This window comes from Candidatus Vicinibacter proximus (assembly GCA_016713905.1).
GTDB lineage: Bacteria > Bacteroidota > Bacteroidia > Chitinophagales > Saprospiraceae > Vicinibacter > Vicinibacter proximus.
In genome coordinates, this window is sequence record JADJOE010000003.1 from 980,414 (window position 1) to 1,038,084 (window position 57,671).

Genomic DNA, 57,671 nt, shown 5'->3' on the forward strand with positions numbered 1-57,671 from the left:
GCAGTTGGATCAAAACATTCATTAAGAACTTAAATGATTTTGAATCAAGAATTACAGAAAAATATGAAGTTCATAAACTCGGCTTTGGACTAAACGCTCAGGCATTCAAAGGATTCCAATTTAATAGCTTAGGTACCGACCTGGGGTCTTCCTTGGATTATATTTCAGATCAGGCAGATCCGGCATACTTAAAAGGAATAGTATTATTTTCAGATGGGATTTACAACAGTGGAAAAAATCCTTTATATCATCCCATGACAGATTTAGTCCCGGTGTATGGAATTATCCATGGGGATTCTACTCAAGAAAAAGATCTAAGCATTCAAAGGGTATACCATAATGACATAATCTATTCCGGAGATAAATTTTCTATTCAGGTTGATATTCTTGCCTGGCAATGCGATCCTTCAAAATACAATTTTAAACTCAGTAGATTTGAAAACAATAATTGGGTAAGTCTAATTGAGGAGGAGGAAAAAATTGAGAAAACAAACTACTTTATAACAAAAAATCTGGTGAGCTACACAGATAAGCCAGGTATCTATAAGTATAAAGTACAATGTAGTGCGATCAAAGGTGAAAATAATCAGTTCAATAACAGCAAAGAATTCTTTGTTGAAGTCCTGGATGCCAGAAAAAAAGTATTGATTTTAGCACATTCTCCTCACCCTGATATTTCCGCAATAAAAGAATCGTTAGAATCCAATAAAAATTATGAAGTAAAAATTAAATACCCAAAAGATCCTCTAGACAAACTCGAAGAGCTGAGTTTGGTAATATTTCATCAATTGCCCAATACCTCGACGGATTTAAGCGGTATTTTGTCGAGGTTGGATGCCATGAAAATTTCAAGAATTTTCATAATTGGTCAACAAACCGAAATTTCCATTTTTAACCAAAAGCAGAATCTGGTTAAAATTACCGGCAACAATAGGAACAGTAACGAATCTCAAGCTATTTACTCAGATTTATTTAATTCTTTTACACTTTTACCTAGCACCCTTATAAACCTGAGTCGGTATCCTCCTTTAACTGCGCCTTTTGGCAACTATCAACTTGAATCCAATGCAAATGTTTTACTGTATCAGCGTATAGGTAAAGTGGACACTAAATTCCCACTTTGGGTATTTGGCGAAAATGGTGGAATCAAAACTTCAGTTATTTGTGGAGAGGGAATATGGAAATGGAAGTTGAATGATTATGTTCAAAGTAATAATTTTAATTCCTTTTACGAAATTCTTTCTAAATCATTACAATACACCTCAACTAAAGAAGACCGGAGAAAATTCAGAATTAGCATAGGTAAAAAAGTATTTAGTGAATCTGAGCAAATTTCATTTAATGCAGAGCTATACAATGACAATTATGAAAGAATCAATAAGCCTGATGTTTCATTAAAATTAATTTCTTCCGATAATAAAGTTTATGATTTTACTTTTGGCAAAAAAGAAAATTTCTATGAATTGAATGCGGGATCTTTACCCGAAGGAGAATACCGGTATGTAGGAAGCTGCGATTGGAACAACCAGAAGTTAAATTCGGAAGGTCGATTTCAAGTGCAATCTAATCCACTTGAATTTACAAACCTTGTTGCCCGACCTGATTTATTACGAGGCATGGCTGAGAAATCTGGCGGTAAAACATATCAAAAGGATCAAATGCCTGAACTTGCTGAGCTTTTAATGCAAGATGAAAAGAGTAAACCTATAATTTTCCAAACCTTAGACACCAAACCACTAATTGACAGGAAGTGGATATTTTTTCTGATTTTTTTAATGTTGGGAGTAGAATGGTTTTTTCGACGATATTGGGGAAGTTATTAATTATTGTTTAGATTTTTTTAGAGGTCGCAAGATTTTGTACCCAAAAATCTTCAAATTTTACAATTGCAGTTTCGTCATAATTACCCATCATATTTTTACAATGTGGAGGGCTGTTTTTCCAGGCTAAAAATATGTCTAGAGGTGTATCGTATCCTCCACCGACATTTTCAGCAAATGCTTTCCAATTATACCCTGCCTTTTTTAATCGCACATCTGCTCTTTGCCCTTTACCATCAGTGTGTGTCAACAATCCGCTACGGTGCATGTACTTTGCATGCTCTATTGCGGCTTTGGCAATTCGATTATTCCACTGTAGGGGCGGGCGGGGTGGAATCGAATCTTGTCCACAGCGACATCCTTTAGATCTCTGGTCATTAACTAATTCAAGAATTTCATTTTGGTAAGGAAGTAATAAGTCTAAATTTGGATTTACCATTTCTAACCATATCAAAATTGCTAGACCTAAAAAAAACATCAAAAAAATTTAATTGAAGAACGTATCAGAATAAAAATAATTTGATTTAGGTAAATGATGTTTTTAAAAATTAATCTATTTAACATTATTTTAAACCCATCCAGATTTTAACCATTTAATTTTAAAAAAAAATCAGCCATTTGTGACTGATAGTCTTCTGCTGCGGTGAGCACATCTCTCATTGTGGGATTCATTGATTTAGGATAGAGTATTTTTCTACCTACATTGATCAGCAATCCCTCGGTAAAATTTCTACCATCCAAAATGACTTGCTTTAAATCCCCTCCTTGCTCCCCCACCCCAGGAATGAGCAGAAAAGAACTGGGACAATGCTGTCGCACCTTGCGTAAATATTCAGCCTTTGTAGCACCAACGACATACATTATATTGTCTTTGTAAATTGACGCTTCGAAAGTTTTTAAAACCTCTTCAAAAAAATAATCTCCTTTATTTGTATGTTTTAATTCAAAATCGGCAGCTCCTGGATTGGATGTTAAAGCCAGAACGATAGACCATTTGTCTTTATATTGAAAGAATGGCTCCAATGAATCCATACCCATATAAGGATTTAAAGTAACTGCATCCGCCCCTAGACGATTAAAAAAATACTCCGCATATTTTTTGGAAGTATTGCCAATGTCGGAACGTTTTGCGTCTGCAATTAGGAGGCATTCATCCGGAATAACTTTGACCAGTTTTTCAAGTTGGATCCATCCATCAGGACCCAAAGCTTCAAAAAATGCAATATTAATTTTGTAAGCAACCGTCAAATGTGAAGTAATCTTTACTACTTCATGACAAAATTCAAAAAATGGTTGGTCAAAATCGTGAAAATTAGCTGGTATTTTCTCCAAATCCGGATCCAGTCCAATACAAAGGAATGATTTCTTTGCGCGTATTTGCGAGGCAAGAAAAGTTGTATCTTTTAGCATAATTCGATCTTCAGCTATTTATCCATTTTGTTCGACACGCAAAGTCGGAGACAAAACAAGGTTCCTCAATTGGACTTTCTTATCCAGTTGAGAAGCTATATCCAGGTAAATATTCATATAATCATCTTCTTGATTTGCATCAAATACATTGCCTGAATCTGAACGTTCTCTTAATGTCTCCACAATTGGAATTTGTCCTAATAAGACGGAATGAGTAAAATTGGCCAATCTTGTGCCGCCATGCTTGCCAAAAATAAAATACTTTTTACTTTGATCATCTTCAGGTACAAACCACGACATATTTTCTATCACCCCTAAAATGGGCACTTTGATTTGATCCATAGTAAACATGTTGGCCGCCTTAATGGCATCAATTACTGCAACTTCCTGGGGTGTCGTTACCATGACCACTCCTGTAAGCGGAATGGTTTGAACAAGTGTTAATTGAACATCCCCTGTGCCTGGGGGCAAATCAATTATCAAATAATCCAGGTCAGGCCAATACGTCTCCTGAAAAAATTGCTTAATAATGGCAGCTAGTCTGGGGCCCCTCAAAACCACAGCTTGTTCAGGCTCAATGATATTACCTAAAGAAATAACAGGAATTCCATTGACTAAAATTGGCACAAGTAGTTTTTTACCATTTTCATCCCTAACCTGGGGCCGTTGATTTTTAATTCCCATCATAGTAGGTAAAGATGGGCCATACAAATCAGCATCCAATAGTCCGGTCTTAAATCCTAACCGGTGTAAAGCCAGGGCAAGATTTACAGAAACTGTTGACTTGCCGACTCCTCCTTTCCCAGAACAAACCGCAACAAAATTACTGATTTGTGGAAGCAATGAATTTGGCGTGTCGCTAAAAGGAGTTTGGGTTACAAAATGAGCATGTATCTGATAATCACTGAATTTATCACTTAAATCCTTATAAATATTTTGATATAGTTCATCTTTACCTGAATAATTATTACCTGGCAATACAATATTAAAATATATATTTTGCCCTTCCACCCTCAGCTCCCTTATCATTTTCAAGGTAATGATGTCCTTTCCTGAGACCGGCTCTGCAATTGTTTTCAATGCCTCAATTAGGCTTTCAATTAATGAATTCATAATTTGTTAAATAATTCACAAAAGTACATTGATGGTTGTGAAATCCATTGTAGCAGGCAATTTTTATTAATTTTGTGGCTGAGCCATGAAAGTCATTTATCTTCAAAGAGACCCTCTACCTAAATTTACAAATGCCGTTGTTACGATTGGCGCCTTTGACGGTTTTCATGATGGCCATAGGGATATTGTCGATCAGGTTTGTGCGCAGGCAAAAATAGTGGGAGGAGAATCCGTTTTGATTACTTTTGACCCCCATCCCAGGCAAATTCTTGATCAAGATCCTTCAAACATTTATTTGTTAAACAGTTTAGAAGAGAAGATCTATCTGCTTAGTGAAACGAATTTGGACTATTTGGTGATCGTGCCATTTACTTTTGGCTTTTCACAAATGGTAGCTGAAGAATATATTGAAGATTTTCTCATCAAACAATTTTCACCCCATACTTTGATCATTGGATTCGATCATAGATTTGGAATGAATAGTCTAGGTGACATACAACTCATGCATGCCTATGCTGAAAATCATTCATTTAGATTGATTGAAATTGCCAAAAAGGAAGATGAAAAAATAAAGATCAGCTCAACACAAATCCGCGAGGCTATTCACCTAAATGATTTTGGAAAAGCTACCCGACTTTTAGGTCGTCCATATTTGTTGATGGGAAAAGTTGTGAAGGGACAACACCTGGGCACTCAAATTGGCTATCCTACGGCTAATCTTGAACTTCCTGAAAAAGTAAAACTTATTCCGAATCCGGGGATTTATGCTGCCATTGCTCAAATCAATGATGTAACCTATGATGCTTTACTCTACATAGGGACAAGGCCTACCATAGGAGAACACCTTCAGCAAACCATTGAGATACATCTTAAAAAATTTCATGGAGACCTTTATGGCCAACAAATTCTAATAGAAATAATCGAATTCATCAGACCAGATAGAAAGTTTGAAAATTTAGAACAACTAACTGATCAAATAAAGAATGATGACCGTAAAATTACGGATATTCTATTTCGATATCATTTGACAGAAGCAGGACAAAAGAGGAGTCCTAAAATTGCAGTTGTGGTTTTGAATTATAATGGAGAAAAATATCTCAGGGAATATCTTCCTGATCTATTTAAATTCCTTCCCAATTATGCTAAATTATATGTAATTGATAATGCCTCTTCAGACGACAGCGTACTTTTCTTACAACACAATTACCCTGAAGTCAAAAGAATTATACTGAAGAAGAATTATGGATATGCCGAAGGCTACAACAAAGGATTGGCACAAATAGAATCTGATTATTTTATACTTGTAAATTCTGATGTAAAAGTTACAGAAGAGTGGATCAGCCCTCTGTTATTAAGGATGAAGGCTGACCCAAATAATATGGCTTGTCAACCAAAAATTCTTTCTATATCAGATCCTGAAAGTTTTGAATATGCCGGAGCCGCAGGAGGGTTGATGGATTTAATGGGTTATACATTCTCTCAAGGGAGAATGTTAAATGAAGTTGAAAAGGATACGCAGCAATACGAATCTGCAAAAAAAATATTCTGGTCCAGTGGTGCAGCAATGATGGTCAATGCAAATATGTTTAAGGCATTGGGTGGATTTGATGGTGATTATTTTGCGCACCAGGAGGAAATAGATTTATGCTGGCGAATTCAGCGAGCCGGAGGCCATATTTGGTACGAACCCAAATCCAGGATTTATCATCTCGGAGGTGGTACACTTGAATACACAAACCCGAGGAAAATATTTTTGAATTTTAGAAATAATCTTTCTACGCTTTTCAAAAATGTGCCTTATGTCTATCTGATTGCACTTCTACCCCTTAGGCTAATTGTAGATTTTTTAATCAGCATCAAATATTTGCTCTCCGGAAAGTTCATTTTGTTTTTTAAGGTAATTGAAGCTTATGTTACTTCCATTTTGTCGACTTTATACCTTATGCACAAAAAAGACAACTACAACTCATTGGTGGAAAAAGCTAAAATCGGTCCTACTCAAATTTCAGGAATACTTCGCGGTTCTCTTTTTCTACATTATTACCTTTTTGGTAACAAGAAAACTTCTGATATAGGTTCTCAATATCTGGATTAATTTGAAAAACGCATTTGAAATTATTTATCAGGACGACCAGATATTGATCGTTAACAAACCCTCCGGACTTTTGAGTATTCCTGACCGATTTGATCTTTCCAAAGAAAATCTGTTTAATTTGCTAAAGCAGCAGTTTGAGCCTTTATATGTTGTTAATCGACTAGATCGTGAGACAAGCGGACTCATCTGTTTCTGTCGAACTGCGGAATCCCATCGGGAATTAAGCATAAGTTTCGAAAGCAGGGAGGTGGTTAAAACTTACCTGGCAATTGTAGAATCTACCCCTCCAGAAAATGAAGGCTTAATTAATGCCCCTATTGCCCACTCTTCAAGTGGAGACGGAAGAATGGTAATTCACCCCAAAGGCAAACCATCCATTACCAAATACCGGGTAATGAAGGCCTGGAATCAATTTTGTTTGATTGAGTTAAAACCGGAAACAGGGAGAACTCATCAGATCAGAATACATTTGGCTTATATGGGCTGTCCAATTGTTGCCGACAAATTATATGGTAAAAGAGACCAGTTAACCATTAAAGATATAAAAGTAAAAAGCAAATTGTCTAAAGAGGATGAAGAATTTAGACCACTCATTAATCGAACTGCATTACATGCTTACTCATTGAGCTTTAATCTATATCAGAAGAATTTAAGTTTTCAGGCAGAGCCTCCAAAAGATTTCAGGGCGGTTATGCATCAATTAGATAAATGGAGAAGTTTAAAATAATCTTACCTAATTTCGTATATAAATTACTATAATTTGTGTATTCTTGCATCCTTATTCCGGTTCTTATCCATTCTCTACACTCCCATTTTAAAGAGACCTAATCATGATAAGAGTTGCAATTGCTGATGATCACGCCATGTTTGTGGATGGAATTGAGTCCATACTCCAAAGCGAAACAAACATCCAGTTAGTTGATAAATGTTTTGACGGAAATGCCGTCTTTCAAATGCTCACCGGTGACAGGATTGATGTATTGTTGCTGGATATTAACTTACCGGTAATGAGTGGGATTGAAGTTACTTCTAAAATTCAGAAAGAATTTCCAAAAGTTAAAGTCCTGGCTTTGTCTATGTATAATGAAAAGAGTTTTGTGACTGAAATCCTTAAAAACGGAGCACTTGGATATATTCTTAAAAATACCGGAAGAGCTGAGTTACTGAAGGCTATAGAAACTGTTGCGTTGGGAGAAACATATTTCAGTTCCGAAGTAACAGAAACTATAATGTCCGGGTTATTAAAAAACAATCCGATTAAAAAATCCAGCAGGCTACTCATTCCTAAAATTTCAAGAAGAGAAAAGGAAGTTTTGGCACTCATAGTGAAAGAATACACTACACAAGATATAGCAAATTCGCTTTTCATCAGCCTTAAGACGGTGGAATCACACAGAAGCAACCTGATTTCAAAATTGAATGTCAAGAATACCGCCGGCCTGGTACGTGCAGCTTATGAATTAAAACTCATTTAACACCAAAAAATCAAGGAAAACCCTGATTTTATTTATTAAACAACCAGTTAACTTTGCGGTTACCCGTGAAAAAGTATCTGTTCATATGGTTATTTCTGTGCCGTCTTTCAAACCTGACCGCACAAGACCTGGATTTTTTATTCAGCAACTCAGAGGCAAATCAACAATCCAGTCCTTATCTAGATAGCCTTTCTTCCAAAGTTGATTCATTAATCAAAGAGCATAAATTTGATGAGATCATTATCCCTACGATCCGCCTTATTGAAAAATACCTGGATTTAAATGATCTGAATAAAGTCCACCAGTATCGGTTTTTACTTTCAAAGGTTTATTATATTCTTGGGTGGTATCCCAAATCCATAGTTAATCTGGAGTATTGTCATGTTTTTTTTCGTCAGAACAACAGAATTCTAGACCTGGTAAGAACTTACAATTTCATGACACTTGTCTATTATAAAATGGGCAATATTGAAATGGCCGGATATTTTTTGGGGCAGGCAGAAGCAGAAAAACCATCAAAAAACAATCCACTGTGTTACAATGAAATTATGCTTCTGGATGCATTGGTAAGAATTGGACTCAACAATCCATTGGCAAAATCAAAATTATTTGAAGTACTAAAATTTGCAAAGACGAATGGAATGAATGAAATGCTCTCCTATTGTTATTCATTCCTGGGTGATTTCTATACACTAGGTGGAAATCCTGTACAAGGCTGCATAGCTTACCAGAAGGCTGCTGAAATAGCTGAAGCCATAGGTTTTCTTGCCGATCATAAAGCATTAAGCAGTAAGATCTTTGATTGTTTACGTAATCAGGATAAGCATCAGGAGGCCAACCTTGCTTTGTTAAAATATATTGAGACCAATGACAGTCTCCACCACATTGAGCGGAATGAAATTCTAAACAGATCCATTGATCGTTATGAACAAAAAGAAATAAGGGAAGATAGAATTGACCTGGCGCAAAATCAACGTCTATTCGAACTCAAAAACAGAAGGTCAAATTTTACCTTATACGGTTTGTTATTCAGCATTGCTTCGATACTTTTAGCAGGATTCATTATCATTTTGTTTTATCAGCAAAAGTTATCCGCAAATGAAATAATTCATAGTCAGAATGAGCAAATCAACCAACAAAAGATCACCGAACTTGAAAACAACCTAACCCTGCAAACAATGAAATCTATGATTGCAGGGCAAGAAGAAGAAAGGGAAAGGATAGCTAAAGACTTGCACGACAGTTTGGGTGGTCTTTTATCTACAATCAAATTGAGGTTCGATAAATTGCAAACTGATAACAGAGTAGCATTAAGTAATACTGACTTTATTAAAGTGCATGACTTGATTGATGTTGCGTGTGTTGAAGTGAGAAACATCTCACATGATTTGAAACCTGGCGCATTGGAAGATCTTGGACTTATTGAGGCCATAAAAGATATGCTTAATCGATACAATCGTGAAAAAGGACCTGAAATAATATTTCAGGACTATGGATTTGATGGAAAGGAAAAAATTATGGAATCCTCTAGGGCTTTGCAAGTATATAGGATAGTCCAAGAACTGCTGAACAATTCCATCAAACATTCAAAAGGAAATGAAATTCTTGTACAATTGAGTCTTAAAGAGCCGGATCTGGAAATTATAGTAGAAGATGATGGCATCGGATATCAAACTGATCATGTCAACAAGGGTATGGGCTTAGAAAATATAAAATCCAGGATAAAATACCTAAAGGGAGAAATATCAATTAAATCTAGGCCCAACGAAGGGACTTCCACACTTATTCAGGTCCCGGTGAAAGGCTAAAAACTCAGGGTTTTCCCTGATTTTTTAAAAATCGGGGTTTTCATTGATTTACATATAATTTATATATCCAATCTTTGTACTGTCGATAACGATTAAAAAGTTAATAGTTACGATGCTTGATTTGAATATTGAAAATGGGATCCAGGAAAAGGACTACCAGTATGGCATTAATTAGTTTTGGTTAGCTAATAAGGGATTAATTCTTTGGTAAATATCAATGAGATCGTTCTATCTACTGCTTCTGCAGCTATAGAAATAAAATGCTGGTAGTCCTTCTTGGTTTTTTAATGAAAAAAAATGAAAGAATATATTTGATTTAGGTTTATCCCCAAAGCCATGCTAAAAAGGCCATTTCTATTAAGAAATGGCCTTTTGTTTTTTTACTCGGATTGCTCAATTAGTCTTTCCCACTCTACTGTTTTTAAATCAATTTCTGACTTAATTTTTTGATATTCAGATAATATTTTTTGGCTATCCCGTGATTGGTAAAATTCAGGATCTGCCATTTTTAATTCAAAATCTTTTTTCTTTTTTTCTCCAGATTCAATATCTTTTTCAAGAATTTGAATTCGTTTTAGCATCTTTTTCTTTTCTTCTAAATTTTGGGGATTACTTTTTTGAGATACAAGCTGATCTTGCGTAGAAATCAATTGCTGCTTTGAAAAAGTATTTTCTAAATCTGTCGCTTCAATTTTTTCTAAAAAGTAGTCAATATCCCCTTCAAAAAAACGAATGGTTTGATTCGAGAAAAAACATGTCCTTTCAGCTAGATCTCTTAAAAATTCCCGATCATGAGACACGATAACGACAGTACCTTTATATTGTTTGATTGCTTCTTTCAGGGATTCCTTAGAAGGTATGTCCAAATGATGAGTTGGCTCATCGAGTATCAGAAAATTATGTTCTTGTACCAACAATACAGCCAACCTAACTCTTGATTTTTCGCCACCGCTAAGCACTTTAATTCGCTTATCCACATCTTCCCCACTAAAGCCCAGCCCACCAAGTATTTTTCTTATCATAGGACGAATCTGTGGAAGAGCAGCATATTCAATGGTTTCCATGATGGTTAAATCGGGATTCAAGATTTCTCCGTGTTCCTGGGCAAAGTAACCAATTTTTATTTCGTGACCATATTTCAAATGTCCATGCGTGGGATCGATTGCCTTGCTAAGTAATTTAACCATTGTGCTCTTTCCCTGACCATTTTGTCCAATAAAGGACAACTTCTGACCACGTTCAAGCATAAAATCCAGATCCTTTAATACTTCCAAGGCGCCATAGGACTTGGAAAGGTGGTGAGCCTCTACCACAATTCTACCCCCCGGATGAGATGGCTGAAATCTTAATCTGATCGACCCTTGCTCATCATCCGGTTCATCCATTACATCCATTCGGGCTAACTCTGATTGCAATGATTTTGCAAAACTTGCTTTATTTGCTTTAGCTCTAAATTTATCTATCAGTTGCTCTTTATGTTGAATTAACTTTTGCTGTGATTTATATTCATTTAGTTCGACCTCACGGCGTTCCTTCTTATAATTTATAAAATCCGAATAAGTGCCTACGAAATCATAAATTCGTCCTCTATCCACCTCTATGATTCGTTTGGCAATATTATTCACAAACATCAAATCATGTGAAATCAACAATACACTACCTTCATATGCAATTAAATATTTTTCTAACCATTGAATAGAAAGTATATCCAAGTGATTATTTGGCTCATCCAACAACATTAAATCTGGCTTTGCAAATAACAATTTTGCAAGTTCAACCCTCATCCTCCATCCACCACTAAACTCTCTTGTCTGCCTAACTAAATCTGAAGGCTTAAAACCCAATCCGGTTAGAATTTTTTCAATTTCCCCTTCAAGTTTATCTGCATTAAGATATTCGAGACGGTGTTGCAGCTCTGACATCTCCTCTACAGCCCTGATCATTTCATCATGATCTAAGTCAGGTTTGTGGAGCAAGTCTTCACATTCCTGCAAAGAAGTTTTTAGACTTTCTATTTCTTTCATGGATGACAAAACTTCATCCTTGACACTTCTCCCTTCATCTTCAGGTAATTCTTGGCGTAGATACCCTACCGTCAATTTTTTGGGTTTTTCGATAAACCCCTCATCTGGTGGAATAACCCCAGACAAAACCTTAATGAGGGTAGATTTTCCACTTCCATTACGACCTGTAACGGCCAATTTTTCTCCTTCTGTAATCGTAAATGAAATCTTATCAAAGAGCGCCCTCTCCCCAAATCTGAGTGTTAAATTCTGAATTCTGATCAAAACAATAATTGTTAGTTAAAAATATAATCTCCATCTATTTGGCTGATGGCCCCAAAATGCTCCCCTTTTTCCTTTAACATATCTTTCCATAGTTGATCTATCTTGTTCTTAAACAAGTAATTAGGATCCATTTCTGAAATGATCCAAGACCGCTCCTCTAATTCGGTTTTTAACTGCCCTGATGTCCATCCGCTGTAACCTAAAAAAAATCTAATATTTTCCGGCAAAATTAGTTTTTGATCAATTAAAAATTTCAAAGACGTAAAATCGCCACCCCAATAAATTCCATTGCATACCTTAACTGATTCTTCCAATAAGTCACCAACATTGTGCAAATAATGCAAGGTCGTAGTAGCAACAGGACCTCCTGCAAATACTTTTGCCGGAAAGTCTTCGATATCCTCTACAAGTTCTGATAGCTCAAAATCAGTCTCCTTGTTTAACACAAAACCAACGGTACCCTCATCTTCAGTATGGTCGACAACGAGAACCACCGAACGCTTAAAATTAGGATCCAGCATAAATGGTTCAGATAAAAGAACTTGACCCGACCTAATGGGTGTAATTTTTAAATTGCTCATAATATTTCTACTGGCATATTTCTGTCAATTCTTTTTAAAAACCCAGATAAAACAGTTCCATTCCCCCCTACTTCCGAAAAATGATTAATCTGATCAACAATCATGTTTTGCATGGTTTGTGTCCACCTTACAGGAGACGTTAATTGAAGAATGAGATTCTTTTTAATTTGTGCCGGATCAGTATAAGGTCGTGCGTCGACGTTTTGGTAAATTGCACACAAAGGGCTTGAAAATTCCGTTTTATCGATTGCATCTGCAAGTTTTTCACGGGCTGGTTCCATAAGCGGTGAGTGAAAAGCGCCCCCGACGGCCAATAAGATAAATCTTTTAGCTCCGGCTTCAAGAAGCTTCTTTTCAGCCAGTTGTAAACCAGCCAAACTGCCGGAAATTACGAGTTGGCCAGGACAATTATAATTAGCAGGAATGACTATTTCTTCGGTTATGGATGTACAAACCTCTTCTATTTGCTCGTCAGACAAACCAACAATTGCTGCCATGGACCCCGGATTCATATCACATGCCTCTTGCATGGCGAGCGCTCTCGTCCTAACCAACGACAAACCACTTTCAAAGTCAATAACACCTGCGGCAACTAAAGCGGAAAACTCCCCAAGAGAATGTCCGGCCATCGCTTTAACGCCATCCAAGTTACCATTTACTTTAAGTTTAATTATTGAATGAATAAATACAGAAGGTTGGGTAATATGTGTTTGTCGTAATTCTTCATCACTGCCTTCAAACATGATGTCCGAAATCCTAAAACCTAAGAAATCATTAGCTTGTTCAAATAATAATTTTGCAAAATCAGAAGATTCATAAAGATCCTTTCCCATTCCTCTGAACTGACTTGCCTGCCCTGGAAAAATGTATGCTTTGTTTAGCATCAGCTGTTTTTATTGATAAGATTCATAAATTCATTTCGTGTCTCAAAGGTCTTAAAAACTCCGGTAAATGCAGAGGTTGTGGTCATACTATTTTGTTTTTGTACACCTCGCATCATCATACACATGTGCCTGGCCTCTATAACTACTGCTACACCATGGGGTTTAAGCGTATCCTGAATAGCATTCATGATTTCTAAAGTAAGTCTTTCCTGAACCTGTAATCTTCTGGAAAACACATCCACTAATCGAGGCAGTTTACTAAGCCCTACTATATATCCATTAGGAATATAAGCAATATGGGCTTTGCCAAAAAAAGGTAATAAATGATGCTCACAAAGGGAATAGAGTTCTATATCTTTTACCAACACCATTTCGCTATAATCTTCTTTAAATAGTGCAGACTCCAAGATATGGACAGGATTTTCATGGTACCCTTGGGTAAGAAATTCCATGGCCTTAGCTGCTCTTGTAGGAGTTTTAGATAATCCCTCCCGGTCTGAATCTTCCCCAAGACCATGAATAATATTTTCAAAAAAGCCAACGAGTTCCTTATTTTTGAGAACCTGATTTTCCTTCATTTTAAGTAATTATAGACTACGAAACCAATTGATAAAGAATTAGTTTAACTATTTGCCATATTTTGGAACTAGTCTATTAAATGAGCCATTAAATCGAAAAAATAATTCTATTCTCACAGACCTGCTTTAATTTGCAGCGATATGGGCCAATCAGAACAAATTAAAGTCAATCAAATTTCTGGTCAAACCAATTGGACCTGGACCCAGATACTGTTTTGGTTAATTTTTTATACCATTTGGCTTTATATAGCACCAAGTGAATGGCCTCAAACCGTCGCTGCATTGTGGAGCTTAGGAAACACCCTTTTCTTCATAATTACCGTAAATATAAACCTATGGATTCTTTTACCAAGACTTATACAAACTCAATCCATTATTACCTATACAGGGTTTATCATCGCTATGGCACTTGTTCTTACGCCTGTAAAAATTTATTTTAACAGACAACTATGTTTACAAAATGATATACAATGTCTTGACTGGGCACTTGACTCCAAGCTAAGTTTCATCAGTTTATTGGTTTTTACGGCTATATCCTCATTGGTTAGAATACCTCTGGATTGGTTGAAAGTCCAAAAGGAAAAAAAGGACCTGATTACAAAAAACATCCAAACTGAATTGCAGTTTTTAAAAAATCAAATAAACCCCCATTTTCTTTTTAATACTCTCAATAATTTATATGCACTTACGCTAAAAAAATCCGATTACGCTCCAGAGGTGGTTTTAAAATTATCAGACATGATGAGATATATGCTCTATGAGTGCAATGAAAAGCTAGTTCAATTAGAAAAAGAAATTCTTTACATAAAAAATTATATAGAATTAGAAAAAATAAGACTAAGCAAAAATGCGGATATCGAGATAGAAGTAATAGGAAATATTGACAACACCAAAGTAGCCCCCTTACTATTCATCCCATTCATTGAAAACAGCTTTAAACATGGGCTTAAAACAAGTTTGGAAAAAGCATACATTAAAGTTAGTTTTATTGTAAGAAACGACACCATTGAATTTATTGTAAAAAATTCAAAATCTCAATTGATGCCTGGGTTCACAGGCAAAAAAATAGGTGGAATAGGACTGGCAAATGTAAAAAAGAGATTAGAACTTATATATCCAAACCAACACTCATTAAAAATATCAGAATTTCCGGATTCCTACGAAATACATCTTTTTCTTTTTATTTCAAATAAAAATTAGTATATATGATAAAAACAATGATCGTTGATGATGAGCCTTTGGCAATTGAAATACTAGAGGCCTATGTTTCCCAAATCCCTCAATTGCATTTAGTAGCAAAATGTTCAAATGCTTTGGAAGCGAACAGGATTCTGCAACTGGAAAAAATAGATCTTATGTTTCTGGATATAGAAATGCCTTTGTTATTGGGAACTGAATTCTTAAAATCATTGCAAAACCCACCCAAGGTAATATTTACAACCGCATACCCTGAATTTGCGGTCCAAGGATTTGAGTTAAATGCGCTTGACTATTTATTAAAGCCAATATCCATGGAACGATTTGTAAAATCCATCAATAAGCTGTTTGAAAAAAATGAATTTGATTTAAGACCTGAAATTGAAAAAAATACAGAATACATTTTTGTTAAGGCAGATAAAAGATTTATTAAAGTTAACTTTAGTGAAATCCTATATATTGAAGGATTAAAAGATTATGTCATCATAAGAACCGACCAAAACAAAATTATCACATTACAAACCATGAAAAGCCTGGAAGAAAAACTCCCAGCCTCAAAATTCATAAGAGTTCACAGATCATTTATTGTTAACCTCAATAGAATAAATGCAATTGTTGGTAATGCTATTGAAATATTGGAAAAAGGACAAAACAAGCACATTCCAATTGGCAATAATTACAAGGATGAAATCGAGAAAATGATTGAAAAAAGAAAACTGTGAAAAAATAAATCAAACTGAAATTTCAAATGATATTCAATATTTTAATACTCTCCCATTTTTCAAATAAATAAAAAAAGAAAGTGCCCTCTGGGATCAAAGGACACTTTCACTAAACCGATTGATTAACAATGATTATTTAGATAGTATCATCTTCTTAGTTGCAACAAATTCTGAGGTCTCCAGGGTATAATAATACACACCTGAACGATTGCTGAATTCATTCTGATCGATTTGAACATTATTCAACCCAACCGAAGTTTTAACTTGCTTTACGAGCAGTAATTTTCCGGACAAGTCATGAATTTTAATCAAAGCGCTAGATTGAACTGGGGTATAAAATGCAATATTTGTTTTGTCATTGAATGGGTTTGGCGAATTTTGGAAAAGCTCATATTTTACAAGTCCTTTGTGTGAACTTCTGTCTCTCAATTGTATTTCCAATACTTCCAATTCATCATTATAAGCCTCAACATCAATACCTGAATTTGATATTGCAATATCTTTCACAGGATTTATTGGGCGTGAAGACTTTGTTATGAGATAAAACAAAGGTATGTCATTCTGAATTTTGATAGCCTCATCACCATTCCAACTCATATTCAATAAACCATCTTCTGATTGAACAAGACTATAGTTACCATCTGCAATGCCAACCTGACCAGATTGTACTGAAAGGATCTCCATTACATTTGGATCATATTTCCAAGACAACTGGAATCCTGAAATTTTATCATTACCGGAGCCATATATTGGTATTTTAATTTGATCACTAGGCATGAATGACTTATTTTCCAATTCAAAATATAAACTACCGGCAGTTCTGGTCTGTGTGGCTATTGCAAGATTTGTTTTGGCAGTGTAGTTAATGTCGCCAATTTTAATTGCCATAAAATTATTGTCTTTAACTTCACCTTGCAGATTTTCAACATGAATTAATTCAGGCCAGCCGTTGTTCAACCATGGATTAGCATCATCTTCAAACTTAAATCCACCTTGAATAAATCTCCATGATTTTTGATTGTTTTTAAATTTATCTGATACACCCAGAACAAGTTTTCTCAACTCAGAGATATCAGCAGCTGTGATTGTGCCTGAATTATTTGCATCTGCTGCAATATACTTATAAGGAGAGTCAAAAGTCTGTTGACCTAAGATATGTTTTTGTATCATGACAATATCAGCCGTGGATATACCATTGGTTGGATCATCATTTTTGTATGGTGCTAGATCATAAGATTCGCCATAAGGTAAATCCAGGAAAGTAAATAACCCTTCATCAGGTGTATTTATCTCACCCATTTTAGAATTTAACTTAATCAATTCAATTGTTGCATTCTTCAAAGGAGCACTTGTATTTGCACTTATCAAACCCGACACTGTTCCTCCATTGGTCAACCTGTTTGGACAAGCATTTCCTGTATTATCCTGGAGAGTAAGTGTTGTGATACAAAACTCTTGATTACCATCCTCATCCGTAACATAAATTCTGACAGATGTATCTTTTGAAATTCCATTTGGAATATCACTGCATCTGAAAGTCCTGGTAGTATCATTTACATTAGCAGTAAATGAATATTTCAATTTAGGTTTTGCTGTGCAATTATCCTCACTTTTTTCATTAAAATCTATTGCCTTAACAGTAACTGAACCATTGGAGGACATTACTACAGTGATCAATCCTGCTTTACAGAACGGTGTTGGCGCCTTGCAATCTTTAACAGTAAAGATTTGATCGCATGTACCTGTATTTCCACACAAATCAGTCACAGACCATCTAACACGATGCGTTCCTCTCTGATAAGTTCCAGAAGCATTTTTTGTATTTCCTGTCACTTCTACTGAACCATTGTTGTCAAAATCAATAGTATAACTCCATTTTAATGAAGTGGAATCAGTGCAATCATCTGTCGCATAACCATACAAATCCACAAAAGCCGAACAAGCAGATCCTTGTGCACAAACAGGAGCTTTTACTCCGCAACTAACCGGATCTATTGTAGGAGGACGTGTGTTTTGAACCTTAATAATTTGATCAAACGTCCATACTCCAGTTGGCGTTTGAGAATTCACATCATATTGGCACCAATCAATAACCCTCCAATGACGGATGATCTTAATACAGAAATTTTCAACATTATAAAACTTTTCATCATCATATCCTCTGATAATATTGGCACAAGGTCTTGCTGCCCATCTAGGGAAAGAATTTATTAGATTAGGATCTGCATCAGTAATTTTGCAACCTGCAACTGTGATATCTGCTCCTGGCCAAGTAATTTGAGAAAATGTCAATGGATTAGGATCCACAATAGTTATTTTTTGATCACACAAATCAAATCTTCCTCCCGGATCTTCTGCTCTCCACCTTCTGTTGATAACACCAGTGGCACATTTGAATCCTGTTGAATCATCTTTGTATGTTATCTTAACACCAGGACAATTATCCACGGCAGTGGCTTGTCCGACATTTGTGAAATTATAAATATCCGTTGTGCAACTTACAGTTACATCTCTTGGACAAGTAATATCTGGTGCGATTTTATCTTGAACTGTTACTGAAACCATACAATCATTAAAATTGCCATTTTTATCGATGACTCTCAAGGCTACCATAATCGGGCTTTGCTGAACATCTTCACAACAGAATTTTACGAATGGACCAAATGTAGTGTTGCCTAATATGTTGCAATTATCACTCATCCTTCTGACCAATACTGAGTCAACAGCACAATTGTCAAAACTGCCCTGATCCAAACTTGCTGCAAAAATTTTTGCAACGCCACTGTCTCCCAGAGATACTACAGTATGTTCATCACAAACTGCAACTGGATCAAGGTTGTCTTCAATAATAACTTCCACTACACATCTGGTTTCATTACCACAAGCATCCGTCACCGTGTATCTTACCCAAGAAGTGTCTGCAGGTAATCCGGAAATTCTAACTTTACCCCCACCTAAATAAGTTACTCCATCGGTTCTAAAATCTCCATCTTCTGGAGTTCCGTCAGGGCCTGCTTTCTTAAAAGAAACAGCCAACGTGGTAGGACTGCAGTCAAGTATCAAGTCTGGTCCACTTACCGTTGCAGTTCCTGTACAAGAATAATAGTCCATGGGAAATACTTGATAATTGTTGGAGCATGCAATAATCGGCGCTTTGTGGTCAGCCACTTTTATCAATTGATTGCATTCAATATATTCTCCTGTACACCAGTCAAAAATTTTCCAATTTCTAAATATTTTAAAAGAATTACCACAAATAGGAATTTTAAGATCTCTATAGGATACCGCAAGATGATCACAATTTACATTCAAAGGATATCCTGTTCCTCTCCAAATTAATTGTCCTGCGGCATTGACATAATCATAAGGAGATGGATTCCCATTGTCTAAAGCATTCCAACCGGATGGATATGGACCGGAGGCCGGTTCTTTATCATCACAGTTTAAAGCAGGATTAGTAAAACCATCAAAATTCGGTGGACACACCACACCAATAAGGGTGCTTTGTCTAACCAAAATTCGCTCTTTACATGTAGTGGTATTTCCTTTGCAATCCTTAGCCACCCAAGTTCTGTCATACTGGGCATAATTTGCTTGATTGCACCCATACTTTGTGTAAATATCAAAATAGCAAAGCTCCACATCACAACAAAGGTCAAATCCCCTTACTGTGAAACATTTATTATCTCCAACAACAGGGATGATTGAAGCTGACGGAGGTACAGGAAATCCTAAAGAAGCAGGACTTACATCATCCGAGCAATTCACAGTAATATCGGCAGTTCTGCAGATCAGATTGGGTATGAATTTATCTTCAATAAAAATATAACCCCAACATGTGATGCCTGAACAAATATGTCTTACATGCACCCTTAGTTTCTTACCTAAATGGGAATAGTTTACCAAATTACCTGGAATTACACTTCCATCTGTATTATATACAGTCACTGCATAACTGTCATCAGGATAATTACTTCCCTCAATGACTACAGATGGCGTAATTAAAGCTTCACAACGGTCATTCAGTGAGACATTTACCAAATCGTCGCAAGCCAATGCCAAGTCACCTTCTACCACAACACTGCGAAGAAGAACTATAATTCCGTCCGTTGCGCGGACAAAATATGTACCTGGTACAGAACCCCAATTAACTGTTACTGAGGTTGCAGTAGAGGAGGCAACAGTACCTCCACCGTTTGGCAAACTGAATGTCCATGCACCTGCAGCAGGACTAATGTTGTAAATTCTGGAGACACTGTTAGGACATACGCTAGTGTCCGTTCCAAACTGTGCCACCAATGATTGAGCTTGAGTGTTTAAGCTTAAGACCATCCACAATATTGCTGATAGCAATAAGTTGAGTCCCACCCAAGGCTTTGTAATTATTGGATTCATAAGACCATTTTTATTTTGTATTGAATTTCTCATGTTCATTTGTTTAATCGGTTTAGTAGATATTTTGCTTAGGGTTAGCTAGGGTCCGGGAACCTTTCGGTTCCCGGCTTAGCCAAATTACCCAAGAACCGTTTATCTTATAACTACCATTTTACGTGTAGCAATGAAATTCTTTGTATCCAATTGATAATATAGAATGCCGTTGTATTCCGTTTCTATATTAATTTCTGAGGTATTGATACCTTTTTTTCCTGTAAGATTATAAGTCTGTATCAATTTACCCGACATATCAAATATGCTGAGCTTTACATTTTCATCTGCTGGCAATCTAAAATAGACTGTAGTATTGCCGGTAAATGGATTCGGAATATTTTGATACAATTCATAAGAACCTTCCAAAGGTTTTTGTTCTGAAGATCTAAACAATAGCTTTAGATCTGATTCATTATTAGTGGTATATAATTCAGCATGCAAACCATCAGAATTCATTGTCAAAGCACCAGCATTCAATTCCATATTCTGATGTGCTTTCACTTTTATATTAAAAAGCAATTGTCCACGCTCTACAGATAACACTTGATCACTTGTCCAAGATATTCGCATTTGGTTCGCATGTTGATTTCTGATGGCATAGTGATTCGGATCTACTTTTATCATTCCGCTTTCAATACCATCAAAAGACATCATTCCCTCGATTGCTTTAAGTTCAAACTGGAATCCTTCCAAATTGCTCATATCATTTGAAGCATATACTGGAATACTATAAGATTGTCCCATCTGCATTGAGGCCATTTCAATTTCAAGACCTGAAATTTTCAAATTTCTCTTGGTTGCTGAATTATTTAATCCTGTACTTGCCTCCCCAGTAACATCACCTGTCTTAACAGCCACAAAATTATTTTCCATCATTTCGTGGTTCACATTATTTAGTGTGATATTAGATGGGTATTTGAATGGATTTGAAGGATCGAAAACGAATTTCTCATCCACAAAATTCCATGAGCTATTATTTGGAAATCCATCATTTATTCCCAAGATCAATTTTCTAAGATCAGCAAGATCTCTTGCGGTAACAGATTCTGATTTGTTCACATCCGCCGCAATTAATTGGTACGGACTTGACAACTCTTGTATTCCCAAAATATGTTTTTGGATCATTACTATATCCTTAGTACTTACTCCTTCAAGTGGATCAACATCTAAAGCTGGTGACACCAAATAACTTTCATTCATTTTTAAATCCACAAAACTGAATTTTCCATCCTGATTGGTTATTTGCTCCAAAGTTTCTCCTGTACTTTCCTGAATGACTTTTACAGGAACACTTTCAGCCTTGGTATTATTAATCACTGTGATTAAGCCAGCCACTGTTGTTGAGTTGACATTTCTGTCCGGACATACATTTTGGTTATCCTGTACAATCAAGGTAGTACGACATAAATCCTGATTTCCTGCTTCATCTGTTACATATACTTCAATACTAAATGTGTCAGATTTTCCATTTTCAATATCCGAACAACTAATAGTTCTTGAAATATCATTAACATTAGGGCTCATTGAAAATTTTAAGTTATTTGCTTGCGTACAATTGTCAAAACTTCCAAGATCAAAATCTTTTGCCCAAATGGTTACTTCCCTATTGCTAGGCATGATAACAGTAATTATCCCCGGATTACAATAAGGCGTAGGTGCTTTACAATCTCTTACTTTAACTAAATAGCTGCAAGTCGATTTATTTCCACACTGATCACTTACAGTCCAGGTAACTTTGTGAGTCCCAACTTCAAGTGTGGCATTAAATCTAGGATTAGAGCCATTGGCGTCCACACTTCCATTATTTAATTTATCCAAAGTATATGACCACAACAACTCATCTTGTGGTGTACAATCATCCGTAGCGGTCGCACTAAAAGATGCATTAACTGAACAATTTTCTGTTATGCAAAGCTCTCTATCCGCACATGAACTTGTAAAATCAGGTGCTTTAGAATTGTTTATTTTTATAACTTGGGTATGATACCAAACTCCAGTTGTAGGATTGTGTGCATCATAAGTACACCAATCTATAACAGTCCATTGTCTCAAAATTTTATAACAAACACCTTCGACAAAATTAAAGCTGAGGTCCTTATATGATGCTACGACCTGATTACAATGATCCTGATTTTTATATATTGGTTTACCAGTTACATCAGTCGACACACTATTCTTACAACCTTCAATAACTATATCAGCAGGCCATATAATGTCAGCAAACCTAAAAGGCATAGTATCTCTTACTGTTATGGTCTGTGCACAACTATCTTTCCTTCCTCCATCATCTGTTGCAATAAACCATCTGGTAATTACGCCCACTCCACAATTGGATAAACCGTTTTCAATTCTAGTACTTATTGTAAACCCACAGTTATCTGTTGCAGTAGCAGTTCCGAATACGTTAAGATTACTTAAATCTGTTTCACAACTCACGACAACATCCGCAGGGCAGGTAATAACTGGTGGCAATTTATCTTGCACTATTACATCCACCATACATTCGGAACTATTGCCGGCTTTATCCAAAACTCTTAGTACAACTCTAATTGGATTATTTCTAATGTCAGCACAACAAAATGCCAATGAATCTGCAAATGTAGTTCCAGAAATTCCACATGGACCTGGGTTCATTCGTCTTACTTTATAAGAACCCATTTCACAATTGTCATGGCTACCTCCATTAAATACACTGGCAGGAATTGTAGCCCAACCATTGGAGGTTAATGAAACCACAGTCTTTTGTTGACAAACTGCAACAGGTGGTGTTTTGTCCTCTACAAAAATATCAAAGGTGCATGGCGTACAATTACCACAGGCATCACAAATCGTATAATAAATCCAATTACAGCCCAAAGGCATGTTATCCACCCGATATCTACCATCAGGCATTCTTGTAATATTTTTAGTTGATCCGGTTGTGTTAGGATCCGGAGTACAATCATTAGGATCGATTGCAGCCAAATGAGAAACCGAATATGTCCAATTAGAACAATTTTCCAAAACATACGGAACCCTTCCATCAGGAATAGTTCCTGGCAATAAATCTTGTGGAACCGGTAAAATATATGATCCGGTACAAGTCGTAGGATTAGTACTTATCGTAATGGTTGTAGGACATGTAACTTTTGGCGCGCTTTCATCCACTACTTTAATAAGTTGAATAAAATTCACCCGATTATTCGGATCACACCAGTCTATAATCAACCATCTTCTTAATAATTTATAAGTACCTGGACATACTGCAATAGTATCGTCACTAAAATCAAATTGAATGTTGCCACAAAAAATACCCAAAGGTCTCCCTGTTCCACCAATTAATTCTCCTGTGATCAAATCATTTTTAATTTCGGATGTGTCTGGCAAACCATTAGGCAGTTTTTTCCATTTACCTGAACAAGAAAGTGCAGGTCGATTACCCGGTTGACCATCAAAATGAGGAGGCAAAGTAATATCAGCAATGGTTCCTCTTTGTAAATCGATTGTATCCGTACAACAATTTGTATATCCTCCCGGATCCGTTGCACACCATGTTCTGTAAATAGTAGCACTTAGCGCTCTGTTTAAGCAATCATATCTCACAATACTATCACGATATTTCAAGCTTACTGTACCACAAGCATCAATTCCATTTACGATATATGGATAAACATTTGTATTTACAAATGCAGGGTTTACTGGAAATCCAAGATTTATTGGATCAATACTGATACCACAGCTAAAAGTATCTCTTGGATCACAAACAAGTACTGGTGGAGTTTTATCTTCTAAAAGCAAATTACCCCAGCAACTATTTCCACATACTATATTCCTAACATTAACTCGTAATTTTTTACCAATCCAGGATTGCCCTAAGGGCAAATTAACCAATTGGTTATTATAATAAATAGTTACTTGATAAAAACCTAAATCTGCGCATTCTGTAGACTCCCCTTCTAATATCATTTGAGAAACAATTTGTGCTTCACACATGCTATTTACAGAAACCTGAACAGTATTGTTACAAGCCAGCTGGCAATTGGTCCAGCAATTTGGAATAGTAGCAACATTCGAATTTACAGCAACTCCCGGTATAGGAAGTGAATTATTTACAGTCACAAAATTGTTCAGCGAAGCCGGAGCACCTGAGGCTCTAGGATTAACCTGGAAGGTTACACGGTATATAACTTTCTCACCTAGCAATAAAAACCCAGACCCATCTGTAAGATTGTCATTCGGGGTTATACCAGTAAATGCAAGATTGAGAACTCCACCCTTATTTGGCGCTGGATTATCAATTGAAACCAGCACAGGAGCCCCAACAACACCAACCAATGCTGTACCAAAGTTAGAGCCTAAACCTGCATTGTCGCGGACATCTATATTCGCAGCGATCAAACAGTTGGCATTGGTTACTTCAATTTGATAAGTAACATCAATATTTCCCTGTATTCCACTGGTCGCAGGTGCAACGCCCAATAAGGTTTTGGTAACGGTAAAACACTGAGCTTCTAGTTGAATGCTTAATCCAAAAGCACACAACAACATGACAACCCATTGCTTGATCTGAAGCCTGTCAAAGCTGCTCTTCAAGTTTGAAAGTTGTGTCGAAGTAATAATTTCGCTCATCTTGAATAATTTTTTATTTGTATTAATATTTTTCATTTATTGAGTTTTAATCTGACAATTTCTGAGATCCTCAAACGGTCTTTCGAGAATACCATATTGGTAAAAAGGGTAATAATTGGGGGGATTGATAAATAATTACTGAATAAGGATCATTTTCTTAACTGCCCTATTATTCTCCGTTTCAAGGATGTAATAAAAAATACCAGGTTGATTTAAGTCTTTGTTATTGATCTGGATACTATTTAATCCAGATTTAAACTCTCTACTTATTTGCTTAAGAACCTTACCATTGACATCACAAATTTTCAAAACTGCTTGACCAGATTCGGGCAAGAGGAATGAAATATCTGTATATGTACTGAATGGATTTGGTTTATTCTGATATAGATAAAACCCTTTAACTTCAGATTTGGAATCTAAAAAAGATAACTTTAGATTTAGTTCTTCATTTTGAGCACCATAGGCTTGCGAAGCAAAATTTCCATTACTTAAGGCAAATGAATTACTTAATTCTCCGCTTTCAACTGCTTTAAAAACAAAACTAAACAATTCCTTTTCCAATGACACTCCTGATGCCTGATCAAAGCTTAAGCGAATTTTACCATTAGCAATCATATCATGATTGTAATTGTAAGATTCTACAGTTAATGTTCCAGATTTAATATCAACCAGTTCAAGCTTAGCTGGATCAAACTCAAATTCTACCTGTAATCCGGTTAGCATATTCAACCCATGCAAATTCACAGGTAAAATAATTTCTTCTCCATTCTGAAATTTTGTTTCACCTACTTGTAATGTTGCCTCTGAATAACTTCTTGACGCCACTGTTGCTAGCTGATTGGCTTTTGCATTACCATTAATGTCCCCAAGTTTAACTGCTACAAAATTATTTTCTGAGATATCAGATTTTAAATTGTCCACTTTAATCACATCACTATATGACCAAGGCTGGGTTGGGTCAGAAAATTTATAATTTGATTCTACAAACACCCATGATTTTTTAATGGATAGTTCACTGGTAATCCCAAGAATTAATTTTCTTAAATCTGCAATATCTCGTGCTGTAATACTCTTTGATTCATTTACATCAGCCGCTATTAATTTATATGGATTATCCAAAGGTGCGATTCCTAAAATGTGTTTTTGGATAATCACAATATCATTTGTGGTAACCCCATTCAATGCGTCATCATTCTTTACCGCTTTTATGGTATAGTTTTCGGAAAGCGGAACTGATGCAAATGCATATTGTCCATCCTGCTGAGTCATATGATATTTAGGCATAGAAGGCATGTTTCCGTTTATGGTAACCATGGCTTCTTGCAATGAACTTTTTTGTTCGGTAGAAATAGTACCCGAAACCAATCCAGCAGTAGTATTTCCACCGCCTAAATTGTCCGGACATGCATTTCCTAATCCATCCTGTATGATTACTTTTGTAGTACAATAATCTCTATTTCCCGCTTCATCAGTTACATATATATCAACTGTGTCTGATTTTGATATACCCCGATCAAGATCCGCACAGAAATATGTTCTGGAAGCATCCAATGGGTTTGATGAAAATGAATACCTTAATCTGGAAGCAGGAGTACAATTATCAAAACTGTTTGCATTCAAGTCACTGGCCCAAATAGTAATCTGACCATTAGTTGGCATGATCACTGTAATGATGCCTGGGCGACAAACAGGAGTAGGTTGTTTGCGATCAACTAAGGTGAATATATATGTACAGGTTGTTACGTTGCCACACCTGTCTTCAACTGTCCATGTGATTTTGTGTGAGCCAACAGGGTAAACTCCACTTGCATCGTTTGAAGCTCCATTAATATCAATGCTACCATTGTTATTAAGGTCAATTTTATAAGACCAAACTAAATCCTGATCATCAGTACACTCATCATCTGCCGTTGCAATCAATTCTGCAAATCCATTGCATTCACCTGAAATTGCATCGTAATTTCTATTGTTACATGAACTTGTAATAACAGGCTTTTGTGTGTTTTTCACTTTGATTACCTGAACATCTGTCCACCGACCTGCACCGGTCAAAGGATTGTAACTGCACCAGTCTATAACTGTCCATTTTCTTAATATTTTGTAACATACATTTTCAACAAGACTAAATACTTCATCTTCATAAGTAGTAAGTATTGTTGCGCATGAAATATTGTTTGGCCACGTAGGTCTGCCTGTAACGCTGGAATCCACACTACTTAAACATCCTTCCAGCGTTGTATCGGCCGGAAATTTAATAGATGCTCCATTGTATGGTTTAAAGTTATTTAATGTTATGGTTTGAACACAGGTATAAGGAGAATTAAAATCATCTCTGAAAGTATATCTCCTGGTAATGGCTCCGGTACCACAATTATTAATTGAATAATTTATGGATGAATCCACTTTAAGATTACAATCTTCTATGACCAATCCATCAAAACCCCATAAGTATGGTTGGACTAGCGTGATATTTGATGGATCGTTTAAAATAATTTGTTTTCTGTCTGATTCATTTCTTCTATAGTATCCGAATTTATTCAAATCAGAAACATCGTATCCACAACTTACCGTAATGTTTGGCAAACAAGTTACTATAGGAGGTTTTTTATCCTGAACAGTTACCAACACCATACATTCGTTTGTATTCCCTGCTTTATCTTTTACCTGCAGGATCACAATAATTGGATTGTTGGTTATATCCTGACAGCAAAAATCAACATATTCCGCAAAGGCAGTATTCCCTGAACCACCACAAGGTGATGGATTCATTCTCCTAACTTTAAATGAGTCAAGTGCACAATTATCATGTGAACCATCATCAAATGAAGCAGCAAATATGTTTGCAGTCCCAGCATCCGTCAAAGCCACAACAGTTTCCTGGTGACATACGGGAGTTGGTTTTGTTTTCTCTTCTACAAATATTTCAGTGGCACATTCAGTTGAATTTCCACATGCGTCAGTTACCACATAAAATAACCAGGATAATCCCACTGGAAGATCTTCAATGTGAAAACCAATTAAATTCGTTCCGGCATACCTTTTGGTAACACCTACTCTTGTTGCTTCTAATGATGATGGTATAATATTAGGCACTCCCCTTTTAACCAATACATCATAGGTTAAAGGATTTGAACATTCTGTACCAATAATCCTAGGCAAGGGAAGGTCATAAGCACCTGAACATGAATGAGCAGCTGTTACTACAGTATCTCTGGAAGGACATACTAAAATTGGCCCTCTGTCATCTACCACTTTTATCAATTGTATACAAGTGGTATCTTGCCCAGTACACCAATCAGCGATAAACCACTCTCTCAATATTTTATAGGAACCAACACAAACTCCCAGTCTGATGTCTGTGTAGGTATAATTTATATTTCTGCAATTTACACCTGTTGGATATCCAGTAACACTAGGATGAGGATGTCCTTTTCCATCCTTCGCAAAACTTGCATTACATTGTAATGGGTCAGGATTTTTTGGAAGAGGTCCACCAAGATCTGGATCTATGCCATCATAACTTGGAGGACATACGATATTTGCAATTGAACCTGCTCTGACTAATACGGTATCTGTACATTTTGTTTGATTACCATAAGAATCTGTTGCAGTCCAATCTCGGAAAATAGTATCAATATAAGTAACAGCCGGAGGACAAACTACTTGTACCTCACGATCCGAATAGGTAAATGTTGTAGGGCCACAATTATCATAAAATGATGAGGTGCTGGTAAATGTATTTGGTTTGCCAACTACTGCAATTGGATTAGGAGCCCCGATTGGCTTTGGAAAACCTACACCTGGTGAAGTTGGCAATATTCCATCTCCACAGTTAACAATTACACTTCTGCATGCGAGGATAGGTTTGAGTTTATCTTCAACTCTCAAAACTCCCCAACAAGAATTACCTGAGCATCGGTGTATAGCAGAAACTTCAAGAAATTTTCCGATATAACTTGAATTTACATTTGGACTTCCAGGAATTGTAATTTTAGTAATTGGATCTCTTACAACGATATTATAATCTGCATAATTAAACCCATTGCCTTCGATTACCATCTCAGGAGTGACAACACCTTGACAAAATTCATCTAATGAAAGATTAACAGTGTCATTACAATTCACTTGAGGTGCTGACAATGCGCCCACTCTGACACGAAATGTATCAGGAGTACATGTCAGTAAAGGAGGTGTTTCCACCATAACAAATACAACATCACCCGGCGTATGCCAGGTTATCTGTACTGTTTGCAACACTTGATTAATAGTTGCTGATCCAGAAAGTATCTGGAAGGAATAACTATTACCAATGTCAAAATTGTTAATAAAGTAAGATGCCGGAGAGTTGCTCTGACACAAATAAGCATTTGGAGCTAAATTTAATGTCGCACAAGTCTGTGCCTCCAACTTTACCATGGAGAAGGAACCCAGCAAAAAAAGCACAGGCATCAATCCTCTCAAAGTCCACGAAAAGTGAAAATTTGTTAATAACGGTCTTTTCATAAAAAATGAAGTTTTGTAAATTCGTTTTTGCCAAAAATCAGAATGACTCTGTGTTGGCAACACAGATCCATGGGGGATACACTTGTGGGGGATATAACCGGAGCAAATAATATCAGAGCACTGGTGATCTAAAATCACTTGATCCAATCTTCGCAATTAGGAGCAAGTTGTGTTCCAAAAAAGATGTAATGAAATGTACTTATGCGTAAAATAATTAATATAGTCATATTATATTTAATCCACATGTATTATAGCCTACTTTTAAGCAAACTATAGTTTATGAAAACAACTTATTAGTGAAAATATTTTTTATAAGAAATTTATGGACCAATTTCAAGGTCTATTAAATACTTGATAGATATTCATTAAAAGGAAAACTTAGGATTAAATTTCTATATGTTCAAGACTAGTAATATTATAAAATAATATCATACGAAAATACTCAACTCCAAAAATCTAACTGTTCCAAAAAGCCAAACATTTCATTTATTTTTTAAAACAAAATCTTATAAAAGAAAACTAGTCCGTTCAAATATCAATTAATTCCCTTACTAACTTCTATAATAAGTTTTCTGTGCTCACATAAAACTGGCAATTAGATTTCCTGCACACTTACACAATTTTCAATCAATTGCGACTATATCTTCTAGTGTGCGTTCAATAAAAACCTTTATAATCATGTTTGATTTGCTGTGGGTTGAAAAACTCATTCATAAAACTTTTTGACACTCTATGATCTAAGTAAAAATTATAAAAGGTTTCATTCAACAAAAAATAATAGTGAAAAAATATGGAAAAATAAATCAAATAAAATCGCTTTACTTAATTATCAAAGAGCGAAAAATATGATTAGCAAAATATTAATTCATTATTTTTTGTTTAACCACCAATAAAAGAAATCTTTAAAAATATATCTAACTGAATTAATAAGTAAGAAACTTTTTCTAGAAAAAATTCTACAGCAAGAATTTGAAAAATAAAAAGGCCTGCATCTCTGCAGGCCTTTTTATTAAAAATATTTTGATCTCTATTACTCTACGGAAATCATCTTCTTCGTTGCCGTATGATCTGCAGCGTCTAACTGATAATACAACACACCAGTTGCATTCAAGTCTCCTTTGCTAATCTGGTGATGATTCAATCCCTTCTGACCTTTAAGTTCATATACCCGAAGTACTTTTCCTGTTACATCATATACTGTTAACTTCACAGCTCCGGATTCAGGTAAACGATAACTTACTACCGTCTCCTTGCTGAATGGGTTTGGTTCATTCTGATACAATTCAAATACTCCACTCTCTACTATTCCTCTGTCTGTTCTCACTCCCATCACTGGCTCTAGTAGATTGTCTTTCTCATCGTATGCCTGAGCTGAGGTGATGTTACTGTTTATTGCCATCATCTTACTCAACACGCCATTTCTGGTTGCCGTGAAGTTTATCACAAATAATTCATCTTCCTTTCCATAACTTAATCCCTTATCAGCATTCCAGCTCGTTGTCAACATTCCTTCCGATACTCGCTTTGTTCCAAAGTTAGCTTCTGTGGTCTTCAACACTCCTGATTCTGTTCCCTCATACATCAGACTACTCTGATCAAACTTCAAGGTGAACTGGTAACCCGAAATATTTCTAAAATCTGATGATTTGAAACTGACTCGGTAACTTTCTCCTGCAATCACTTCCTGGTCCTTGATTTCAAAACTCAATTTGCCATTCGTTCTGCTTTGAATACCCTGAGCACCGTTTGCTCTGGAATCTCCTGTTACATCTCCCATTTTTACAGAGATAAAGTCCACCACTTTACTCTTATCCAACATCAGGTCAGCACTTCTTGGTGCATCCCATGGTGATTTTGGATCCGCAAAAACATAATCCGCAGGAACAAAGGTCCAGCTCTTTACATTCCTGAACTCATTGTTGATACCCAAGATCAACTTTCTCAATTCAGCCATATCTGAAGCAGTTATGGTTTTACTTGCATTCACATCTGCTGCGAGCAATTTGTATGGATCTGTAATCTCTGATTGACCAAGAATGTGTTTCTGGATCTTTACGATATCCTGTGTAGTTACTCCATTTGCATGCTCATCGTTACGCTCTGGTTTAACACTGTACATGGTATTCATTACCAAATCTCCGAAGCTATATGGACTTCCCATCATTTGTCTCATCATGGATCCATTGTGGAATAAACTAACTTCAACAGGTCTTGTTTCTACCCCTGTCTCCGTCTTAATGTTTCCGCTAATTTTACCCTTTGCTGTTCCCACATTAGGGCATATGTTTTGATTATCCTGAATGACGATAATTGTTTTACAATAATCCTTGTTGCCTTCTTCATCTTCAACCCACAGTTCTACTTCTAAAATTATTTCATCGTTTAATTTCTTGTCCACAAAATCCTGACAACAAACTGTAAGCGATGGTTTGGTTGGATCTTCATCGAAGTAGAATTTCAGATTTTCCTGACTGGTACAGTTGTCATAACTTCCCTTATCCAGATCTTTGGCCCAGATATCCACACATCCACTGCTTGGCATAGGCACGGTAATCACTCCGGTCAAACAATATGGCGTCGGTGCCTTACAATCCTTGATCTCAAACAAACTCTCACATACACCAACATTGCCACATCCATCCTCTACAAACCATTTTATCTTATGGATTCCTATCGGATACGTACCACTTGCATTGAATGGATTATGACTGTCATCTGCAAATGGATTGTGACTGAATTCTACCGTATCCCCAGCTGCATATTGTTTGCTGGTCAACGTGCCTACACGGAAGTCATATCCTCCATGTACGCCCTTGCCATCATTGAACGCATCTATCTTATATTCCCAGAACAACCAGTCGGCTGGCGTACAATTATCTGTAGCACTTGCCGTCAAACTGATATGACCTACACACACGCCTAACTTGCTGTCGATCTTCGCCGGTTCACATGGTCCTACACTGCAACTTACCACCGGACGATTTTGATCCCTTACTTTGATTACCTGTAATGCCTCCCATCTTCCATGATCAGGATCGATAAATGGATCGTACTGACACCAGTCGATCACCACCCATCTCCTCAACACCTTGAAGCATGCATCCGGCTCTATGTTAAACTGCTCGTCAAAATATTCTATCGACAATAACGCACAGTTGTCATCTGCATTATTGATCACCTGTGGGCGTCCCAATTGTGGATTGTCCGGGGAAATATCTGCTCCACAACCATCCAAGGTTACCGGCGTCTGTGTACACACTCCGTTTGGCCACAATAAGTCCGTATATCTCGGATCGTTACATGCTACATCATCTATATAGAATGGATCGCAATCTACTACCCAGATTGTCTGTATCGCCGTCACATTGATGTTGTTAGGTCCTGTGGTCGAAATGATCCTTTGTATCACACCCTGACCACACTCTCTTAGGTCATTTACCGTAATTGTAGGCGTTGACCCGCATGGACTCAATACATATCCGTCAAATCCCCAGGTCAACTCATACTTCCTGTCCCAATGTGCAGTGTCAAAATACTGATAGTAGTATTCACATGCCTGGTTCGGCGCAGGTTTCGGTTGTGCATTCGTCTGTACATATCCAGGGTAACCTGTATAATCATTGCGCTCACAGAATTTGTAGCATACCAAATCCTTGGTTACCACTTTCCTCCTGTCGGTTAAGCTCGTTACCACCTTTCCAAAAGTCGCATCATTCGGATTCGTCAACTTCGTTACATCAAACCAGAACCAGCAACTTACCACTATATTCGGTGGTGCTATCACTGTAGGTACTGCTTTGTTTTGTACTTCCACTTCTACCATACAGTCGCTGAATCTTCCATTCAACACACTGCTCGTACTTGTCATCCTGATCGGCGTCACAGGTCCCGGTCCCGGATCTACATCAAACACTCGTAACACTACCATCACTTTCGTCCCTACATCCGCACAGCAGAAATCTGTATAATCATCAAAATAAATCTGGTTGCCTGCCAATATACTGTTGTCATCTCCGTTGCGTCCCTGACAGGCCACCACGTTGTTTGAGTTACTTCCATTGTTCGTTCCCAGCAATTCTGCCATTCTGATCACTTTGAAGTATACATGTGGTTGGCAATTGTCAAAGCTACCCTCATCCAGATCTTCTGCATGCAATCTCGCATAATTCGTCAATGGACTCTGATTTCCATTAAGGCTCACCACCGTAGCTGTACGACATACTGCCTGTGGCGGTACTCGGTCTATTACATTCAACACTATTCGCTTCTTCGTGATGTTGCCACAACAATCCGTTGCAACTATATACCCATTGTATATTCCTTCCGGCATATCCAACACCACAAAGCCTGCTGTCTCATCTCCTAATACCGTTCCATTGTCCACTTCCACTGTGTAGTGTACTTCATTTGAACAATTGTCCAATATCCATGGCGCAGGTACTTCCCAGCGTCCTGTACATGTCCAGCTCTCCATATTCACCCGTGCACTGTCCGGATACAATACCTGTGGTCCTTCATCGTCTATTACCTTGATGATTTGGTTATGACCACCCACCTGGCTGGTACACCAATCCATCACTGTCCACTGTCTCAATACTTTGAAACAGCCTACAGGACCTGCATCACATCCAGGTGTCGCCAGGTCAAATACGATATCCTTATACGTCACTGTAAGATTAGAACACTCCGCTCCTCCAGGTCTTCCTGTTCCTACCCACATAATGTGGCGGTCAGGACCCCAGCACAATGGATTGTTTGGTGACCATTGTCTGTGCTGTGGATAATACACTGGATCAGGACTTGGATGTCCATAATGTGGATCATTCACATCATCGATACAATTCCAACCCAACACTCTCGGTAACCTTCTGTTTGGATACTGATCCGGTGCGTTTGGATTTGCCAACCAAAACGCGGAATCCAGAATATAACCATCCACACACTCTGGGAAATCCGACATATGCGGCGTTACATTCTTGTTCCTGTCTATCTTCTCATCACATTCTAATGCCGCCTGATCCAAATTGTCATAATTCGCAGGCACTGTTACCTCAAACAAATCGCCAATTTTTACAGTAATGGTCTGTACACATACTGATTTATTGCCGGAGGCATCCGTGGCTGTCCAGGTTCTAGTAATTCTTCTTGCATATCCTTGCGGACATCCTCCCTGAACTTCACTGTCACGATAGCCAATACTTGCTCCACCACAATTCTCGTAAACACTTGGCTGACCTGCTACACTTGGTGCTGTACTCGATCCGCACGATAAGCTTACATCCGGAGGACAAGTCATGTAAGGTGCTATCTTATCCTCAACTCTTCCATGTCCCCAACAGCTGTTGCCGGTTACTGGATCTATTATCGTTATCTTTAATTCTCTTCCTATGTCGTTGCCATTGATTTGTACCCCTCTCCTGTTTGGATCACGGTCGATCAATGGTCCTCCCTTCCAGTCTCTAACTTCTACTATGTAATCATCATAGCAAGAGTATGGACCTCCTTCCAGTACCATATCAGGGTAGATCGTAGCTCTGCAGCTATCGTCCAGACTGATTTGGATGTCATCATTACATGCCAGTGCTCTGGTTGGATTTGCGTATTTATTTACACACACCTCAAACTCACAGGTACCCACATTACCAGAGGCATCTGTCGCACGGTAACAAAGCTTTGTACATCCTATCGGGAAAAAACATCCAGGACCATATGGCGCTCCACAGGTCTGTACCAACGGAACTCGATTCGAATTCGCCAGATTGTAACCGATCACGCCCATCCAGTTGGCGCCTCCAAATCCAAATGAACTGTTGATAAATGGTGCTGCAAACTGACCTCCAGTATACGTTGCTCCATCTATCGGTGTTCGAATATTGGCATCTCCCATCGGTCTTCCGGCACAGCCACTGAACAGGGATGCATTCGTGCCTCCTGTTCCAGGTGCATGGATATAGATTCCTCTGGTCTCTCCAGGTGCCATCGTCAAACATCCCAACACTGTAGTCTCAGTTTGTATTGGTGCACATCGCTTGATCGTATCTGTCCTTGTTCCGGTCAACAATCTGAAGCTGTCTATCACTGTGGTGAACTGTGCTCCGGATGTAGGGGTCCTTGTCGCACATAAGGTCCACGCATTCGGCGTAGCTACTACCGGCGCGTGTCCGCCAGGATTCGTTGTATAATAGATGTTGTGTGGTACGTTCGCAAATGCTCGTTCTCCCAACAACTGTAAATTCAATAAACTTCCCGAGGTGTTGACCAAGTCAAACATCACTCCCCAACTCGCAGCTCCTCCGGTAATAGACCAGTAAGATGCAGGTGGCAAACATACCGTAGTCATATTTCGGTTGCCAAAGTATGCGCCCGCAGGACAATTGTCCATCGCCATAAATGGTGGTGCATCCCAGCTGGCTTCACACTCCCCAGGTCCTAAGTTTATGGTAACAGGTGATTTTGTTGGACAACCCATGATAACCGGTGGTAGGTTATCTACTACCGTAACTACAGCAAGGCAGGTGCCTACGTTGCCACATTCATCTGTAGCCCTTAAATTCACATTATTTGGCCCAATGTTGGCACAAGTAAATGTGGACGGTACAGCTGTCAAGACCAATGCAGGAGTAGCAGTACAATTGTCAGACACGCTGGACAATAACTGAACAGGGGTAACCGTAGCATTGCCATTGGCATCCAGGAATATAGAAATATTTCTACAGGATAAAACAGGGGCTGTATTATCAGATACCGTTATTATCTGAGAACATGTTCCAGAGTTACCGCAAACGTCAGTGGACCGATATGTTCTATTCACTGTGAATCTATTTACGCAGGTCAAATTGCTGACTACATCTCCAACATGAGTGACTACAATGCCAACATTTCCACAATGATCAGCAGTGATAACACTAGCCACATTAACAGGCGGAACTGCACTGGCACATTGTACTGTAACCGGAGGAGGACAAACTACCGATGGTGCCGTAATATCATTAACTGTAATGATTTGAGTGCAAGTTACTGCACTTCCTGGGCAACAACTATTAACTGCGCGATATGTCCTTGTAACCACATATCTGTTGGCACAAGTTTGGTTACTGATCACATCACTGACATGAGTAACTGTTGCAGGACTTGCGCATGGATTGGAAGTAACCACAACGCTGGCTGGATTTGGTGCAGGAACATCAATAGCACATCCAACAGTAAGCGGCGCAGGACAACTGATTGTTGGTGGCCCATTAACGGTTACAGCCTGACTGACGCACTGGGTACAACCAGGATGTCTGTTGTTAGGCACATTGTCTGCAGCGTCAAAACAATATTGGACCGTATGATTTCCTAATCCAACTGATGCCGGATTAAATACAGTATTTACCACACCATTCACTCTAAATACACCTACTCCTGATGCTGGTCCGGATCCATCCCCCAAAGTGGCAGATCCATTTAATACAACGGGTGGATCTGTAATACAATAATTAGCATTTAATCCATTGATTTGCGGATTTGGATAATAGCAAGTGTTTCCAATGCTTAAGGTTACACCCAAACTATTTGTAACAGATACTGTATAACCAATGGCATCTACATGCTTACCTCTCAAAGTATAATAAACGTTCTCGTCAGCCTCATCAAATTGTCCATCATTATCATTGTCAATACCATCGACAGTACCAACTGTTAATGTTGTACCTATTGGAATGGCTAAAGGTGCTGCCGGTGGAGGTGGACTTGAATTTAAAAACAATCCACTTACTGCACTTACAGACCATGTTTGACCAGAAGGTGCATTAACCTGAACTAATTCACTAAATTGTCCATTGGTCAATGTAGTAGCATTGTTTAAACAACTACATGGATCTTTAATACTAAGTGTGCAATTAGTAACTGTTACGCTTCTGGTTGAAGAAGCAGAACATCCTTTTGAATCAGTTACCGTATAGGTTAGCGAATAAGTTCCGGGTGTTGGGCAATTAAAGATTGGATTAACAATCCCGGTATTGCTTAAGAAAGCTGAACCGGTTCCGGTCCAAAGATGAGTAAATGCGCCAGTTCCACCAGAAGGATTACCATTCATATTTACCGGTTGACCTTGACAAGTATTTACAACTGCAGGAGTTATGTTCACAACAGGCGTTGGATTGATGACAAGAGTTCTGGAAGCTGAAGGTCTACACGAAATATCTATAGGAACCGGGGACAGTATTGCATATAAATAATAAGTTCCCGTGCCAGGAAATAAATGATTAGTCGTAGCAGTTGTTCCTCCTCCTCCAAGGCCAGCATTTGGAATTGTGGCAATGATAGTTCCTCCGGAATATGGGTCTGTAAGTAGCACATTTGATCTTTTAAATGTTATGCCATAGGTATTGCCCATATTAGAAAGACCCGAAGACAGCAAATTGACATTTGTTCCATCACATGCTTCATTTGCTGGGGTTGTTGTAAGACTGCCAATTGAAGGACAAACATTACATCCTCCAGGACCATTTAAAGTTACTGCTAAAACGGATGAGCAACCATTTCCGCTTGAAGTTACAGTCACAGAATAACCTCCGGCGACAAGTCCGGAAATATCTTCGATATTGTTTGTATACCCGTTTGGACCTATCCATGCATAGGTATAAGTGCCAGTCGGGGTAACGGTAAGATTAATCGAACCATCTGTGGAAACACAAGTTGTAGGTTCAATATGATTTTCTGATAATCCTGGGTTAGGAAGTACATTCACAGTGGAGCTTGCTGTTTTAGTACAGCCATTTGCATCCGTAACCGTCACTGTGTAGGTGGTATTTATTACAGGAGCTACAGTAATTGCATCTGTCATGGCCCCATTACTCCAGGAATAACCAGTGCCTCCTGATGCAGTAAGGGTAATGTTTTTTCCTGAACAATTGCTTGGATTCAGAGGTACAATCGCTGCATTTGGCAATGGGTTAACCACGATTTGAGTAGTTCTGGTTGAAGAACAATTGTTAGCATCCGTTACAGTTACAGTGTAACTGGTCGTAATAGATGGATTTACCGTTATTTTTGCGGTATTGGCCATGGTACTCCATTGGTATCCAATTCCTCCGGAAGCTGTGATCATTACAGAAGCTCCATTACAAATAATACTGTCGTTAGGTGTATTGCCGGAACTTTCCATATAGGTCATTCCAATCACCGGCTTTTGGGTAACCGTAATTTTTCTACTCAAGACTGCACTACATCCTCCTGCATCAGTGACCGTAACAATATAGTTTGTAGTTACAATCGGATTTACATTTATAGCGGCAGTTGTGGCACCATTACTCCATGAATACATCGTGCCACCAGAAGCAGTAATCACAGCAAGATCTCCAGCACAGACCGTGCTGTCATTAGGTGCACTTCCAGAATTGTCTGTCTCAGAAATATTGGCATTTGGGTTTACTGTTACAGTAACAGAACTGGTATTGGTACATCCGTTCCAATTATCGGTAACTGTAAGCGTATAAGTTATTGTTTGGGCTATATTGCTGGCTACGGGATTTGCAATTGTGGTACTGGATAAGTATGTGGAGGGTGACCAATTGTATGAATAATCTCTTGAAAACCTGAATGCATCTGGAAATCCTGTCCATAAGGTTGTCCCATTTCGTCCAATAACAGTTGTTGCAGAAGTACCCCCTCCATTTTCAACACCTTGAAGCTTTGAAGAAGTACTGTTTGTAAGGGCAATTGTGTGAACCTCTATATTGTTGGTAGTTTCAAACAATATAATTTGAAAACTAGTATAAAAAATCTGAGCTGAGCCTGAATTATAAAAGCCAACAGAATCATAATTCACAACAAATCTTCTATTTGGGCTAGAACCATCAGTAAAATAATTCAAACTACCAGTGGTTATACTTCCAGCAATTAACCTTAAATCAAGGTCTGCAAAGACCCCAGCAATGGTAAAATTAGGATTTGAAGTATTTGGAAAGCCACTTCCATATCCTCCGGTTGTTGGCGTACCAAAATGGATATTTCCATTTGTACCTATTACTAATGATGAAAAAATATTTCCATAAAAATTAAAATTGTATGGAAGGGCTATTCCTGACCAATAACCATCATCCAAGCTTCCACCAGATAAAGTTGTAGTTTCGACGCCATTTGTAACCAAATGAGTTACACCTGCTCCAGGCACAGGGATAGGAGAAAAATTAATTTTACTTGCTATGTAACCAGTATCCAAAATAGTGGCAAGTAAGTTACTAGTCCCTAACCTACACACACTTGATGGTGTGGCCGAAACCGATATTTTCGGTTTTGGGTTAATATATAAACTACTTGAAGCAACTGCAGTGCAACCAACTGCATCTGTGACGGTCACTGTATAATTTGTTGCAGAAGGAGGATTCACATTTATTGAAGTTGTGGTAGCTCCGGTACTCCATAAATAATTTACACCACCACTTGCAGTAAGCAAAACAGGTATTCCTTCGCAACTAATCGGATTAAGCGGAATAATTGAGGCTATTGGACTAGAATTTACTGTAACCGTTAATACACCCGTACTATCAGTCATGCCGGATGCAGGGCAAGTAACTATTAACTTGTAATAATAGGTACCGGTAGCCAATGGATCAGTTGTAAAACATTTATCCTTTGCACAAGGAATATCTGTAAATGGCCCTCCCGGAGCATTTGAAGATTTCCATTGATAAGTAAGTCCCGATCCTGTACTTTGCCCGGAAACACAAATTGTGGTTACCCCATTAGAACAAATTGGATTTGGATTGGCAGAAATGCTGCCGGCAACCGGTTGACCTGAACATGCAGTGGCCACAGTTCCAGAAAATTCATCTGCACCTATATCAGGTGTAGATGCATTTCTTGTGTTGCCATCATAATCAGTGGTGATACCCGCTACAGCAGCTCCACCACTTTCCAAAAGCGTTGGTTTTGCAGGATCAATGTGAAGAAAGTTGGCATTTGGGCCTAAAGTGCTTAAGAAATAAGGACTTTCTGAAACAGAATTGGCTTCACGGGTGGAAACTCTTGTTTTAAAGTCTGCTAAAACTGAATCAGCGTTGGTACCATCAAAAAATATCAATCGGTTTACACAGGTCCCTCCTGCATAAAAATTATTTCTGTTTGACCCACTGCCATAATTGGTTAATGTTGTCGAAGACCTTTGATAGGCAGTAGTTTTACCTGTTCCTTTCGGATAGGATAAATTTATTATATTGTTGTTATTCAAATTTAGGGTAGCGGAAGTTGCCGTGGTACTGGTTGTTGCAAACAAGCCACAGGTACCAAAATTTGCACCTGTAGATTTTGCATCTAAATAAATGGTGTTGTAACTCACATTTACGGTAGTAGTAGTTGATGTAGTTGTTAGGTTAATCCCTCTCAAAGTGGGAGCAGTTGCAGAAGAAGTACTTGCAAGCGGAGCTTTTAGATTCCCTATCAAATTATTGTAAACATTGGCATTATTCGCAGTTCCGGTACTCGTAATCTGTATTCCAAATACTGTCGGTGCTCCGGTAGAAAAGCTTATAATGTCGTAAATTTTATTGTTGAATATTGTTGGAGCACTACTGGATTGGTTTATTCCACCCACAGTTGTCCCTAGAGATGAAATATTGTAGACAGTATTAAAAGAAACTGTCCTGACACCGGTGGTTGTAAAAGTGTATATTCCATAAGTTATACCGGTCCCTGAATGAACAAGATTAAAAACATTGTTATAATTATAGTTTTCATTCACTGGGGATCCAAAATTATAAATACCATACATTGCTGAAGAACCGGTAGATTTAATACAACTTAAATTACTCACTGTATTGCTATCACAGACTACTGTTCCAGTTGACGTTTGAATACCATACATTGTACTGGTGGTTCCTGCACCATCAATACTCATAGAGTCCACTAAATTTTTCTTTACCGTTACTGCCATACCAGTTGTACCGGATGAATTATAAATCCCAATTGTGGTGCCTCCAGAAGTACCAAACCGCTTGATGTTTTTAACGGTATTGTTGATAATATTTACAGCCACGGTGCCTAAACTGGAGGTATTGTAAATAGTATACAATGTTCCACTACCAGTCAATGCGAGATCACTGTACGTGATATCCTTCACCGTGTTACCTAATATATTTAAAACTGCAGGAGTAGCCCCGTTGTTATAAATACCATAACAGACTCCTGATGTGGCGGTTAGATAATTTCCGGTTAAGATATTATTATTGATATTTACAGTATTTCCTGCAGGGGTAGAACCTATACCATTTTCAATGAATGCCAACTGTGAGGTGGTTGCCCCGCCATTTAAATTGATGTTGTTGTTGTTGATCGTAGCGGAGGCACTGGTACCAGATTGGGCATAAATCCCTCTAAAAGTAGTAATATGGTTAAAATGTGTTCCGTTGTTATTGTTGATTGTATTGAAGGAAATATTTACACCCCATTGGTTTATAGCTCGGATTGCGGCAGATGGATTAGTTGCACCTGATGCTCCTCCAAAATTAAAAATGGTATTGCCGGTCATTAAAGAATTCCCACCAACATCATTCAAGGTATCCCCAAGATTAAATGGAGAAGAGGCTGCGTACCCGCTTAATACGATACCATAATTACAATTGGATATGGTATTGGTATAAAATTTATTGTTTGAATTCGTACCTGAGGATAATGTTGGTACTAAGGAAGTTGTAGTTGCTGTAGGTGTTGAATTTAACACATCAATTCCTCTGGAGCCCTCGACCGCAGGAAGCGTCCCGGATGCATTGTTAATGTAAGATAGTGTGATGACACAATTTTTTATGGTATTGAACTGACATCCATTCGATACGCTTTGTTTGAACAATCCATAACCATACTCCATGGTAGATGGGTTGGAAATATTTAGTGGGTTTTCTGTTAAATTTATTCCATCTATGGTTACATAGTCCGATCCAACCAATCTAAAAATCCCATCCTGAACAGCTGTACCTGGAGTTCCTGTACCATTGACATAAGCTGTCAACAATGGATTTGCACCCATACCTGACTTAAAAAAAGTAATCGTGTTCACTGAGGTACCAGTTGCCGTAAGTTCGATCCCTCCTGCAGGGACAGTCTCAGTATGACCTGCTGTTACACTAACCATTACAGGACCGGAAATTGTAGCTGCATTTAAAGCGGTAACTGCTGCGGCTACTGTCGCATAAGGACCATTGACGCTTGAGCCTCCCGAAATGGTGACCTGACTAAAGCTAGTATGAAAAAAACTGAGAAAAAATAATAAAATGTAGGTGACCTTGTTACAAAAAATTGCAACAACAGCATTCTTTACATGCACTGAGTTCATGAGCAGGTTGGTTAGGTTCTATTAATAAATCCTTGTAAAGTATTCTATTTCAGGATTTTACAAAAAATAATAATTGGACCCTGATCCATTATACATTACCAAGTAAAGGTAGTAAATACTAGCCTATATTGCCAACCATTAATAAAAAAAATATATTAAATAATTTTAAATATGAGAGAATTTACAATTATTAATAATTGTAAATTCTATGTTCCTCACAAACGAAATAGTTCTTCAATTTAAAGAATAGTCCTATTATCGCGATCCCAATTCAAATTATTCGAAAAAAAAAGACGAAATGGATTAAATTTTGATCCAATGGAGCTAGAAAATGCCCTTCTTTTTAGCAATTAAAGACTTTTTACTTCTGAAACCAGTTTTGTCAAGGTATCCTTTGCATCTCCAAATAACATAAAAGTTTTAGGCTGATAAAACAAAGCATTATCTATACCAGCGTATCCAGCTTTCATGGATCGCTTCATGACAATCACATTTTTAGCTTGCTCCACCTCCAAAATTGGCATCCCGTAGATTGGAGAACTTGGATCCGTTTTTGCTGCTGGATTTACAACATCATTAGCCCCTACCACAAGCACCACATCAGTAGTATTAAACTCTGGATTGATATCTTCCATTTCTACCAGCTTATCATAACTTACATTGCTCTCAGCCAATAGAACATTCATGTGTCCGGGCATCCTACCAGCAACAGGGTGAATAGCATATTTAACTGTGACTCCTCCTTCTTCCAACAAATTCTCCAATTCGTGGCAAATATGCTGCGCCTGAGCTACAGCCAAACCATAACCCGGTACAATCACCACTTTTGAGGCATATTTCATTAAAATAGCTGCATCAGAGCGTGTAATTTCTTTTGTTGATCCCTGCGCTCCACCTTCAACAGATGCAGAAGCTCCACCTCCTCCAAAATTGCCAACCAATACGTTAATTAAAGATCTGTTCATGGCCTTACACATGGCCACAGTAAGTATAGTTCCTGCTGAACCAACCAAAATACCGCCAATCAGCATTACATAATTATCATAAAGAAATCCTCCACATGCCGCAGCAACACCAGTAAATGAATTCAACAAAGAGATGACCACCGGCATATCGGCTCCTCCAATTGGAAAAACAAATAATAATCCATAAAAAACAGATAATGTCAATATCACATAAAACCAAAATGGACCCGTAACAATGTCCATTACAAATAGTCCTGAAAGAACAGCAATTCCAAGCACAAGGCCAATATTTACCACTTGCTGAGCTGGTAAATTAAAATCATTAATTTTCCCTTCCAGCTTTCCGTAGGCAATCATGGAGCCGGCAAAAGATACCGAACCAATAATCAAACCTGCCAGTATAATAATCATTTTACCGCTACCAGCAGGGTCTACAGCCTCAGTTATATGTAGCATATGATTATATTCTATGATACTAATTAAGGCTGCACATGCTCCTCCCATACCATTGAAAAAAGATACCATTTGTGGCATAGCTGTCATCTGTACTTTTTTGGCCATAATATAACCAATCACTGTACCAACGAGCAATGCTGCAAAGATCCAAACTAAATTTCCTAAATGATTTCCCTGACCATCGCGATATAAGAATATGGTGGCAAAAATGGCAAGGGTCATGCCAAGACCTGCTATTAGATTACCTCTTTGAGCAGTATCCGGTTTGCTTAGCATCTTAAGGCCAAGCATAAAAGTTACAGATGCAATCAGATATATAACTACAAGAATATGTTCCATTATTTCTTTTTCTTAAACATTTCTAACATTCGATCAGTCACGACAAAACCTCCGACGACATTAAGTGTCCCCAATATAACCGCGATAAAACCAAGTATCAGGCTCAACATACCTTCGGCCTGACCCATTACTATAATCGCACCTATAATCACCACACCATGAATCGCATTGGCCCCGGACATTAGTGGGGTGTGCAATACAGATGGCACATGGGAAATCAGTTCTATCCCAACAAATATCATCAAAATGACCAGATAAATGATATCAATATTCTGGTGAATAAATTCCAATACACCCATTATTTAAGTACTTTTCCTTGGTGAACAATAAGAGTTCCTTTGGTAATCTCTTCTTCGAGATCCCATTTAAACCCTTCTTTATCTGATAAATGTTGCAATAAATTCTGGACGTTTTTAGCGTAAAGTTCACTTGCATTTGTTGCTAATGTGGATGCCAAATTAGTTATGCCAACAATTTTGACGCCATGTCTTACGACCACTTTGTCCGGTTCAGTCAATTCACAATTTCCACCTTGCTCTGCAGCCATATCCACGATTACTGACCCAAACTTCATTTGTTTAACCTGATCCTCTGTGATCAAAACAGGAGCTTTCCTTCCCATTACCAATGCAGTCGTGACTACAAGGTCTGCTTGAAATAATGATTTATTGACGGCTTCTTTTTGCTTGGCAAGATATTCTGCAGATACCTCTTTAGCATATCCACCTTCTACTTTGACCCCCTCATCCTTAACCATGATAAACTTAGCCCCCAAGGATTCAGCTTGCTCTTTCGTTTCAGGTCTCACGTCTGTTGCTTCAACCACCGCGCCCAATCTTTTTGCTGTGGCTATGGCCTGAAGTCCTGCAACGCCAACTCCAAAAATTAGAACTTTACTTGGTGTTATTGTACCCGCAGCAGTCATCATCAATGGAAAAATCCTGGTCATATTTTCTGCGCCAAGAATCACTGCCTTATAACCAGCTAGATTACCCTGAGAACTCAGGACATCCATACTTTGGGCCCTGGAGATCCTGGGAATGGCATCCATGGAAAAGGAAGAAACTCCCTTTGAGGCCAACGCTTGAAGCATCTCCGGATGATTGGAATGATACATCAAACTCAATGTGATGGCCCCATTCTTCAAATCTGCAATTTCCTCTGAACTGAATGAATTGATCTTTAAGAAAACGTCCGCTTCCTTAAATAAGGCAGCTTTAGAGGAAGATATTACTGCACCTGCTGCCACATAATCGTTATCCGTAAATGCAGATAGCTCTCCTGCACCTTGTTCAACCATCACCGCGTAGCCCTTTGCTATCAATTGCTTGGTAATCTGAGGGCTAAGCGCTACCCTCTTTTCATTTAAACGGGTTTCTTTAATTACAGCTAGTTTCAATTTGTTTCTTTTTGGAGCTGCGAAGATAAAAATTAAATCAAAAAAATAGACCCAATAAAAATGTGGAATGAACAATCAAGTCCTTTCTTTTATTTTTAACCCAATATGGTTGATTCTAAGAGCCTATGGATTGGAGAAGAACTTCGGCTACTATCAAATGGTGCTATTGGTACCTTTGAAGGAGTCCTTTCGGATGGAAATATTAAAATTAAGTTAGATGGGGTCATCAGAATTTTAAATCCTCTCGAAGTTGAATTGGCTCCTGAGAACCATGATATTCCAGTACATTTTGAGGACTCATATCTTTACGAACCATTGACAAAGAAAAGTAAGCCTTTTAAAAATCAAGTCGAAATTGACTTACATATTGAAAAACTTGCACCACATCTAATCCACGGAAACAAAGAACGAATACTTAGCTATCAATTAGAGAAATTCAGAGAGTTCATGGCTCAACATTTAAACTCCAAACAAACCAATCTCCTCATTATCCATGGCAAAGGGGAAGGAATTTTGCGTGAACAAATCAGGTTAGAACTTAAATCCATTTCAAGGGTAAGATTTTTCTTTCCAATCCACAAAAATGGCGCAACAGAGGTTTGGCTAGACTAACTAATCTATGACTAGCTTTTAACTTTTTACCAATTTTAAAATTTTAGCACTTTTTGAATCTGAGATAACCAACTGATACAATCCGGATGACAAATGATTCAAATTTAATGCTTTCTTATTAACACCTTCCTGCACCTTGAATTTTTCCGAATATACACCCACACCAAGAGAAGAAAATATGGAAACAGTCACATCTCTCACTTCTTTGGATTCGATAAATAACTCACTGGAATTGGAAAATGGATTAGGCTCCAAATACGTTTGAATATCCAATTGAGGATTTCCTGTTCCAACTAAACTTCTATCACCGAAAGCAAACCAGGTAGCCCATTTTCCGCCGTTTAACAACACCTGTTCATTGCCTACCGAACTAATTTTAGAAGAAGTTAAAGTCTTCACAGAAATACATTGATTCTGAGATGCATTCTTACTGTCGAACAGAATTTTATCATCCTTAACAGAATAACTAGAGTATGCCAACCTTTCTCGGTTATCAGCAATAACATTTATTTCAGATTTTTCAATGTTAGCTCCAAGCAAAGCATAATCGGCAGAAAACAAGCCGGATTCAATATAATCAAATGCAACAACATCCAGACTGTTCTTTGAAAAAACGGGATTCCCAACACTGGTATTCTCGGGAAGTGATGAGATTAGTTTTTCCACTTTTCCGGATCCGAAGGTATTTTTGGACTTATCAAAAACATGCAAAAAACCAATATCCCAATATGTATACTGCCCTCCGGTACTTTTATTAATTTCATTAAATGCATCATACATCAAGTATTCTCCGGCATGATCAAAATCCATTTGATCTGCATATCTTACATCGCCAGTAACACTATTTGAATAGGTTGGGTTATACAATTTAAATGATTTCCATTCTTCTTTGACAAAATCATAAATATGAATTTTATCCTCTTCATTTGTAAACAGAACCGCTATTAAATTACCATCCTTTGATCCAACGACATTCCTGTAGATATCATCACTATCCAATTCTTCTTCCACAAATCTCTTAAGAACTGGATCATAATACAAGTAGTACAACTGATTATCCCCATTTACAAAATATATTTCAGTTCCATTATCAATTATACTTGGTTTGGACAATACATTTTGTGTACTTAAAACAGTTGGTTGATTTACAAAATCATACAAATAAATCCCTTCTTGGTCTGCATCAGTACAAACTAAATACTCTTTCCCGGGATTAATAGCAAGATCCTTCTTAGGAACAGTCCCTCCACCAGAATTCCCCAAAATTCCTACCTGGTCAAATGCTTTTTTTGCACCTGCTAGGACATCTGGAGTTGATGAATACAGGTCAACTGCACTTCTCTCTACTCCAATTCTCAGGTCTTTAAATACTGATGACCTGGTAAGAAAATTTGTAAGGGTGTGGTAAAAAACACGCTCTCCAATTTTTTTGGCCTCTTCTTCGGTTCTAGACTTTCTCAATTCCTGGACAAACAGGTAATAAGCGTAATTAGGAATCCCGCTATTGATATGAACCCCGCCATTATCTTCTGTTCCTATGTATTGTTCAGAAACATGTCTAGGTTGGTAGTAAGGTTGATTTCTACTTGTACCTCCATTATGGGGATTGCTAAGGTCTCTTAAGGCTCCAGATGGAAAGAATGCTTTTATGACAACATCTTCACCCATTTTCCAATCGTCACGATCAATCATTGCACCAAAAATATCTGCAAACGATTCATTCAATGCGCCTGATTCATTTTCATACTTTAAGTTTGCAGTATTCTGAACGACCCCATGTGACATCTCATGCCCACCAACATCAAGCGCTTTAGCCAATTTCGTAAAATATTCATCCCCATTCCCATAAAACATCGCCTCACCATTCCAAAAAGCATTATCCATAGATTGTCCATTATCATCAGCAACATTTATGATGGATACTATAGTCCCCCCACTACCATTGATTGAATTTCTTCCAAAGGTATTCAGGAAATATTCATAAGCTTTCAAGCTGTTATACTGTGCAGATACGGAAAGTTTATCCAACCACATATTATTTGAAGATCTTACAAGATCTACATTAAAATTACTAAGGCTAGGACTGGTATTTCTTGCATCAAATGTTAAAATCCCACCAACCGGCTCATCCGGCATTTTAGATTGATTTAGAATAAACATTCCCCTGGAAGCATCCACCATGTAATAAAAACTCCCTTCCTTCCACACATTAAAATTACGGGTGACATCAAAAAGATCCTTGCCACTGGCAGGTTCATTTCCCAGTGGGCCGGCAATTAAATCTTCTGCATGGTTATGTACCAAATTACAAACATTAGAAAATGCTTTTAATACCTCACCGGTAATTAAGTCAATTACAAGGTCCCAATTCTGTCGAAGATTTGGAGTTACATTTACTTTGGAAACCAAGTGCCATTTTCCATTTTCTGAATTTTGCCAATATGCATTGTGTTTGCTCTTAATACCAGATTTAAGTGGGCCGGCAGATTGATTCAATTGACACGGAATACCCAAAGAAATAAAGTAATTGGCAACAATTTCCTCTATATTCACTTTAGTTCCTGATTGCAAATCTGGTGCGTCATGTGGAACAAGTAAATTCCCATGAATAAAAACTTCCCCATTGGAATAGTGATGAAAACCATATTCGGCGTCCGTAACAGGAAGCCCCTTAAAAGTTAAATTCAATTTGACATGCTGTGTCCCGAGCTCATCTGAACTTCTTTCCAACAAATTAAATTCCAAGTCTGGATTTAAATTAAGATTCAATTGACGTTTTAAAAAATCAATATAGATCGTGCTCTCAATAGGAACATTACTTCTGGATGTGGGCAAGTTTGTAGTGAACACCCTGGGGTTATTGCTCTTGTCCCAGTCTAGAACTTTAATACGCCCATTCAATTTAAGAAATTGAGTGTTTGGTAAGGGTTTGAATTTAGTGAAATCATAGGCAAGTCCTGAAATTATGCCTGGATTCTGACTTTTACTTTTTTTAACAAGTTTTTTTAGAACTTTTGGTGGTTCTGTATTTTTAAATACAATTTTGCCCTTTAGGACTTGTCCTTGCAGCAGAACTAAATTGAAAAATAAGATTGTTAAGGAAACCAGTATTCTATTCACTTGATTTTAGATTTAATCAGATAATTTAAATTGGCATACAATAACCTCAAAGCTTCCGGCACGTCAGGAGAACTTGGGGCCCAGGCAAACCTGATAATTTTGCCTGAATCCTGAATCTCTATAAACTCATAAATGTTTCCAGGCTCAGAAAAGTTCATACGTTGGAGGCCAAGTACCTGGATATTGGAAAGGATTTGACTAACTTCTGACTTTGAGAGCTTTGCAATCTTTTCATTGCCTCGACTAATATTCCCTTTTGGATCTATCGATACCTTCTCTTCCTTCCCGACAAAACCACCACCATGTCCAAAACTTACTATAAAATCACTCATTTCTTCTTGGTTTGATCTCGATCCTGAACAGCCCCAGCCCAATACCAACATTGTAGAAAGAAGACACAAAACTTTGTTTTTCAAACACATATAATTCTTTCTCCTTAAAATTGTGTTAAAAATACAAACAATGAACTATATGAGTTGCAAAATCGTTTTACCTTTATCAAATAATTAATTAAACAAGAAAAAAAAATGAAAAAACTATTCTTTTTCTCCGCATTTGTGTTGTTCCTTGGATCTTTCGAACTTTTAGCCCAATCGTGTGCGCAGTCTAAAAAGGCATGTTGTGCCGCCAAAGCTTCTTCTTGCTCTAAAACAGCCTCTGTAAGTGATGCTGCCCTTAAAGCTGCAGAAAGTGATGCTTCTATTGAAAAACGAACTTGCAAGGACACAAAAAGTATTTGCTTTTTTAAGAACACTGTTGATGCCAATGGAAATAAAATTGCTCAAGAAGTAGTTTTTGATGAAGCAAAGGCTATCTTCGTTAATTATACACCAGCTGATGCATCTACCAATTCAAATACTGGTAAATCATGTGGCTCCAAAAAAGGAAAGTGTTGTTCTAAAGGATCAGCAAGCGCTGGTGAGACAAAATCTTCTGGTTCAGTTAACTAATAGATTAAAAATTATATATAAAGAGGCCTTCAGAATGAGGGCCTTTTTTATTACATAAATTTAAAGTGATTCAACAATTAAATTATGCATCACTCAACCTTTAAATTTTAAGCATAATTGTGTTTCGTATTTTATCCTTTTTTCTATTGAGTTCATTAAGTTTGCTGAATATATTGGGCGCCATGACACCAGAGATAAAATCACTTCAACATAATTGGTTTTATCGATCACCGGATCAGAATGAATGGACTCCATGTTCCATCCCAGGATTTATCCATAAAATATTATTTGAGCAAGGACTAATCCCTGAACCCTATTATGCACAGAACGAGGCTACCCTACAATGGATTGGTGAGAAAGATTGGATATTCAAGTGTATATTCGATGTCGACTCTTCCCTTCTTCTTCGCAAAAAAATAGAACTTCACTTTAATAGATTAGATACTTATGCAGAATTAAGTCTAAACGGTAGCATTTTAGGGGAAGTAAACAATGCTTTTCGCTTTTGGAAATTTGATTGTAAAAGTTTGTTGAGGCCTCAAGAAAACGAGCTAATTATATATTTTACCTCTGCACAGATAAAATCACAGAAAGAATATGGAAAACTGCCTACACCATTACCTGGAGATATTAGAGTAGTGAGCAGAAAACCACAGTTTCATTTTGGATGGGATTTTGGTCCAAAATTCATAACTGCGGGCATAGGATCCAGTCCTAAATTAGTAGCTTATGATGAAATACAAATTGAGAATTTAAGATTAAATACCCTGCAATTAAAGAAAACCCATGCTGACCTTGAGCTGGTATTATTTGGAAAATCAGCCAGTCTATCTCCCTACGAAATAAGTATTAAAATGGGGACTGTTCAAGTTAATCGCAAGATATGGCTTGGTCCGGAATTTAGAGAATATCGAATCAAATTCAAATTCAAAAACCCGGAACTGTGGTGGCCAAACGGAAGCGGTATTCCCAAATTATACGATCTAAATATTACTTGTAAAGATTCCTTAAAAACTACTCATTTCGAAACAAGTATTAAATCCGGAATAAGAACCATTTCATTGGTACACAAGAAGGATAAATGGGGCAAATCCTTTTATTTCCTGGTAAACAATACACCCATTTTTGCCAAAGGTGCGAATTATATTCCAAGAGACTTATTTCAGACTTCAGAGGACTCTGCCAATTCAATCTTGGAAGATCTTAAAGAATGTAATTTTAACATGATCAGAGTCTGGGGAGGCGGACAATATGAATCCGAGCAATTCTATTCGACCTGTGATAAACTTGGGATTTTGGTTTGGCAAGATTTTATGTTTGCCTGCGGAATGTATCCCGGTGATAAAGACTTTATTGAAAATGTCCGCATTGAGGCTCTTGAACAAGTAAGAAGACTTAGCGCCCACCCATGTATTGCTCTTTGGTGTGGAAACAACGAAAACAATGAAGGATGGCAAAGATGGGGGTGGCAAATTGGACTGAACACTACAACAAAAAATAGACTTTGGAATGATTATAAAACCCTCTTTATTGAACTATTGCCTAAAATTGTCATAGAAAATTCTAATATGTCTTCCTATTGGGAATCCTCTCCACTCTATGGACGCGGAGATGCAAGATTTCGCACAGAGGGGGACGCGCATGACTGGGGAATTTGGCACGATGAAATGGAGTTTGATGAATTTGGAGCAAGGGTTCCAAGATTTATGAGTGAGATGGGATTTCAGGCATTGCCATCTTTAAGTACCATTAAAAAATTTGCCCCTCCAGATGAGCTTAATCTTGACTCCAAATCTATGTTGGCACACCAAAAACATCCAAGGGGAAACAAGTTGATAAATGACTATCTGCAAAGGGATTTACCTCCCCCAAAAGATTTTAAAAGTCTAATTTACCTAAACCAGATCAATCAGGCTGAAGGAATCGGACTTGCAATTGCTGCACATAGAATGGCCAAACCATTCTGTATGGGGACTTTGTATTGGCAGTTGAACGATTGCTGGCCTGGTATTTCCTGGTCAGGAATTGACTATTTCGGACGATGGAAAGCCTTGCAACATAAGACTAAAAACTTGTTTCAACCAATATTGATTTCGGTTAAGAATTCTGAAAACTTTCTAGAAATTTATGCATGTTCTGATAAAATGACACCAACTCCCCTTTCTGTCCAGATTACAGCTCAGTCTTTTGATAAAGAAATTTTAAAATTCGATACCTTACAAATCAAAATGGAATCACAACAATGTAAAAGAATATATTCCTTCGAAAAATTAAACTTAATAAGCAAGCAAAAAGAGAATCAAACGGCATTAATTATTAACTGGCAATACGATTCTGTCTCCAGCCAAAACGTTCATTTCTTGATTAAACTGAAGGATATTAAATTTAGAAAACCTGAATTTAAAATAGACTCGATTCAAGCGATAATGGATGGCTTTTCATTTTTAATCAGCTCTAATGAATTTTGTAAATCAATTTATCTTGAAGAGTCTGATACATTGTCCTTCTATCCCAACTTTTTTGATCTTGTTCCCGGAGCTCAATTGCTCGTAAAGTGCAAGACAAAAAACAAATCATTTGCCCCAAAAGACCTAATTATTAACAGCCTTTACGATCATTTAGAAAAGTAATTTATGCATTCCAAAACGCCATTTAAAGAGCATATAATTCAGGGAATTCCGACTAATTTACCGGTTACAAAAACCAGAAATTCTAAATACCCACACGCACCAAAAAGAAATATTCAAGGGGTACTTACCGTAGAAGAAAAAAAACTAGCTGTAAGGAATGCACTGAGATATTTTCCAACTGATATGCACCCAATCCTAGCAAAGGAATTTGCTGCCGAATTGGAAGAATATGGAAGGATTTATATGTACCGATTTATCCCGGAATATCCAATGTTTGCGAGGCCAATTGAAGAATATCCCTGCAAGTCCAAACAGGCAGCAGCCATCATGCTCATGATACAAAATAATTTAGATCCATTGGTGGCAAAGTATCCAGAAGAATTGATCACTTATGGAGGAAATGGTGCCGTTTTTCAAAATTGGGCGCAGTATCTTTTATGCATGAAATATTTAGCTGAAATGGAAGATGACCAGACTCTGGTTTTGTATTCAGGTCATTCACTTGGGTTATTCCCCTCACATAAGAATGCGCCCCGGGTTGTAGTTAGTAACGGAATGATGATTCCTAATTACAGCACGAAAAACGATTGGAATAAATATAATGCCTTGGGTGTTACTCAATATGGCCAAATGACAGCTGGCAGTTTTATGTACATTGGTCCCCAAGGCATAGTTCATGGCACAACCATAACTTTATTGAATGCTGGAAGATTAAAAGGTTTAGGACAACATGATCTAAAAGGACATTTGTTTATCACTTCTGGCTTAGGAGGCATGTCCGGAGCTCAGTCCATTGCAGCCGTTATTTGCAAAGCATGTTGTATCATTGCCGAAGTTGATCCGGCTGCAATAAAGCAAAGGATTCTCGATGGTTATATTTTGGAGAAGAATGTGTTCCATGATCTGAATGAATTATTTGCTGAGGCAAAAATAAGGCAAAGTAAAAATGAAGGTATTTGCCTGGTCTTTGCAGGCAACATAGTAGACTTATGGGAATTTGCTGTTGTTCAAAACATAGAAGTAGCTCTTGGCTCAGATCAGACATCCCTTCATAATATTGATGATCTAGGATATTGTCCGTGTGGATATAGTTTTGAAGATGCGCAAATCCTGCTTAATCAAGATAAGGATTTTTTTATGGAGGAAGTGAGAAAAAGCTTAAGAAGACATGTCTTGGCTATTAATACATTGGCCGGAAGAGGTATGTACTTTTGGGATTATGGAAATGCCTTTTTGAAGGAAGCCGGAAAAGCGAATGCAGATATCTGGAAATCTGAATCAGAAGGAACATATAGATACCCTTCCTATGTTGAAGATATCATGGGACCATTGTGTTTTGATTATGGATTTGGTCCATTCAGGTGGGTGTGTACTTCCGGGAATGAGGAAGATCTGCACATTGCGGATAAAATTGCCGCTAAAGTGGTAGAAAAGCTTGCAAGTGAATCAGAAGGGAATTCAAGAGCCCAAAATCTGGATAATTTAAACTGGATCAAGAATGCATCCGTAAATCTGCCTATGGTAGGCAGTAAATCAAGAATACTTTATGCGGATACTTTAGGAAGAATTGCGATCGCAAAATCTTTTAATACAGCTATACGGGACGGCATCATCAGTGCCCCGATTGTATTAGGAAGAGATCACCATGATGTATCCGGAACGGACTCTCCATACCGAGAAACTGCCAACATTACAGACGGGTCAAAATTTACTGCAGATATGGCTATCCAGAATGTCATTGGAGACAGTTTCCGGGGTGCCACCTGGGTTTCTATCCATAATGGTGGTGGTGTTGGTTGGGGAGAGGTCATTAATGGAGGCTTTGGGATGGTAATTGACGGAACAGAATTATCGGACAATAATATTGAGTCCATGATGCTTTGGGATGTGGCCAATGGAATCGCCAGAAGAGCCTGGGGTAGAAATCCAGGTGCTGTTCTCACTGCCCAAAATATTATGGAACAAAAAAGAGGATTAAACATAACCATTCCAGTAAACGTTGACCAGGAATTGATAGATAAATTATTTTAATAGGACAATTTGAATAACTTTGTATTTTGGACAAAATTTTAAAACCTTACGCATATGATGAATGAAACAGTAGGCTCCATAATGACTACTAAACTACTGACAGTCAGCCAGGAAGATACACTTCAAACCGTTAAAGAGATTTTGATCAACAACCGAATTCACCATGTTCCTGTAGTAGAAGGTAAAAAAATGGTAGGTTTGGTAACGACTTATGATTTGTTTAAATTAAATGTTGATCATAAGGATTATGCCAAAACCCGAGTTGGCAATGTTATGACAAAGAGGTTGGCTTTTTTGGAATCTTCAGATAAAATCGGGACTGCTGCTGAGGTTTTCATGGAGCATTTATTCCATGCATTACCAGTGGTAGATAACGGAGAATTGGTTGGAATTGTCACCACATTTGATGTGTTAAAATATGAATATCAAAGAGAGTACCCTTCTAAGAAATCTTAGAAGAGTATCCTTAAGTAATTTATTAAATACCTAGCCTGCTAATTTTCTTAATAAAATTTAGCGTGTGTTTTAGAGATGTGTGATCAGATATAATTTAAGACCTTTTATGGGTAGTACGTATATTTTTTTGTTTTCGATTTTTGCCATACTTGCAATAGCTAGTATCTTGACGTTGTTTTACAATCTTAAAAGACAGAAAGAACTTACAAATTCGATTCTGAGTGAAAAAGACCAAATCAAAATAGCTTTTGATTTGTGCAGAAAGGAAAAAATGGATGCTGATGATAAGTTAAACCTCATCCAGGCCCAGGAAAAGACATATAAAGTTGCATATGAAGATTGGAAAGCTAAATATGAAATGCTGGAGAATAGATTTATTCTGCTCAAAAAGGAATTAGAAGCTAAGCCCCTTCCAGTTGCACCACAAATTTTTTCAGAACCTAAATCAACAACCGACATACCTCAATCTGATGTTCATCATGAGTTCATTGAAAAAGATGCTCCGTCAGAGACATCCATTGTTCAAGAATTACAATTGATTCTGGATCAACATTTAGAAATAATAAGTTCGTTGATTGGCGATGAAAAAATGGAAGCCATCAACAAAAAAATAAAACCAGCTGACCCATTACACTGGATCATGGGAATTGATGAAGATGTGTCCAAAAGATTACAGAATCAGGGAATCAAAACCTTTACTCAAATTTCAAGCCTTCCTAAAAAAGAGATAAGAAAACTGATGGATCAATTCGAAGAAATTGAAGAAAAAGTCATTGAATCCTGGCCTTTGCAAGCTTCTGCAATTCTGAATACGCAAGAGCATAAATAATTCTTATTTACTGATCCTTTCTTTATATTTATTGTTCACTTTGGGTAGTTCTATGGATAGAGCGCAATAATATAGTACAGGCAAATATATCAAATGTTTATTTCGAAATTTTTTAATCCACTGAAATGCCGGGTGCATTTGGCTATTTTAGCTATGCTATTTTTATTCGTTTTAAAATCTTGTATTTCAATTCCAAAACAATATAATGGCCTTAGCCCTGGCATCTGGCGGGGAACCTTTATACTTGATGACAGACGACAGCTAATTGTTACAAAAGGGAAAGATGAAGAAATCGTCAGAGATCCAAATCCTGAATCCCAAAAGACTGTAGTGCCAGTAAATTTTGAAGTGATTTATGACTCAGAGAAAGAGTTTCATATTGAATTTCTTAATGGGAAAGAAAGGATTCGTTTTGACAGTGTTGAACATGGCAGAGATATAAGAACAGGAAATGACACCTTTGTAATTCATCTGACACCATACGATGCTTTAATAAAGGGTATTTTTGAACACAATAAAATGGCTGGGGATTACATTGTGTTGGATAAATCCAATTACAGCATTCCTTTTCACGCAACTCATGGCCAGTCCCATAGATTCTTCAGAACATCAGAACTTAGTTCAACTGATGTAAATGGAAAATGGCAAACGACCTTTGAAAAAGACTCTGTCGATCAGTATTCAGGGATTGGTGAGTTTGAACAAGAGGAAAATAAAATAGTGGGAACCTTTAGGACTGAATCCGGAGACTATAGGTTTCTTGCCGGAGAAATATCAGGTAACAGAATGTGCCTTTCAAGTTTTGATGGCGCCCACTTATTTTTATTTGATGCCGGAATTGAAAAGAATAAAATGTTTGGAACCTTTTATTCCGGGAAACACTCAAAATCTAGTTTTGAAGCTATTCGAAACGAATCCTTCCAACTTAAAAAAGCGGATAGCATTTCGATAGCGATTGCAAAGGGTCCCATGATTTTCAAATTTGAAAATCCAGATGGAAATCAAGTAAGTAACCTTGACTCCGAATATGAAAACAAGGTTAAAATTATACAAGTGATGGGATCA

30 protein-coding genes (2 of these 30 running past the window's edge) are annotated in these 57,671 nt (G+C 37.5%); 14 read left to right on the top strand and 16 right to left on the bottom strand.

Annotated elements, in window-relative coordinates:
* A protein-coding gene (locus tag IPJ83_12470) for a VWA domain-containing protein (GenBank protein ID MBK7881361.1) crosses the window boundary here: on the top strand, positions 1-1,823 show its 3' portion. Its footprint begins 274 nt before the window's first position; 1,823 of the gene's 2,097 nt are visible here — the last part of the coding sequence; its start codon lies off the left edge, out of view; the stop codon is at positions 1,821-1,823.
* Positions 1,824-1,830: 7 nt separating this feature from the next.
* Here the strand turns inward: IPJ83_12470 and IPJ83_12475 are convergent, their stop codons facing one another.
* The 3 genes from IPJ83_12475 to IPJ83_12485 form a co-directional block, all read right to left on the bottom strand.
* Positions 1,831-2,298 (bottom strand): CAP domain-containing protein, encoded by a 468-nt coding sequence (locus IPJ83_12475; GenBank protein MBK7881362.1) that lies wholly within the window; start codon positions 2,296-2,298, stop codon positions 1,831-1,833.
* 107 nt (positions 2,299-2,405) lie between these two features.
* Positions 2,406-3,230 (bottom strand): orotidine-5'-phosphate decarboxylase, encoded by an 825-nt coding sequence (gene pyrF / locus IPJ83_12480; GenBank protein MBK7881363.1) that lies wholly within the window; start codon positions 3,228-3,230, stop codon positions 2,406-2,408.
* A gap of 18 nt (positions 3,231-3,248) precedes the next feature.
* The gene (locus tag IPJ83_12485) at positions 3,249-4,343 is read right to left on the bottom strand and encodes an Mrp/NBP35 family ATP-binding protein (GenBank protein MBK7881364.1); all 1,095 of its coding nucleotides are present in this window, start codon (positions 4,341-4,343) and stop codon (positions 3,249-3,251) included.
* 85 nt (positions 4,344-4,428) lie between these two features.
* On the opposite strand from IPJ83_12485, the gene ribF reads away from it, so the two are divergent.
* From ribF to IPJ83_12505, 4 genes are all read left to right on the top strand, one after another.
* Entirely contained in the window at positions 4,429-6,438 is a 2,010-nt protein-coding gene (ribF, locus tag IPJ83_12490; protein ID MBK7881365.1) for a riboflavin biosynthesis protein RibF, read from the top strand.
* Position 6,439: 1 nt separating this feature from the next.
* Entirely contained in the window at positions 6,440-7,165 is a 726-nt protein-coding gene (locus IPJ83_12495) for an RNA pseudouridine synthase (protein ID MBK7881366.1), read from the top strand.
* Between the two features lie 103 nt (positions 7,166-7,268).
* The gene (locus IPJ83_12500) at positions 7,269-7,913 is read left to right on the top strand and encodes a response regulator transcription factor (protein MBK7881367.1); all 645 of its coding nucleotides are present in this window, start codon (positions 7,269-7,271) and stop codon (positions 7,911-7,913) included.
* 65 nt (positions 7,914-7,978) lie between these two features.
* Complete coding sequence (locus IPJ83_12505; protein ID MBK7881368.1) at positions 7,979-9,721, top strand: hypothetical protein; 1,743 nt, start codon at positions 7,979-7,981, stop codon at positions 9,719-9,721.
* 380 nt (positions 9,722-10,101) lie between these two features.
* Here the strand turns inward: IPJ83_12505 and IPJ83_12510 are convergent, their stop codons facing one another.
* The 4 genes from IPJ83_12510 to folE are packed head-to-tail and all read right to left on the bottom strand — an operon-like array spanning position 10,102 to position 14,052.
* On the bottom strand, positions 10,102-12,009 hold the full coding sequence (locus IPJ83_12510) for an ABC-F family ATP-binding cassette domain-containing protein (protein ID MBK7881369.1): 1,908 nt from the start codon (positions 12,007-12,009) through the stop codon (positions 10,102-10,104).
* Between the two features lie 11 nt (positions 12,010-12,020).
* On the bottom strand, positions 12,021-12,590 hold the full coding sequence (locus tag IPJ83_12515; GenBank protein ID MBK7881370.1) for a YqgE/AlgH family protein: 570 nt from the start codon (positions 12,588-12,590) through the stop codon (positions 12,021-12,023).
* Positions 12,587-13,474 carry an ACP S-malonyltransferase gene (gene fabD / locus IPJ83_12520; GenBank protein MBK7881371.1) on the bottom strand — a complete coding sequence of 296 codons (888 nt, stop codon included), beginning with the start codon at positions 13,472-13,474 and terminating at the stop codon, positions 12,587-12,589. Before fabD ends, IPJ83_12515 begins: the two co-directional genes overlap by 4 nt.
* On the bottom strand, positions 13,474-14,052 hold the full coding sequence (gene folE / locus IPJ83_12525; protein MBK7881372.1) for a GTP cyclohydrolase I FolE: 579 nt from the start codon (positions 14,050-14,052) through the stop codon (positions 13,474-13,476). The genes fabD and folE overlap by 1 nt, the downstream gene beginning before the upstream one ends.
* Before the next feature lie 141 nt (positions 14,053-14,193).
* On the opposite strand from folE, the gene IPJ83_12530 reads away from it, so the two are divergent.
* Together IPJ83_12530 and IPJ83_12535 are read left to right on the top strand one after the other, a co-directional pair.
* Positions 14,194-15,252, top strand: coding sequence for a histidine kinase (locus IPJ83_12530; GenBank protein MBK7881373.1), 1,059 nt, complete (start codon positions 14,194-14,196; stop codon positions 15,250-15,252).
* 5 nt (positions 15,253-15,257) lie between these two features.
* Positions 15,258-15,971, top strand: coding sequence for a response regulator transcription factor (locus IPJ83_12535; protein MBK7881374.1), 714 nt, complete (start codon positions 15,258-15,260; stop codon positions 15,969-15,971).
* 132 nt (positions 15,972-16,103) lie between these two features.
* On the opposite strand, the gene IPJ83_12540 is transcribed toward IPJ83_12535, so the two are convergent.
* The 7 genes from IPJ83_12540 to IPJ83_12570 form a co-directional block, all read right to left on the bottom strand.
* Positions 16,104-20,366: a T9SS type A sorting domain-containing protein gene (locus IPJ83_12540; GenBank protein MBK7881375.1), complete on the bottom strand. Its 4,263-nt coding sequence runs from the start codon at positions 20,364-20,366 to the stop codon at positions 16,104-16,106.
* 132 nt (positions 20,367-20,498) lie between these two features.
* On the bottom strand, positions 20,499-25,007 hold the full coding sequence (locus IPJ83_12545) for an HYR domain-containing protein (protein MBK7881376.1): 4,509 nt from the start codon (positions 25,005-25,007) through the stop codon (positions 20,499-20,501).
* Between the two features lie 135 nt (positions 25,008-25,142).
* Positions 25,143-29,510: a T9SS type A sorting domain-containing protein gene (locus IPJ83_12550; protein MBK7881377.1), complete on the bottom strand. Its 4,368-nt coding sequence runs from the start codon at positions 29,508-29,510 to the stop codon at positions 25,143-25,145.
* Positions 29,511-30,540: 1,030 nt separating this feature from the next.
* Positions 30,541-42,819 (bottom strand): T9SS type A sorting domain-containing protein, encoded by a 12,279-nt coding sequence (locus IPJ83_12555; protein ID MBK7881378.1) that lies wholly within the window; start codon positions 42,817-42,819, stop codon positions 30,541-30,543.
* 350 nt (positions 42,820-43,169) lie between these two features.
* A complete protein-coding gene (locus tag IPJ83_12560; GenBank protein MBK7881379.1) occupies positions 43,170-44,579 on the bottom strand; it encodes an NAD(P)(+) transhydrogenase (Re/Si-specific) subunit beta in 1,410 nt (469 codons plus the stop codon).
* Positions 44,579-44,878 (bottom strand): NAD(P) transhydrogenase subunit alpha, encoded by a 300-nt coding sequence (locus tag IPJ83_12565; protein MBK7881380.1) that lies wholly within the window; start codon positions 44,876-44,878, stop codon positions 44,579-44,581. Before IPJ83_12565 ends, IPJ83_12560 begins: the two co-directional genes overlap by 1 nt.
* Complete coding sequence (locus IPJ83_12570; GenBank protein MBK7881381.1) at positions 44,878-45,978, bottom strand: Re/Si-specific NAD(P)(+) transhydrogenase subunit alpha; 1,101 nt, start codon at positions 45,976-45,978, stop codon at positions 44,878-44,880. Before IPJ83_12570 ends, IPJ83_12565 begins: the two co-directional genes overlap by 1 nt.
* A gap of 105 nt (positions 45,979-46,083) precedes the next feature.
* Here IPJ83_12570 and IPJ83_12575 point away from each other — a divergent pair, with 105 nt between their 5' ends.
* On the top strand, positions 46,084-46,590 hold the full coding sequence (locus IPJ83_12575) for a hypothetical protein (protein MBK7881382.1): 507 nt from the start codon (positions 46,084-46,086) through the stop codon (positions 46,588-46,590).
* An 18-nt stretch (positions 46,591-46,608) separates the two neighbouring features.
* Here IPJ83_12575 and IPJ83_12580 read toward each other — a convergent pair whose 3' ends face one another.
* Positions 46,609-49,710 (bottom strand): M4 family metallopeptidase, encoded by a 3,102-nt coding sequence (locus IPJ83_12580; protein MBK7881383.1) that lies wholly within the window; start codon positions 49,708-49,710, stop codon positions 46,609-46,611.
* The gene (locus tag IPJ83_12585) at positions 49,707-50,042 is read right to left on the bottom strand and encodes a hypothetical protein (GenBank protein MBK7881384.1); all 336 of its coding nucleotides are present in this window, start codon (positions 50,040-50,042) and stop codon (positions 49,707-49,709) included. The genes IPJ83_12580 and IPJ83_12585 overlap by 4 nt, the downstream gene beginning before the upstream one ends.
* Positions 50,043-50,237: 195 nt before the next feature.
* Between IPJ83_12585 and IPJ83_12590 the strand changes: the two genes are divergently transcribed.
* From IPJ83_12590 to IPJ83_12615, 6 genes are all read left to right on the top strand, one after another.
* The gene (locus IPJ83_12590) at positions 50,238-50,660 is read left to right on the top strand and encodes a hypothetical protein (GenBank protein ID MBK7881385.1); all 423 of its coding nucleotides are present in this window, start codon (positions 50,238-50,240) and stop codon (positions 50,658-50,660) included.
* A 119-nt stretch (positions 50,661-50,779) separates the two neighbouring features.
* Positions 50,780-53,290, top strand: coding sequence for a glycoside hydrolase family 2 protein (locus tag IPJ83_12595; GenBank protein ID MBK7881386.1), 2,511 nt, complete (start codon positions 50,780-50,782; stop codon positions 53,288-53,290).
* A gap of 3 nt (positions 53,291-53,293) precedes the next feature.
* Positions 53,294-55,321 carry a urocanate hydratase gene (locus IPJ83_12600; protein ID MBK7881387.1) on the top strand — a complete coding sequence of 676 codons (2,028 nt, stop codon included), beginning with the start codon at positions 53,294-53,296 and terminating at the stop codon, positions 55,319-55,321.
* Positions 55,322-55,375: 54 nt separating this feature from the next.
* Positions 55,376-55,777 (top strand): CBS domain-containing protein, encoded by a 402-nt coding sequence (locus tag IPJ83_12605; protein ID MBK7881388.1) that lies wholly within the window; start codon positions 55,376-55,378, stop codon positions 55,775-55,777.
* A 106-nt stretch (positions 55,778-55,883) separates the two neighbouring features.
* Positions 55,884-56,606, top strand: a complete 723-nt coding sequence (locus tag IPJ83_12610; GenBank protein ID MBK7881389.1) for a hypothetical protein — start codon at positions 55,884-55,886, stop codon at positions 56,604-56,606.
* A 93-nt stretch (positions 56,607-56,699) separates the two neighbouring features.
* Positions 56,700-57,671: the 5' portion of a TlpA family protein disulfide reductase gene (locus tag IPJ83_12615; protein ID MBK7881390.1), read on the top strand. It continues 384 nt past the right edge of the window; the window shows 972 of its 1,356 coding nt (coding positions 1-972); its start codon is at positions 56,700-56,702; the stop codon falls past the right edge of the window.

Excerpts from the sequence above, each read along its gene's own strand:
- IPJ83_12475 (MBK7881362.1), bottom strand. The coding sequence starts at position 2,298 with ATGTTTTTTTTAGGTCTAGCAATTTTGATATGGTTAGAAATGGTAAAT.
- pyrF (MBK7881363.1), bottom strand. The coding sequence starts at position 3,230 with ATGCTAAAAGATACAACTTTTCTTGCCTCGCAAATACGCGCAAAGAAA.
- IPJ83_12485 (MBK7881364.1), bottom strand. The coding sequence starts at position 4,343 with ATGAATTCATTAATTGAAAGCCTAATTGAGGCATTGAAAACAATTGCA.
- ribF (MBK7881365.1), top strand. The coding sequence starts at position 4,429 with ATGAAAGTCATTTATCTTCAAAGAGACCCTCTACCTAAATTTACAAAT.
- IPJ83_12500 (MBK7881367.1), top strand. The coding sequence starts at position 7,269 with ATGATAAGAGTTGCAATTGCTGATGATCACGCCATGTTTGTGGATGGA.
- IPJ83_12515 (MBK7881370.1), bottom strand. The coding sequence starts at position 12,590 with ATGAGCAATTTAAAAATTACACCCATTAGGTCGGGTCAAGTTCTTTTA.
- fabD (MBK7881371.1), bottom strand. The coding sequence starts at position 13,474 with ATGCTAAACAAAGCATACATTTTTCCAGGGCAGGCAAGTCAGTTCAGA.
- folE (MBK7881372.1), bottom strand. The coding sequence starts at position 14,052 with ATGAAGGAAAATCAGGTTCTCAAAAATAAGGAACTCGTTGGCTTTTTT.
- IPJ83_12530 (MBK7881373.1), top strand. The coding sequence starts at position 14,194 with ATGGGCCAATCAGAACAAATTAAAGTCAATCAAATTTCTGGTCAAACC.
- IPJ83_12535 (MBK7881374.1), top strand. The coding sequence starts at position 15,258 with ATGATAAAAACAATGATCGTTGATGATGAGCCTTTGGCAATTGAAATA.
- IPJ83_12540 (MBK7881375.1), bottom strand. The coding sequence starts at position 20,366 with ATGAATCCAATAATTACAAAGCCTTGGGTGGGACTCAACTTATTGCTA.
- IPJ83_12545 (MBK7881376.1), bottom strand. The coding sequence starts at position 25,007 with ATGAGCGAAATTATTACTTCGACACAACTTTCAAACTTGAAGAGCAGC.
- IPJ83_12550 (MBK7881377.1), bottom strand. The coding sequence starts at position 29,510 with ATGAAAAGACCGTTATTAACAAATTTTCACTTTTCGTGGACTTTGAGA.
- IPJ83_12555 (MBK7881378.1), bottom strand. The coding sequence starts at position 42,819 with ATGAACTCAGTGCATGTAAAGAATGCTGTTGTTGCAATTTTTTGTAAC.
- IPJ83_12560 (MBK7881379.1), bottom strand. The coding sequence starts at position 44,579 with ATGGAACATATTCTTGTAGTTATATATCTGATTGCATCTGTAACTTTT.
- IPJ83_12565 (MBK7881380.1), bottom strand. The coding sequence starts at position 44,878 with ATGGGTGTATTGGAATTTATTCACCAGAATATTGATATCATTTATCTG.
- IPJ83_12575 (MBK7881382.1), top strand. The coding sequence starts at position 46,084 with ATGGTTGATTCTAAGAGCCTATGGATTGGAGAAGAACTTCGGCTACTA.
- IPJ83_12585 (MBK7881384.1), bottom strand. The coding sequence starts at position 50,042 with ATGAGTGATTTTATAGTAAGTTTTGGACATGGTGGTGGTTTTGTCGGG.
- IPJ83_12590 (MBK7881385.1), top strand. The coding sequence starts at position 50,238 with ATGAAAAAACTATTCTTTTTCTCCGCATTTGTGTTGTTCCTTGGATCT.
- IPJ83_12600 (MBK7881387.1), top strand. The coding sequence starts at position 53,294 with ATGCATTCCAAAACGCCATTTAAAGAGCATATAATTCAGGGAATTCCG.
- IPJ83_12605 (MBK7881388.1), top strand. The coding sequence starts at position 55,376 with ATGATGAATGAAACAGTAGGCTCCATAATGACTACTAAACTACTGACA.
- IPJ83_12610 (MBK7881389.1), top strand. The coding sequence starts at position 55,884 with ATGGGTAGTACGTATATTTTTTTGTTTTCGATTTTTGCCATACTTGCA.